A 54,970-nucleotide genomic window follows, 5' to 3' on the forward strand; every position below is an offset into this window, starting at 1 on the left:
TCCTACCACTCATCTTCGTGCTCGCGTTGGCCGGCTCGCTGGCCCGCCAGGCACCCACCCCCGCGTCCGAGGGCACCCTGCCGACCCACCGACCGCTGTTCATCGGGATGGTCGTCGGCGTCACCGTGGTCCTCGTCGCGCTGACCTTCCTTCCCGCACTCGCGCTCGGCCCGCTGGCTGAGGGGCTGTGACCATCATGAGGAACGAGGACATGTCCGTCACCCCTGTGAAATCGGGGACCGGCGAGCAACCGACGCCCGGCACCCCGGCGACCCAGGGCAACCGGGTCGGTGGGGGTCTGCTCGACCCCCAGCAGCTGATCCGGTCCCTGCCGGACGCTGTGCGCAAACTCAACCCGGGCACGCTGTGGCGCAACCCGGTGATGCTGATCGTCGAGGTCGGCGCGGCCTTCACCACCGTCCTGGCGGTGACCGACCCGTCGGTGTTCGCCTGGGCGATCACCATCTGGCTCTGGCTGACCGTGCTCTTCGCCAACCTGGCCGAGGCGGTTGCCGAGGGCCGGGGCAAGGCCCAGGCCGCCACGCTGCGGCAGGCCAAGCGGGACACCATCGCCACCCGGCTGATCAACTGGACGCCGGGCGCCCGGGCGAACGCCTACTCCGACGAGGCGGTGCCCGCGCCGGAACTGCGCCAGGGCGACATCGTGCTGGTCGATGCGGGCGGGATCATCCCCGGTGACGGCGACATCGTCGAGGGCATCGCCAGCGTCGACGAGTCGGCAATCACCGGCGAGTCGGCCCCGGTCATCCGGGAGTCCGGCGGGGACCGCAGCGCGGTCACCGGCGGCACCAGGGTGCTCTCCGACCGGATCGTCGTGAAAATCACCCAGAAGCCGGGGGAGAGCTTCATCGACCGGATGATCGCCCTGGTCGAGGGGGCCAACCGGCAGAAGACGCCGAACGAGATCGCGCTGAACATCCTGCTCGCCGCGCTCACGATCATCTTCCTGCTGGCCGTGGTCACCCTTCAGCCGTTGGCCATCTTCTCCAAGGCGTACCAGGCGGCCGCGCCGGACAGCGGCGCGATCACCGACTCCGGTGTCACCGGGGTGGTGCTGATCTCGCTGCTCGTCTGCCTGATCCCCACCACCATCGGCGCCCTGCTCTCCGCCATCGGCATCGCCGGCATGGACCGACTGGTGCAGCGCAACGTGCTGGCCATGAGCGGCCGGGCCGTCGAGGCGGCCGGCGACGTCAACACCCTGCTGCTGGACAAGACCGGCACGATCACGCTGGGCAACCGGCAGGCCGCCGAGTTCGTACCGGTCGAGGGGGTGACGGCCGCAACGCTGGCCGACGCCGCGCAACTGTCCAGCCTGGCCGACGAGACCCCCGAGGGCCGTTCGGTGGTGGTGCTGGCGAAGAACGAGTTCGGGCTGCGCGAGCGCGAGCCCGGCGTGATGCCGCACGCCACCTTCGTACCGTTCACCGCCCAGACCCGGATGAGCGGCGTCGACCTGACGCCGGACGCCAGCGTGGACGGCGGCGCGGTCGGGACGGCGCGTCGGGTCCGCAAGGGCGCCGCCGCCGCGGTGATGAAGTGGGTCCGGGAGAACGGCGGGCACCCGACCGAGCAGGTCGGCGAGATCGTGGACGCGATCAGCGGCACCGGCGGCACTCCGCTGGTCGTCGCCGAGCAGGTCGACGGCGAGCCCGCCCGCGCGCTGGGCGTCATCCACCTCAAGGACGTCGTCAAGTCCGGTATGCGGGAGCGTTTCGACGAGATGCGTCGGATGGGCATCCGGACCGTGATGATCACCGGCGACAACCCGCGCACCGCGAAGGCGATCGCCGACGAGGCCGGGGTGGACGACTTCCTGGCCGAGGCGACGCCCGAGGACAAGCTCGCGCTGATCAAGCGGGAGCAGGAGGGTGGCCGGCTGGTCGCGATGACCGGTGACGGCACCAACGACGCGCCGGCGCTCGCCCAGGCCGACGTCGGGGTGGCGATGAACACCGGCACGTCGGCCGCCAAGGAGGCCGGCAACATGGTCGACCTCGACTCCGACCCGACCAAGCTGATCGAGATCGTGGAGATCGGCAAGCAGTTGCTGATCACCCGGGGCGCGCTGACCACGTTCAGCATCGCCAACGACATCGCGAAGTACTTCGCGATCATCCCGGCCATGTTCGCCGGCCTCTACCCGAGCCTGGACGCGCTGAACATCATGCGGCTGTCCAGCCCGGAGTCGGCGATCCTGTCCGCGGTCATCTTCAACGCCCTGGTGATCATCGCGCTGATCCCGCTCGCCCTGCGTGGCGTGCGGTACCGGCCGGCCGCCGCGTCGAAGCTGCTCAGCCGCAACCTGTTGCTGTACGGACTGGGCGGCATCATCGTGCCGTTCATCGGGATCAAGCTCATCGACCTGCTCATCCAGTTCATCCCGGGGATTTCGTGATGCGCCTACCCACCTGGCTCGCCCAACACCTCGCCGCCCTGCGCGCCCTGCTCGTCTTCACGGTGCTGCTCGGGCTGGTCTACCCGCTGGCTCTGGTCGCGGTCGGCCAGTTGCCCGGCCTCAACCACAAGGCCGACGGGTCGCTCATCGACGCCGGAGGCAAGACGGTCGGCAGCTCGCTGATCGGCCAGTCCTTCACCGACGGCGACGGCAACCCCGTCCCGCGGTACTTCCAGTCCCGCCCGTCGGCCGCTGGCGACGGCTACGACCCGACCGCCACCTCGGCCAGCAACCTGGGCCCGGAGAGCGTGGTCGACACCATCGCCACCGACCCGGAGGAGTCCAGCGAGAGCCTGCTCACCCAGGTCTGCGGGCGCAGCAAGGAGGTCGGCGAGCTCAACGGCGTCGACGGCGGGCGCCCGTTCTGCACCGCCGAAGGGGTGGGCGCGGTGCTCGCCGTCTTCCGTGCCGACGGTCTGACCGGCCCGGTCATCCGGGTGGTCAGCGTCAACCAGACCGCCCCGGCCACCCCGTTCGTCCCCTCGTACCAGGGGGTGCAGGTGGAGCTGGCCCAGCCCGGCGAGGACTACGTGGCCGCCGGTGGGGTGGTCACCCCGATCCGTGGCGACGCTTCCGCCGACCCGGCGGTGCCCGCCGACGCGGTCACCGCCAGCGCCAGCGGCCTCGACCCGCAGATCAGCCCGGCGTACGCCGAGCTGCAGGTGAACCGGGTCGCGCGTGAGCGCGGCGCGGACCCGGAGGCGGTCCGCCGGCTGGTGGCTGAGCACACCACCCGGCGGGCGCTCGGCTTCATGGGCGAACCGGGCGTCAACGTGCTGGAGCTCAACATCGCGCTCGACAAGCAGTTCCCCGCTCGCTGACCGCGTTGGGAAGGGCCCCTTCTTATCGCCAGGCGTTAAGAAGGGGCCCTTCCTTCTGATCGGAGAGGATGGTTTCGTGCCACGCGGAGAACTGCGCATCTATCTCGGAGCCGCCCCCGGCGTCGGCAAGACGTACGCGATGTTGGAGGAGGCCCAGCGGCGGGCCGCGCGCGGCACCGACGTGGTGATCGGCTTCGTGGAGACCCACGGCCGCCAGCGCACCGCGGCCATGCTCGGCGACCTGGAGCAGGTGCCCCGCCGCACGATGAACTACCGGGGCGCCGAGTTCACCGAGATGGACCTGGACGCGGTGCTGGCCCGCCGGCCGGAGATCGCGGTGGTCGACGAGCTGGCGCACACCAACGTGCCCGGCTCCCGGCACGACAAGCGCTGGCAGGACGTCCAGGAGCTGCTCGACGCGGGGATCGACGTGCTCTCCACGGTCAACGTGCAGCACCTGGAGTCGGTCAACGACGTCGTCGCCCAGATCACCGGCACCGTTCAGCGGGAGACCCTGCCGGATGAGATCGTCCGCGCCGCCGAGCAGGTCGAGCTGGTCGACATGACCCCCGAGGCGCTGCGCCGGCGGATGGCGCACGGCAACATCTACCGCCCCGACAAGATCGACGCCGCGCTGGGCAACTACTTCCGGGTCGGCAACCTCACCGCGCTGCGCGAGCTGGCGCTGCTCTGGCTGGCCGACAAGGTCGACGAGCAGCTCGACCGGTACCGCAGTCAGCAGGGCATCGAAACCACCTGGGAGGCCCGGGAACGCGTGGTGGTGGCGCTGACCGGCGGCCCGGAGGGCGAGACGCTGATCCGGCGGGCCGCCCGGGTCGCCGCCCGCAGCAAGGGCGCCGACCTGCTCGCCGTGCACGTGGCCCGCAGCGACGGCCTCGCCGGCGCCGACCCGGCGCAGCTGGCCCGGCAGCGGGTGCTGGTGGAGAGCCTCGGCGGCACCTACCACCAGGTACTCGGCACCGACGTGCCGGCCGCGCTGCTGGACTTCGCCCGCGGCGTGAACGCCACCCAGCTGGTGCTCGGCGCCAGCCGCCGGGGCCGCTTCGCGCAGCTGTTCGCCAGGGGCGTCGGCGTGACCACCACCGCGCTCTCCGGCTCGATCGACGTGCACCTGGTCACCCACACCGAGGCCGGCAGGGGACGCCGGGCGGGGGCCGTGCCGGCGGCGCTGTCCCGGCGCCGCCGGTTGCTCGGCTTCGCCCTGGCCGTGCTCGGCGTGCCGCTGCTCACCCTGCTGCTGAGGTCGCTGCCCGACCTGACTCTGACCAACGACATCCTGCTCTTCCTGGTGGCCGTGGTGGCGGTCGCCCTGGTCGGCGGGCTGTGGCCGGCCCTGGTCGCCGCGCTCGGCGGCTCGCTGCTGCTCAACTGGTTCTTCACCCCGCCGTACCGCACGCTGACCATCGCCGAGGCGGACAACCTGCTCGCCCTGGCCGTCTTCGTCGGCGTGGCGCTGGCGGTGAGCTGGATCGTCGACGTGGCGGCGCGGCGGACCCGCGAGGCGGCGCGGGCGGCCGCCGACGCGCAGACCCTCGCCGCCGTCGCCGGTGGTGTGCTGCGCGGCGAACGCCCGCTGCCCGCGCTGCTGGATCAGCTTCGGGAGACCTTCGGGCTGCGCGCCGTGAGCGTGCTGGAGCTGGCCGAGGAGGCCGGTGGTCGCCCGGAACGCGCCCGCGAGGAGCGCGCCTGGTGCGTGGTGGCCAGCGTCGGCGAGCGGCCGGCCTGCACGCCGGACGGCGGTGAGACGGCGGTGCCGGTGGACGAGCGGATCACCGTTGTGTTGAGTGGCCGGCGGCTGGAGGCGGCCGACCGGCGGATCGTCGAGGCGTTCGCCGCCCAGGCCGCCGTAGCGCTGCGCCAGGAACGGCTGGCCGAGGAGGCGGCCACCGCCCGGCCGCTGGCCGCGGCGGACCGGATGCGTACCGCGCTGCTCGCCGCGGTGAGCCACGACCTGCGTACGCCGCTGGCGTCGGCGAAGGCGGCCGTGACCAGCCTGCGCAGCCCCGACATCGAGTTCGACGAGCAGGACCGCGCGGAACTGCTGGAGACCGCCGAGGAGTCGCTGGACCGGCTCGCCCGGCTGGTCGGCAACCTGCTGGACATGAGCCGGCTCCAGGCCGGTGTCCTCGGCATCACGGCGAGCGCGATCGGCCTGGAGGACGCCGTACCCCGGGCGCTGGACGAACTCGGCCCACCCGCCGCCGCCGTCGTGACCGACATCCCGGCCGACCTGCCCGCGGCCACCGCCGATCCCGGCCTGCTGGAGCGGGTGCTGGTCAACGTCATCGCGAACGCGCTGCGGTACAGCCCGTCCGGGCAGCCGCCCACCGTGACCGCGAGCGCGCACGCCGGCCAGGTGGAACTGCGGATCATCGACCGTGGGCCGGGCATCCCGGAGGACCAGTGGGAGCACGTCTTCCTGCCGTTCCAGCGCCTCGGTGACCGGGACAACCAGACCGGCGTCGGCCTCGGGCTTGCCCTGTCCCGGGGTCTGGCCGAGGCGATGGGTGGCAGCATCAGCCCCGAGACCACCCCTGGCGGTGGGCTCACCATGGTGCTGCGGCTGCCCGCCGCCGCGCAGACCAGCTCGGAGGGGCCGCAGGAATGACGCGCATCCTGGTCGTCGACGACGAACCGCAGATCCTGCGGGCCCTGCGGATCAACCTGCGCGCCCGCCGGTACGACGTGGACGTCGCCGGCACCGGGGCGGCCGCGCTGAAGTCCGCCGCCAGCCACCCGCCCGACCTGGTGGTGCTCGACCTCGGGCTGCCCGACATCGACGGGGTCGAGGTGATTCGCGGGCTGCGGGGCTGGACCGCCGTACCCATCATCGTGCTCTCCGGGCGGGCCGGCAGCGAGGACAAGGTCGCGGCGCTCGACGCCGGCGCGGACGACTACGTCACCAAGCCGTTCGGGGTGGAGGAGCTGCTGGCCCGCATCCGCGCGGTGACCCGGCGGCTCGGCGCGTCAAGTGAGGCGGTACCCGCGCTGCGGATCGGCCAACACACCGTCGACCTCGCCGACCACTCCGTCCGGCGGGACGACGGCACCGAGGTGAAGCTGACCCCCATCCAGTGGAGTGTGCTGGAGAAGCTGCTGCGCCACCCCGGCAAGCTGGTCAGCCAGCGCCAGCTGCTCCAGGACGTGTGGGGGCCGGAGTACCAGAACGAGACCAACTACCTGCGGCAGTACCTGGCCCAGCTGCGGCGCAAGCTGGAGGACGACCCGGCCCGGCCCCGGCATCTCATCACCGAGCCCGGGATGGGCTACCGCTACCGCCCCTGACCGGCGCCCGATCCGGTGCCGACCGGGACCGGGTCGATCATGTCGCGTGGGCCGACAAGGGTGGCTGGTCCCCGGGCCGGCACGGTCGGAGCTGCCCGATCGCCGATGCTCGGGTCCAGCGGCGGCGCCACCAGCAGCGGGTCGACCTGGATCCGGTCGATGCCGAGCGGACGCAGCATGCCGCGCAGCGCCGACTCGCAGAGCTCCTGCCACGGCTGATCGGCGCCCATCGCGGTGACCAGCAACTCGGACCGGGTGAAGGCGATGCCCACCCGCTGACCCTGCGGTGACCGGCCGGTTCGCACCGTCCGCACCATCCGTCCCGGCAGATCCCGCACCGGAACGGCATAGATTATCGGGGCCTCGTCCATGGTCGGGGCGATCCTTTCCGTTCGTGCCGTCGCTCTGGCGACGGTCATCGGCTGAAACGTTCGAGGTCGCGGGCGAAGCGGCGGATCGTCGCGGCCCGCGCCCAGGCCGGCGCGGGGACCGCGATGACCGGCACGGCGGCCCGTTCCACGCAGTACCGGGTGACGTGCCCGCGCGACCGGCCCAACCGTCCCCGTTCTGGGCTGCCGAGGACGAGCAGGTCGGACTCCCGGTGCGCGTGGTCGACCAGCACCTGCCCGGCGTACCCCTGTGCCGCCACCAGTCGCACGGCCACGTCCCGGGGCATGCCGCCCAGTGCGGTGTCGAAGACGGTCCGCAGGTATGCCAGGGCCGCCCGGTCGCACTCGTCCTGCCAGCGCCAGGTCAGCGTGCCGGGCCGCCACGTCGGGGCGAAGACCCACGCCCGCACCGCGTCCAGCTGAGTGCCGTCGCGGCGGGCCAGCTGCACCGCGCGGCGCAGCGCCTGCATCCCGGCGAACGACCTGTCGACGCCCACCACGATCCGCGGGGCGATGGCTGTGCGGCTCATGCTGCGGGCACCGCCCAGGCCGGAGCGTCGCGTACGACGCGCGGGTCCGCCGGCGTGGCCAGGTCGAGCGCGCGGAGGATGAAATGCGCCACCACGACCTCCACCCCGGCGCGACGTCGCAGGTCGGCCACGGCCCGGTGCAGCACGGTGATGCTGTCGGCGGAGAGCCGCACCACGGCGTCCACGTCGGCCGCGATCCACCACGCGGCGACCACGCACGGCTCGTGCCGCAGGTACTCCACCAGGTGACTGCCGGGCGCGGACGAGCCGAGTCGGACGCTGACCAGCGCCTCGTGCCGACGTTCGGGCTCGTCCGACCCGGTCGTGCGAGGTTCCGCCAGCGGGCCGGGGCGGTCGTCACGTGGTGTGCCGTCCCGGGCCGACGGTGTCTCGGTGCCGGCCGGCAGGTGTCCCCGTTCCCAGCGCCTCATCCGCCAAGGGCTCATGGACCCATCGTCACCAGTCGGCGACGGCGGACCGCCCGTCGATACGCCGTTCTGACGGGCCACCGCCAATCCTTGACGCCCTGTTCACGCCGACTGCCGGTGGGGCGACCTGACCTGACGGGTAGCGTTCCTGACGGACCGACGGTGGGCGTACGAGGAGGACCCGGTGCAGACGACGACGGTGGACATCCCGACCGGCGAAGGGGTGGCGGACGCCTGCCTCACCCGGCCGGACGGGGGCGGCCCGTTCCCGGCGGTGCTGCTCTTCCAGGACGCGTTCGGCCCGCGCCCGCGCCTGGTGGAGATGGCGGAGCGGATCGCCGCCCGGGGCTACCTGGTGCTGACGCCCCACCTGTTCCACCGTGCCGGCCGCGCGCCGCTGTTCGACCTGTCCCGCCTCGGCGAGGCGGACCAGCGCGGCGCGATCTTGGAGAAGATCATGCCGCTGGTCAGGGGGTTGACCGCCGACGTGATCAGCCGGGACACGGCGGCCTACCTCGACTTCCTGGCGGCCCGGGACGACGTGCGGCCCGGCCCCGTGGCGGTCACCGGCTACTGCATGGGCGGCACGAACGCGCTGCGGGCCATCGAGGCGCACCCGGACCGGATCGCCGCGGCGGCGAGCTTCCACGGCGGACGGATCGTCACCGACGCGCCGGACAGCCCCCACCTGGGCGTCGGTTCGATCACCGGCGAGGTGTACTTCGGGCACGCCGACGAGGATCAGTCGATGACGCCCGAGCAGATCGCGACGCTGGAGAAGGCGCTCGACGCGGCCGGCGTCCGGTACCGCTCCGAGGTGTACGCGGGCGCGCACCACGGCTACACCATGGCGGACAGCGCCGCGTACGACGAGCCGGCCACCGAGCGGCACTGGGTGGCCCTGTTCGACCTGCTGGACCGGGCGCTGCCGATCGGCTGACCCGGTCAGCGGAGCAGGAGCACCGGCCCGGCGTCGATCCGGGTGCGGAACAGCGCGTACGGCCGGCGCCGCAGGTCCTGCCCCCGCTGGTACTGCGGTTGCCGATGCAGCTGGTTGGCGGTCACGTAGAGGTACCCGTCGCCGGCCACCGACATGGTGTCCGGCCAGAGCAGTCGAGGGTCGTGGACCACGGTCTCGTACTCGCCGTCCGGCCGCCGGCGCAGCACCGCGTTGTGCTCGTACGAGGTCAGGTAGAGCCGCCCGGCGTCGTCGGTCTCCAGCCCGTCCGACGCGGTGCCCTTGTCACCCTCGTCGACCACGGTCGCCGCGACCGCCTCCTGGGTGACCCCGGGGTCGGCCAGGGCCTCGGTGGACACGCTGTACCAGCGCCGGGACGCCAGTGGGCAGTAGTGCAGCCGGGTGCCGTCGGCCGAGATGGCGATGCCGTCGGCGCCCATGCCCACCGCGTTCGGCGGCCCGTCCGCCGGCCGCTCGAGGAAGGGCCGGCCCTCGACCACCGGGCGGAACGTCGTCAGCGGCTCCGCTTTGGTGGACGGGTGGTCGTGCAGCCGTCGCCAGGAGGCCCCACTGGCCAGGTCCACCACGATGATCCCGTTCGGCCCGGTGCTCGCCGAGTCGGTGATGTACGCGACCCCCGACTCGCCCCGCCGCAGATCGAATCGAACGTCGTTGAGGTACGTCGTGGGCAGCGCCACGTCCGGCGGGAACGTGATCACCTGGGCCACCCGGTCGGTGTCCAGGTCGATCCGGACCATTTTCGGCCCGCCCGGCTTCGTCGGCTGGAACATCGGGCTGCCGGTGTCCAGCACCCAGAGTCGGTCGGCCGGGTCCACCACGATGCTCTGCACCGAGACGAACGCGCCCGCGTCGTCATCCCCCGACGGGTCGTTCCACGGCTGGTCGGGGTAGGGCGCCTCCCGGCCGTCGCGCAGCTCGACGACGGTGGCCGGCACCTCGTCGCCCCACTTGGGGAAGTTGACGAAGATCCGGCCCCGGTGCGAGACGCTCACGCCGGTCGGCATCGGGCCGGTGAAGGTGTGCACCAGCTCCAGCTCGCCGAGCGGCTCGTCGCCGACCGGCCCGTTCATGACGCCCGCCGCGCGGATCTCATCGCCTCGCCCCCTGCCGGTCGGTCGGGCCCACGCCGACCGAGGGTGGTCATTCCCGCCCCGGCGTCCGATATGCCTCCGGTCAGCCGTCGCCCGGCGTGGCGGCGAGCGCGGTGGGCAGGCCGGGGACCGGGACGTCGACCGCGAGCAGCGCGCCGTCCAGTGGTCCGGCCGGCGCGAGCCCGTACCGGGCGGTGCCGATGAAGAGCCGGCGCAGGTCGGGGCCGCCCAGGCAGATGCCGGCCGGCTGGCTCGCCGGGAGTCGGATCTCCCGGTCCAGCGTGCCGTCCGGTCGGTAGCGGCGCACCGCCGAGCCGCCCCACAGCGCGACCCAGAGGTGACCCGCCGCGTCGACCGTCATCCCGTCCGGGCCGCCTTCGGAGGTGGTCAGCCGCAGGAACGGCTCCCGCCCGTGCAGGGCACCGGTGTCCGGGTCGACGCTGAACCGGTCGACTTCGCCGCGCGGCGAGTCGGCCAGGTACATGGTGGTGCCGGCGGCGTCGAAGGCCGGACCGTTCGGCACCGTCAACCCGGTGACGGCCGGCACCGGCGCCGCGCCGGGAGCCAGCCGGTACAGCGTGCCCCCACCGGGCACCCCGGCGTACGTCATGCTGCCCGCCCAGAACCGGCCGTGCGGGTCGGCGACCGCGTCGTTCATCCGGGCCGGCTCGGGCCCGCCGGCGACCAGGTCGGCGACCGGCCGGGGGTCACCGGTGGCGGGCAGCAGCGCGACGCCGGTGCCGGCGGCGGCGAGCCAGGCGCCGGGGCTGCCGGCCACCGGGGCGACCGCGCCCAGTGGGACGTCCAGCCGGCGCAGCTCCCGCAGCGGGCCCGGCCGGTCGCCGTCGGTCTCCAGCAGCCGCCCGGCCAGCAGGTCGACCAGGACCAGGCGGCCGGCCACCCAGCGCAGCCCCTCGCCCAGCTCCAACCGGTCCGTGCTCCACGCGGTCGGTTCGGTCAGCTCCATCTCGCTCCTCCAACGAATCTTCTCCGGCGGTCGGCCGTACCGGCGCTCAACGCACGGTGCCGCCGGGCCCGTGGTCGAGCAGCGCCAGCTCGGCCCGGTCGGGCAGGCCCTCCCAGTCACCCCGGGTGGCCACCGCGAACGCGCCGGTGGTGACCGCCCGGTCCAGCCGGGCCGGTGCGTCGGCCCCGTCCAGCCAGGCGGAGAGCAGCCCGGCCACGAAGGCGTCGCCGGCGCCGACGGTGTCCACCACCGGCACCACGCGGGCGGGGCGGTGCACGGTGCCGAGCGCACTGTGGCTGGTGGCCCCGTCGGCGCCGTGCTTCACCACGACCTCGGTCACGCCGGCCGCCCGGAGCGCCGCGACCGGGTCGGCGGCGTCGGTCAGCACGGCCAGTTCGTCGTCGGAGGCGACCACCAGGTCGATCGAGGGCAGCAGCGGCCGTAGCGCGGCGGCGGCCTCGGCGATGGACCAGAGCCGGTGCCGGTGGTTGACGTCCAGGCAGACGGTGCTGCCCGCCGCGCGGGCGAGCCGCACGGCCGCCACGACGGCCTGGTACGGCTCGGCGCCCAGCGCGCAGGTGATGCCGGTGACGTGCAGCAGCCGGGGCGGTGGCCGGGGCGGGTCGAAGGCGGGGGTGACGTCGGCGGGGCGCAGCCGGGAACCGGCCGACCCGGTGCGGTGGTAGGTGACCCGGTTGATGTCGGCGACCCGGGACTCGAAGAGGATCAGCCCGGTGGGGGCCGTCGGGTCCACCCGGGACCAGGTCAGGTCGACGCCCTCGGCGCGCAGTGTGCGGCGGACCAGCTCGCCGGGCTCGTCGGCGCCGGTGACCCCGACCCAGGCGGCCCGGTGGCCGAGCCGGGCCAGGCCGATGGCCACGGTCGACTCGGACCCGGCGACCGAGATCCCGGCGGTGCCACCCAGCCGCAGGGGGCCGGTGGCGCGGAAGGCCGCCATCGTCTCGCCGAGGGTGAGCAGGTCGGTCACGCTCGGACCGCAGCCAGGAAGACGGCGGCGCGCTCGCGCAGCGCCGCCGGGTCGCCGCCGCGGACGGCGTCGCCGAGCAGCAGGGAGCCGACGCCGACCGCGACGGCCCCCCGGTCGAGGTAGCGCCGCGCGCCGTCGGCGTCAACCCCGCCGACCGGCACGAACGCGATGCCGGGGAACGGGTCGCGCAGCGCGCCGAGGTAGTCGGGCCCGCCCAGCGAGGCCGCCGGGAAGAGCTTGATCGCGGTGGCTCCGCCGCTGCTGGCCTGCACCACCTCGCTGGGGGTGAGCGCGCCGGCCAGCACCGGCAGTCCGAGCCGGCCGCCCTCGGCGAGGCTCGGCGCCAACGCCGGGGTGACCAGGAAGCCGGCGCCGGCGTCGGCCGCCGCGCGGGCGTCCTCGGCGCTAAGCACGGTGCCCGCGCCCAGGGCGAAGTCCGGCCCGAGGGCGGCTCGGGCCCGCCGGATGGTGCCGAGCGCGTCGGCCCCGGTCAGCGAGACCTCGACCAGCGCGACGCCGCTCTCGGCCAGGGTGAGCACCCCCGACAGCGCGGCGGCCGGGTCGGGGCCGCGGACGATGGCCAGCAGTCGGTGGGTACGCAGTTCGTCGAGCAGGTTCATCGCGGGCGTCCTTACCGGAAGCGGTGGGCGGAGAGGGTGAGCCGCCAGGCGACCTCACCGGCGGGCGGAACGACCGCCGCGTCGGACGGACCGGCATCGGCCAGGTCGAAGGCGGCGCCGAGCATCGGTTCGACACCGATGCTGCGGTAGGGCGTGGTGGCGGGCCAGCCGCCCAGGTTGCGCCAGAGCGCGGTGCTGCGGGGTTGGTCGGCGCACTCCAGCTCCAGGGTCAGCCGGTCGGCGCCGTCGGTCACCTGAACCCGGGGGCAGTCGAGTAGCACCGCACCGAGCGCGGTGCCGTCGTCCGGGCCGAGGGTGTCCAGCGCCAGCCCGGCCGGCGCGGGCCAGGGCCCGGTCAGCCAGGGGCTGCCGGCGGGCCAGGTGCCCGGGGACAGCAGAGCGGCGGCCTCCGGGTGCAGCCGGGTCGGAGTGCCGGCCGGCGCGTCGAGACGGGCCTCGGGGGAGAGGTCGAGCAGGGCGTGCGCCGCCCACACGAACCGGTGGCCGGGCTCAGCGGCCAGCCGGTAGTCGGCCACCACCACGCCGTCCCGGTCGGTGATCCGGCGGGTCAACGTGAACGTGGGGCGTTCGATGACCACCGTTCCGGGACCGGCTGTCCGCCACGGCCGGGACCACACCTCGCCGTGGTCGGGCCGGCCGCGCACGGTGGGCAGGCACTCCTCCAGCCCGCCGGCGTCGATGAACGCGGCGTCGGGGCGTACCTCGTGCCGGCCGGTTTCCGGCCCCCGCCAGAGCCACTCCCGGCCGCCGCCGCGCAGGCTGGTCCACCGGCCGCCTCGTGCCGCGTCGTACGCCACCCGCAGCGGCACCGGCGCGGGCCCGGCACCCCCGGTCACCATTCGGCGAACGACCCGTCGCGGTGCTGCCAGACCGGGTTCCGCCAGGCGTGTGGGGTACGCGCGGCCTGCCGCACCGCCGCCTCGTCCACCGTGATGCCCAGACCGGGCCGGTCCAACCGGCCGATGTGCCCGTCCACGAACCGGAACGGCTCCGGGTCGACCAGGTAGTCCAGCAGCTCGGAGCCGGAGTGGTAGTGGATGCCGATGCTCTGCTCCTGGATCAGGAAATTCGGCGTCGCGAAGGCCACCTGGAGGCTGGCCGCCAGGGAGATCGGGCCGAGCGGGCAGTGCGGGGCCAGCAACGCGCCGTACGTCTCGGCCAGCGCGGCGATCCGGCGCACCTCGGAGATCCCGCCGGCGTGTGACAGGTCCGGCTGGACCACGGCGACCCCGGCCTGCAACGGGCCGAGGAACTCGGAGCGGCCGTAGAGCCGTTCCCCGGTGGCCACCGGGATCGGCGTACCGGCGACGATGTCGCGCAGGTGGTGGGCCTGGTCGGGCAGGACCGGTTCCTCCACGAAGAACGGACGCAGGGGGGCCAGCTCGGGCAGGATCCGGCGAATCGCGGCCAGCCCGGCCCGGCCGTGGAAGTCCAGTGCGATGTCCCGGTCGGGGCCGAGCACCTCCCGGGCTGCGGCGACCCGGCCGATCACCGCGTCCACCTCGGCGGAGGTGGGGATGGCAGACAGTCTCCCGCAGGCGTTCATCTTGACCCCGGTGAGACCGGCGGCGGCCTGCGCGGCGGCGGCGTCGGCCACCTCGTCGGGCTCGTCCCCGCCGATCCAGGAGTAGATGCGCACCCGGTCCCGGACGGCCCCACCGAGCAGGGCGTGCACCGGTGCGCCGTACGCCTGCCCGGCGATGTCCCAGAGCGCCTGGTCGAGGCCGGCGACCGCGCTGGAGAGGATCGGGCCGCCGCGGTAGAAGCCGCCCTTGGTGAGCACCTGCCAGTGCTGCTCGATCCGGAGTGGATCCTCGCCGATCAGGTATTCGGAGAGCACCTCGACCGCGCTGCGCACCACCTCGGCGCGCCCCTCGACCACGGGCTCACCCCACCCGACCAGCCCGTCGTCGGTCTCCACCCGGCAGAACAACCACCGTGGCGCGACCAGGAAGGTCTCGATCCGCTCGATCTTCACTGACTGCCCCTCTGTCCCCGTGCCTTCTCGACGTCGCGGACAGCCTTGTCCAGCAACTCACGCATGGCGGTCTCGGTCGCCGTCTCGTCGCGTGCCCGCAGCGCGTCGACCACGGCGCGGTGGCTGGGCACCGGGTCGTCGTGCGGCGCGCCGCCGTGCACCAGCCGGTCCCGCTCGGCGAGCCCGGTCTCCATCACCACCTCCATGCGCTCCAGCAGCTCGTTGTGGGTGGCGGCGAGCAGCGCGCGGTGGAAGGAGAGGTCCGCGGCGACGGCGGCGGCGGGGTCGCCGTTGGCCTCGGCCATCTCGACCAGCGCCCGGTCGAGCGCGGCGATGTCGTCCTCGGTGGCCCGGGTGGCGGCCAGCCGCGCGGCGGCCGGCTCGATGATGGCGCGGACCTCGTGCAGCTGGTCGAGCAGGCGCTCGTGGGGGCCTTCGGCGAACTGCCAGCGGATCACGTCACCGTCGAGCAGGTTCCAGTCCGCCCGCGGCCGGACGAACGTGCCGCGCTTCTGCCGGGCGTCGACGATGCCCTTGGCCGAGAGAACCTTCAGCGCCTCGCGCAGCGCCGTCAGGCTGACGTCGAACTCCTCCTGCAGCGCGACGATGTTCAGGGTCGCCCCGGCGGGGATCTCACCGGTGAGGATGCGGCGGGCGATGGCTTCGACGGTCTGCCCGTGGACGCCGCGGCGTGCGTACTGTGCCAATGCTCTCCTGGCCTTCTCGCTGGTCGGTATCGATCTCTCAGGCCGAGGCTTTCACCGCGGTCCAGCCACCGTCCACCACCAGGCTCGCGCCGGTGACGTAGGCGGCGTCCGGTGAGGCGAGGAAGGCCACCGTCGCGGCCACCTCGTCCGGCGTGCCGAACCGCTTCGCCACGGTCTCCGCGACGCTGCGTCGACGGTCCTCTTCGGACACTTCGGCCCAGGCGTCGGTGAGGATCGGCCCGGGGAGCACGGTGTTGACCCGCACCTGTGGGCCGTACTCCACGGCGAGCTGGCGGCCGAGCGCGACGAGGCCGCCCTTGGCCGCGGCGTACGCGGGTCGCCCGGGCAGCCCGACCAGCGCGTGCACCGAGGAGATCAGCACCACCGAGCCCGCGCGTGCCCGCAGATCGTCCAGACAGGCGCGTACGCCGAGGAACGAGCCGGTGAGGCTGACCCCGAGCTGGTGGTCCCAGGACTGTCGGCTGGTCTCGTGTGCCGGGGCGACCTGCACGGCGTACGCGGTGCTGACCAGGATGTCCACCGGGCCGAGGCTGCCGTGCACCGCCGCCACGGCGGCCGACCAGTCGGCCTCATCGCTGACATCGCCCATTACGGACAGTGCTCGGTCGCCCCGGGCGGTTAGCTCGCCGGCCAGCGGGGTCGAGTCGGCCACGTCGAGCAGCGCGACTGCCGCTCCCTCGGCGGCGAGTCGTCGGGCGATGGCTGCGCCGATCCCGCCCATCGCGCCGGTGACCAGCGCGTTCTTACCCTCAAGCCGGCGCATAAGCTGATCCACCTGACCCTCGCCTTGGTCTCATCTAATCATTAATTACGAAGATATCTTGACAGCCGCCGAGGGTCGATGCAACCTTCTGGTCACACCATTCACATGGCCGACACATTGCGCCGTGACGCTACGTGTCGTAGAGGAAGGACACCCCCGTGAGCGACTTCGACCCCGGTCGCCGGCGATTCCTTGGCCACCTCGGGCTCGCCGGCCTGGGCGCCCTCGGCGCCAGCTCGTTCCTCAGCGCGTGCGCCAGCTCCGCGAGCGGGCCGACGGCGGGCAACGGCTCCGGCGCGGTCACCATCCAGTCCAACCTCTCCTCGCCGCAGGCCAAGGCGGCGATGGAGAAGCTGATCGCGAACTTCAACGCGCAGGGCAAGGGCACGGCGAGCCTCAACACGATCGCCTCGGAGACCTTCCGGACCCAGCTGCCGACGTACCTGACCTCGGCCAACCCGCCGGACCTCTACACCTGGTACGCGGGCTCGGTCGCCAACGACTACGCCAGCCGCAACCTCCTGCTGGACGTCTCCGACGTCTGGAAGTCGCTGGGCGACTACCCCCAGTCGCTACGCACCCTCTCCACCGACGCCAGCGGCAAGCAGGTCTTCGTGCCGATGAACAACTACTGGTGGGGCTTCTTCTACCGCAAGTCCAACTTCGCCAAGTGGGGCGTGCGGGAGCCGAAGACCTGGACCGAGTTCCTGGCGCTGTGCGAGACGCTGAAGAGCAAGGGCATCCCGCCCATCGGCATCGGTCTCGGCGACACCCCGTGGGTGGCGTCCGCCTGGTTCGACTACCTCAACATCCGGATCAACGGCGCCCCGTTCCACCGCGAACTGCTCGCCGGCAAGCAGCGCTTCGACGACCCCAGGGTCAAGGCTGTCTTCACCCGCTGGCGCGAGGCCCTGCCCTACTTCGACCCCAAGGGCAAGGCCTACCCGTTCCAGGAGGCGACCACTGCCCTGCTGGCCGGCAAGACCGGCATGTTCCTGATCGGCACCTTCTTCGCCGACGCGGCGCCCAAGGATGCTCTCGGCGACCTGGACTTCTTCCAGTTCCCGATCATCGACCCGGCGGTGCCGGTGGCCGAGGAGGCCCCGACCGACGGCTTCTTCGCCAGCGCCAAGACCGCCAACTCCACCGGCACCAAGGCTCTGCTCACCTACCTGGCCGGCGTCGAGGCGCAGGAGGCGTACGTCAAGGCCAGCTCCGGAATCGTGCTGCCGGCCAACCCGAAGGCCAAGGCGTCCGACTCGCCGCTCGTGGTCAAGGGCAAGGCGATGCTCGACGGCGCCAAGGAGCTGACCCAGTTCTTCAACCGCGACTCCAGCGACGCGCTCCAGCCGACCGCGGACACCGCGCTGACCAAGTTCATGGACAAGCCGGACCAGATCGACGCGATCCTGCGGGAGTGGCAGAGCGGCGCCGAGAAGGTCTTCAAGGGCTGACGTGACAGCAACGATCTCCACGACTTCGGTCACCCCCACCCGGCGGCGGCGACGGTCGGCTCGACTGTCGCCGCTGCTGGTGGCGTTCGTCCTCGTACCGTTCCTGGTCGAGAGCGTCTGGGTCTTCTGGCCGGCGATCCAGGGCTTCTGGTTCTCCCTCACCCGCTGGGACGGCATGTCGCCGCCCACCTTCGTCGGCGTCGACAACTACGTGGAGATGGCCGGCGACGCCACCTTCCGGGGCGCGCTGCTCAACACGGTGATCTGGCTGGTCCTCTTCGGCGGCCTCTCCGTGCTGGGCGGCTTCGGCATGGCGCTGGTCCTGCAACGGGAACGGCGCGGGGTCGGCTTCTACCGGGCCGCGCTGTTCACCCCGGTGGTCTTCTCGCTAGTGGTGACCGCGCTGGTCTGGCGGGTCTTCTACCAACCCGACGGGCTGCTCGACTCGTTCCTGCGATCGGTCGGCCTGGAGCAGCTGATCCGACCCTGGCTCGCCGACCCGCAGACCGCGCTGTACGCGGTGATCCTGCCCGCGCTGTGGCGGCAGATCGGGTACGTGATGGTGCTGTTCCTGGCCGGGCTGAAGGCGATCGACCCGGCGCTGCACGAGGCGGCCCGGATGGACGGCGCCAACGCCTGGCAGCGGCTGCGGCACGTGACCATCCCCCAGCTCAAGGGGGTCAACGCCGTCGTGCTCTCGGTCATCGTGATCGACTCGCTGCGGTCGTTCGACATCGTCTGGTCGCTGACCAAGGGCGGGCCGTACCACTCGTCGGAGCTGCTCAGCACCTACATGTACTCGACCGCGTTCCAGAGCCTGCGCCTGGGCTACGCCTCCGCGATCGCCGTCGTGATCTTCGTGCTGGCGCTGGCGGTCATCCTTGGCTACCTGATCCGCGCGTTCCGGGAGGAAGCGTGATGAACAAGCTCCGCACCGGGGCCTTCCACACCGGCATGATTCTGCTCTCGCTGCTCTGGCTGGGCCCGGTGCTCTGGGTCGTGGTGATGTCCACCCGGTCGTTCGACGACATCGCCGCGCACGGGGTCGGCAGCCTGCCCCGCTCGTTCACCCTGGACACCTACCGGCAGGCGTGGACCGACGGCGGCGAGCTGCGCGCGCTCATCAACAGCATGCTGGTCACCATCCCGTCGGTGGCGCTGAGCCTGGGGCTGGCCGCGATGGCCGCGTTCGCGCTGAGCCGCTTCCGGATCCCCGGCCGCCGGACCATCCTGCTGCTGATGCTCGCCGGCAACCTCCTGCCACCGCAGATCCTGCTCATCCCGGTGGCCAAGTTCAGCGAGCTGACCGGCCTGTACGACACGCTGTGGGCGCTGATCGCGGTGCAGGTCGGCTTCGGGCTCGGCTTCTACACCTTCGTCCTGCACGGCTTCATGCGGGACCTGCCGGGTGAGATCCAGGAGGCGGCCACGATCGACGGTGCCGGCACGGCGCAGATCTTCACCCGGGTGATGCTGCCGCTGACCAGGCCCGCGCTGGCCGCGCTCGGGGCGCTCTCCTTCACCTGGATCTTCAACGACCTGCTCTGGGCGATCACCGTGCTGCGCACCGACGACAACATGCCGGTCACCCCGGCACTGCTCGGCCTCCAGGGTCAGTTCGTCTCGTCCTGGAACGTCATCGCCGCCGGCACGGTCATCGCGGCCGTACCCACCGTCGCGGTCTTCCTGCGCTTCCAGCGGCACTTCGTCTCCGGCCTGGCGCTCGGGGCGGTCAAGTGACCGCCCCCGCGCCGGGCGGGCAGCGCTGGACGCTGCGCGGCGCGCACACCGAGTACACCGTGACCGTGCCGGCGCACGGCCGCTGGCTGGAGCTTGTCGCGTGGGGTCCGCACGGCGTCTCCGACGGCCCGTCCCCGGTCGCCTACGACGGCCCGGTGCCGTTCCTCACCGCCGGGGACGCCGCCCCGATCGAGTACGCGACCGACGCCGACCGGCCGTTCACCGGCGCCGACCTGGTGGTGGAGACGGCCAGCGGGGAGCGCCGGGTGGGCTTCGGCCACACCGACGTGCGGGTCGACGCCGACCAGCGGGAGCTGGCGGTCGGTTTCGCCGACCCGGTGACCGGGCTACGGGTCACCGTGCACTACCGGGTGCCCGCCGGCACCGACGTGGTGCAGCGGTGGGTCGAGCTGACCAACGAGGGCAGCGGTCCGCTGCGGGTCGTGCGGGCCGGGTCGGCCGGGTTCTGTGTGCCGACGCCGCACGGCGCGCTGCTCAGCCACCAGTGGGGGCAGTGGGCGCAGGAGTTCCAGCTCTCCCACGTCGAGCTGGGCCACGGCACGTTCACCATCGGCAGCTCGCAGGGCGTACCCGGGCACCTGCACGTTCCCTGGCTGGCCGTGCGGGACACCGCCGAGCCGGCCGGCCCCACCTGGGGGACGGCGCTGGCCTGGACCGGCTCGTGGGAGATCAGCGCCGAGCGGGACACCGGTGGCCTGACCCGGGTCCGCGCCGGCCGCCAGTTGGTCGACGGCCCGCTGGAGCTGGCCCCCGGCGACCGGCTGACCCTGCCGATGGTTACCGGGGCGTACAGCCCGGACGGCCTGGACGGCCTGGCCCGGGTCTGGCACACCCACCAGCGGCTGCTCGCCGGGGAGCGGCTGACGCCGCGCCCGGTGCTCTACAACTCGTGGGAGGCCACCTACTTCGCGGTCGAGGCGAAGAGCCAGTTGGCGCTCGCCGAGATCGCCGCCGAGCTGGGCGTGGAGACGTTCGTGGTGGACGACGGCTGGTTCGTCGGCCGCGACGACGACACCACCGGGCTGGGCGACTGGACGCCGGATCCGGCGAAGTTCCCGGCCGGGTTCGACGCGTTCATCGCCGACGTCCGCGCGCTCGGGCTGAACTTCGGGCTCTGGGTCGAGCCGGAGTGCGTCAACCCACGGTCCCGGCTCTACGCCGAGCACCCGGAGTGGGTCTACTCCGTCCACGGCCGTCCGCTCACCCCCGTACGCAACCAGTACCTGCTCGACCTGGGCCGGCCGGAGGTCGCCGAGTTCGTCCACTCCACCGTGGACGGTCTGCTCCGCCGGTACGAGATCGACTACCTGAAGTGGGACTTCAACCGGCCGCGTACCGAGCCGGGGCGCCCGGGCGGGGTCGGCCCGCTCGACCTGGACGGCGCGCACGTGACCAACCTGCACCGGATCTACGAGCGGTTGCGCCGGAACCACCCCGGCGTGCTGATCGAGGCGTGTGCCGGCGGGGGCGCGCGGACCGACCTGGCGATGGCCGCCCGCGCCGACGTGTTCTGGCCCAGCGACAACACCGGCCCGCTGGACCGGCTGGCCATCCAGTACGGCTTCCTGCACGCCAACGCCCCGCACCTGCTCAGCTCCTGGGTCACCGACGCGCCCGGCCTCTTCGATCCGCGTCCGCGCTCGCTGGCGTTCCGGTTCGTGCTCGCGATGGCCGGCGTGCTCGGCATCGGCGCGGACATCCGGGCCTGGAGCGCCGCCGAGCGGGCCGAGGCGGCCGGCTGGATCGCCCGGTACAAGGAGATCCGGGACGTCGTCACGTACGGCGAGGCGCACCTGATCGGCGGCCCCGACCAGGCTCGCTGTGCGGTGCAGTACACCGCGCCGGACGAGCGCCGGGTGGTCGTGCTGGCCTGGCACACCGGCCGGCTCGACGGCGCTGGCCTGCTCCCGTCCCGCCCGGTCCGGCTGCCATTGCGGGGCCTCGGCCCGGCCGCCCACTACCGGCACGGCGACAAGCACTACTCCGGCAGCCACCTCAGCTCGGTCGGCCTGCCGGTGCACTGGAGCGCGACCCACGACGCCGACCTCATCGTGCTGCGCCGCGACTGAGGCCGGGGCACCACCGCACCCCACCCCCGAGGGACAGGAGTACCCCCCATGCGCCTGATCCGACCGCTGACCGTCGCCCTGGCCGTGCTCGGCCTGGGCCTGGTCGGCCCACTGCCGGCCACGGCCGGCCCACCGCACAGCGATCCGTCCCCGGCCCACGGCCACGGCCGGCCCGGCCACGCCCCCGCCGCCACCGGCGCCGAGGACCAGGGCGCCCCGACCTTCTTCAACAGCGGGCTGGCCCCGACGCCCTACCAGGGCTGGAACACCTACTTCGGCCTCGGTGGCGATCCCACCGAGGCCGAGGTCCGATCGGTCACCGACTTCATGGTCAGCAGCGGCCTGCGGGACGCCGGCTACACCTACGTCTGGATCGACGGCAACTGGGCCGCGCCCACCCCCCGTGACGAGGCCGGCCGGCTGGTCGCCGACCCGGCCCGGTTTCCCGGCGGGATGGGCGCGCTGGCCGCGTACATCCACAGCAAGGGCATGAAGGCCGGCATCTACACCGACGCCGGGCCGTACCTGCCCGGGCAGTGCGGGCTGGGCAGCAACGGCCACTACCGGGCCGACGTGGCCCAGTTCGCCGGCTGGGGGTTCGACGCGCTCAAGGCCGACTGGCTCTGCGGCCGCGCCGCGGGCCTCGACCCGGAGGCGACCTTCCGCGAGCTCGCCGACGCGGTACGCCAGTCGCCCCGGCCGATGCTGCTGAACATCTGCAACCCGGTCAGCTCCGACTGGGGCGGCGGCCCGTACACCCCGGAGCAGCTCTCCACCTGGACCTACACGTACGCGCCCACCGTCGCCGACTCCTGGCGAACCTACACGGACGTGGGGCTCACCGACCCGACGCCGCAGTGGGCGTTCCCGTGGGTGCTGCGCAACATGGACGTCAACGCGTACCACCCGGCGGCCACCGGGCCGGGGCACTACAACGACCCGGACTACCTGCTGCCGATGCGTCCGCTGCCCGGCGGCGGATACGAGCTGAGCTTGGAGGAGTCCAAGACGCAGCTCGGCATGTGGTCCATCATGGCCGCCCCGCTGGTCATCGGCTCCGACCCGCGCGGCCTGCCCAGCGAGATGATCTCTGCCCTGACCAACCCGGAGATCATCGCGGTGAACCAGGACCGGCTGGTCCGGCAGGGCGTCAAGGTCGCCGACACCGGGGTCGACGCGCAGGTCTGGAGCAAGGTGCTCACCGGCTCCGGCCGGCGGGCGGTCGCGCTGCTGAACCGGCACGACACCGCTCAGGAGATCACCGTCAACTTCGCTGACGTCGCGCTCGGCGGGCCGGTCGCGGTCCGCGACCTGTGGGCCCGCAACACCGTCGACGCCGAGCCCGGCACGGCCGGGGTCCAGCCGTTCACCGGCTCGTACACCGTCCAGGTCCCGGCGCACGGGGTGGCCATGCTCGGCCTGACCGGCGCCGACCAGGTCGCCGGTGCCAGCCTCGGCGGCACCGCCAGCGCCAGCCCCGCGCTGGTCCGGGTGGACGACACGCACGCCACCGCCTTCGTCCGGACGGCGCAGGGCGCGTTGGCGGTGAACACCCGCTCGGGTGCGACCTGGGGGACCCGGTGGACGTCCCTCGGCGGCCCGGTCGGCGGCCGGATCCTCGGCCAGCCGGCCGCGTACGGCTCCGCCGGCGGCCGGATCGACGTCTTCGTACGGGGCACCGACAACGCGGCCTGGCAGCGCAGTTACGTCGCCGGCAAGTGGGGGCCGTGGCGGAGCCTCGGCGGCACGGTGACCGACGGGCCCACGGTGGCCTGGACCAGCCCGACCCAGTGGACGCTGATCGTCCGCGGTGCCGACGGCATGCTCTTCTCGCGTACCCCGAGCAGCGGCTGGACGGGCATCGGCGCGCCCGACGACCGGCCGATCTACGGCCGGCCGAGTGCCGTCGTCGACGACGCCGGCCTGCTGCACGTCGCGGTCCGCAGCCGCACCGACGAGGTGTGGTGGCGCAGCCGGACCGGCACCACCTGGTCGGCCTGGACCAGCCTGGGCGGCACCACCAGCGGCAGCCCGACCCTGCTCGCCACCGAGGGGCGGGTCTACCTCTTCGCGCTGGCCGCCGACAACCGGCTCTGGCAGCGCAACCTGGTCGACGGGGCGTGGGGCGGCTGGTTCCGTCGTGGCGAGTTCGCCACCGACGCGTTCCGGGGCGCACCGGGGGCCGCCGCAGGCGCCGACGGCAGCGCCTGGCTGGCGGTACGCGGCGTCGACGACCGGGTGCATCAGATCGTTCTCTGATCCATTGTGGTGTGCCGTCGGCGGCTCCTCCGTCGGCGGCACACCACGCGTCAGTTCGGAACGAGCTCCCGGCACCGGCGCAGGACGGCCAGGGCGAGTGGCGCGCCGCGGCCCTCGATGCCGGCCTCCAGCTCGGCCATCGCCCCCGCGGCCCGCGCCGGTTCACCCGCCGCCGTCCGTCCGGTCCGATGTGCGTTCGGTTGTGGCACGTCGTTGCCTCCACGTTCGGTGCCGGCCGCCACGACTGATGACGGTGGCCGAAACGTAGGAGCGGTATCGATCGTCGAGAAGCGCTCGTAACCGGCCGGAAACCTTGGAAACAAGCGTAACGTCACGGGTACTTTGCGCGTCATTTTGGGCTCCGCCTCGCCGCCTGGCAGCAACCCGGCTGAACCACCGCCGCCGCGCCGGCCCGCCGCTAGCGTCGGACCGGGCGGTGAGACGGCAGGGCCGACAGGAGGGGCAGCGGTGAAGGCACTGGTGTGGCAGGGCGCCGACGAGCTGGCGGTGACCCAGGTGCCGGAGCCGCAGCTGCGCAACGAGCAGGACGCGATCATCAAGGTACGCAAGACGGTGACCTGCGGCTCCGACCTGCACCTGCTGGGCGGCTACCTCCCCTTCATGGAGCGCGGCGACGTCCTCGGCCACGAGTTCCTGGGTGAGGTGGTCGAGGTCGGCCCGCAGGTGCGTAGGCACCGGGTGGGGGACCGGGTGGTGGTCTGCTCGTTCATCTCGTGCGGTCGCTGTTGGTACTGCCAGCAGCAGCAGTTCTCGCTGTGCGACAACGGCAACACCAACCCGGCGGTCATCGAGAGCCCCCGGGGCCCAATGCCCGGCGGCTGCTACGGCTACTCGCACGCCCTCGGCGGCTTCGCGGGCAGTCACGCGGAGTACATCCGGGTCCCGTACGCGGACCAGGGGGCGTTCCCGGTTCCGGACGGGGTGAGCGACGAGCGTGCGCTGTTCGCCTCCGACGCCGCTCCCACCGGGTGGATGGGCGCCGACCTGGGCGGTGTCCGGCCCGGTGACGTGGTGGCGGTGTGGGGCGCCGGCGGGGTGGGCCAGATGGCGGCGCGGGCAGCGGTGCTGCTGGGCGCCGAACGGGTGATCGTGATCGACCGCTTCGACGACCGGCTACGGATGGCGGAGACGCACCTGGGGGTGGAGACCCTCAACTACCAGAGCCACGATGTGGGCGGCGAGCTGCTGGAACGCAGCGGCGGGCGGGGGCCGGACGTGTGCATCGAGGCGGTCGGGATGGAGTCGCACAGCACCGGCCCGCAGTCCTGGTACGACCAGATCAAGCAGCAGTTGCGGCTGGAGCCGGACGCGCCGGTAGCCGCCCGGGACGCCATCCACAACTGCCGCAAGGGTGGCAGCGTGTTCCTGCTCGGTGTCTACGCCGGTCTGGTGGACAGGTTCCCGCTCGGCGCGGTGATGAACAAGGGCCTCACGCTGCGCGGCGCCCAGCAGCACGGCCACCGCTACATTCCGATGCTGCTCGAACGGATGGCGCGCGACGAACTGGTCACCGAGCACCTGGCGACCCACACCATGCCGCTCGACCAGGCTCCGCAGGGCTACAGCATGTTCAAGAACAGGATCGACGGCTGCGTACGGGCCGTCTTCGAACCGGCCGGATGACGCCTGCGGTCACCCGCGCCGGATCAGGCCCGGCCCGGCGAGGATGTCGGTCTCGTCATCTTTGACGTCGTGGCCAGCTTCGCAGCGGAGCACCGCGCGGATCGGCTTGCCGCAACCGTGGTGGGTGACGAGGAGGCCGGGGCCGGTTTCGTCGGCGGCCCAGGTGTCACCCCAGTTGCGCAGGGCGGTGACCACCGGCAGCAGTTCACGGCCCTTGGGGGTGAGCTGGTATTCGTGGCGGGTGCGCTGCCCCGGCTCCCGGTAGGGGATCCGTTCGAGCAGGCCGGCGCCGACCAGTTCCTTGAGCCGGGCGGCCATGGCCGGCTCGCCGACCCCGACCCGACGGACGAAGTCGTCGAAACGGCGCGTACCGAGTAATGCCTCCCGCATGATCAACATGGTCGATCTGCTGCCGACGATGTCCATCGCGCGGGCGACCGAGCAGTTCGCCATCGACCAGGAGTCGCGGTCGTCACGTAGATCCGCCATGCCACCAGCGTACGGCCTGACTTGCGCAACCGCTAGTCAGGTGCTTGACTGGGCTCTGGCTTCGCTATGCGCAAGTCAGCCCACGTCAGTCGGCGCTGCCTGACCGGCGCCGTCCGCCTCCCCGCCGTCGCCGTCGACCCCGGCACCCGCGTGGACCGAACCTTAGGACCCCCTGTGACCGACCAGCGCACCACGGCCCCGATCGGATCAGCACGCCCGCCGCACGCGAGCGCACCCGCGCCGACCGCCACCGCGCGTCCATCCGTTCGCGGCTCCCGCGCGATGACCCTGATCGCCATGTGCCTGGGCGCGATGATCACGTTTCTCCAGATCACCGCGACGGTCTCCGCCCTGACTACCATCCAGCGCGACCTGGGCGTCGACCCGACCACCCTGATCTGGATCCCCAGCGCCTACACCCTGGTGGTGGCGAGCCTGGTCCTGTCCGCCGCCACATTGGGCAACCGGTACGGGCGCAGGCGGATGTTCGCCGCTGGCGTCATCGCCATGATCGTTGGTGGCGCCGTCGTCGCCGCGGCCCCCACCGCGGCCTGGGTGATCGCCGGGCAGTTGGTGGCGGGCCTCGGCGGGGCCTTGATCCTGCCGAACAGCCTGGCGATCCTCGGCGCGACCTTCACCGACCCGCACCGACGCACCGAGGTCATCACCGCCTGGTCGGCCGCCTCCGGCATCGGCCTGGCGGTCGGGCCGCTGATCGCCGGCACCCTGCTGCGGCACTTTCACTGGCACAGCGTCTTCCTGTCGACGATCGTGCTGGGTGTGGTCACCCTCGTCGTGGCCGCGATCGGGGTGGCCGAGTCCCGGCAGGGCGCGGGCCGCCTGGACGTGCCGGGTCTGCTGCTCGGCACCATCGCCATCGCCGCCGCCGTCTACGCCATGATCAGGGGCGGGCGGGACGGCTACACCAGCCCGGTCGTGGCGACGACCTGGATCGTCTCCGCCGCCGCGCTGGTCGGGTTCGTGCTGGTCGAGCTGCGTACCAGCGCGCCGATGCTCGACGTACGGCTGTTCCGGTCCGCGTCGTTCAGCGCCGTCATGGTCGTCGCGGCGGTGTCGCTGTTCGGCTTCACCGGTGTGGCGATCCTGCTCGTCCTGTTCCACGAGCGTGCTCAGGCGCTCAGCCCGCTGGACACCGGCTGGCGGATGCTGGTGCTCTTCGGTGTCTACGCGGTCGCCGCCTTCGCCGCCGGGCGTGCGATCCGCCGCACCGGGTTCAAGGCCCCCCTCACCGCCGGTCTCGTCCTCGGTGCCCTGGCCAGCTTCGGTCTGGCCGCCCAGGGCCCGACCACCCCGTTCGACCACCGCTGGCCGCTGCTGGCCCTGTTCGGCGCCGCCAGCGCCCTGGTGGTGGCCCCGGCGACCGCGGCGGCGCTGGCCAGCGTCGCGCCCGCCCAGGCCGGGATGGCCTCCGGTGCGGTCAACGCCGCCCGCCAGGTCGGCTCGGTGCTCGGCTCGTCCCTGCTGGGTACGTTGCTCACCACCACGATGCTGGCCGACCTGCCCGACCGGCTCGCCGCTCACCAGGTGGGCGAGCCGACCCGGACGGCGGTGCGGACGGCGGTGGCCGGCGGCGCCACCGGTGACCCGGCGCTGCCCGAACCGGTCCGGTCCGCGCTCGCCGAGGCACTGACCGCCGGTGTGCAGGCCGGCCTGCGGGTCAACGGCGTCGTCTTCCTCGCGACCGCCGTGCTCGCTCTCGCCCTCGTCCGAAACCGGCCGCACCAGCACTAAGTGGTCTGAGGTGTAAATCCTTCGGGGGTCATGCGGCGGGGTCCAGTACGGCAGGGCCCGCATCCCTGGCCACGGTCTCACACGGGTGATCCAGGGTGTCTGGGGTGAGTAGACGCGGCCTGCGCGCATGATCAATCATGGGGCAATGTCGCTCCGCACGCACGAGGCCGATCTGTTCGAGAGCTCCAGGGGCCGCTTGGAGGCGATCGCCTATCGGCTGCTGGGATCGGCCGGTGATGCGGAGGACGCGGTGCAGGATACGTACCTGCGCTGGCATGCGGCGGACCGGGAACGGATCGAGACGCCCGAAGCGTGGCTGACGAAGGTGGTCACCAATCTCTGCCTCAACCAGCTCACCTCGGCGCGGGCCAGGCGGGAGACGTACGTGGGGCAGTGGCTCCCTGAGCCGGTGCTGGACGGAGATCGGATACTCGGCCCCGCCGACACCCTCGAGCAGCGCGAGTCGGTCTCCATGGCGATGCTCACCCTGATGGAGCGGCTGTCCCCCAATGAGCGCGTGGTGTATGTGCTGCGCGAGGCGTTCGGGTACGCGCACCGCGAGATCGCGGAGATTCTGGACATCACCGAGTCGAACTGCCAGCAGATCTACCGGCGTGCCAGGCAGCATCTGGCTGTCGAACGATCCCGCACGGAGATCGATGCGGTCGCCGCCCGGACGATCGTCGAGGAGTTTCTCGCCGCGGCCCTCAGTGGCGACACCAAGCCGCTGATCCGGCTGCTCGTCGACGACGCGGTCAGCATGGCCGACGGCGGCGGCAAGGTTCATGCCCGCAGGACCCCGGTCATCGGAGCGATGGACATCGCGAAGTACCTGCGTGCTCTGTTCCAGCCGAGCGATGCCAAGCGAGCCCTCGTCGGTGGCACTCCCGCCTTCTACGCCGTCGTCGTCAACGGCGGTCCTGCCGTGCTGGCGGAGGTCGACGAGCAGGTCATCGGCGTGTTCTGCCTCGATGCGACCCCCGACGGCCTGGCGTCGATCCACATCCAGGTCAACCCGGACAAACTTCAGCGCGTCGCGCGCCAGTGGGCGGCCGCTGGACCTCATCGCCCACTGGTGGTGAATTGGTGACCCAGTTCACACTCGTTCCCTGTCAGGGATCGCGCGCCTGTCCGGTTCAGGAGGTGAAAGCAACCAGATAGGAGCGAGCCATGAAGCGCCGCATCGTCGTCCTGGGAGCCGGATACGCCGGAGCCAACACCGCCGGGCGCCTCGCCAAGCGGCTGCACCGCGACGACATCGAGATCACCCTGGTCAACGGCGACCCGGAGTTCGTCGAACGGGTACGCATGCACCAGCTCGCGAGCGGGCAAGATCTGCAGCCTCGCCCACTGCGCGACGTCTACGCGGGCACCGGCGTACAGGTCCGGACCGCGCGGGTCGCCGCTGTCGATGTGGAAGGCAAGACCGTCGATCTCGGCGGTGAGACCCTCGTCTATGACACTCTCGTGTACGCCCTGGGCAGCGCCATCACCGATCACGGCGTCCCCGGTGTCGCAGAGCACGCCTACGACGTGGCCGGCAAGCAGGCCGCTCTCCGGCTGCGGGCGCGCCTGAGCGAGGTGAAGCGCGGTGGGACCGTGCTGATCGTGGGCGGCGGCCTGACCAGCATCGAGGCAGCCACCGAGATCGCCGAAGCCCACCCGGACCTTGAGGTCGCGATCGCCGCCCGTGGCCGCGTCGGCGGCTGGCTCAGCGACAAGGCCCAGCGCCACTTGCGCGGCGCCCTGGACCGGCTTGGCATCACGGTCCACGACCATGCCGACATCGCGCGCGTCGAAGCGAACGGCGTGGTCACCGGTGCAGGCAGAAAGATCGAGGCTCAGGTGACCGTGTGGACCGCGGGTTTCACCGTGCACCCGATCGCGGCCGCCACCACCCTTGAGGTGTCCGACAGTGGCCGGATCGTCGTCGACGCCAGTATGCGATCGGTCTCGCACCCCGATGTGTACGCCGTCGGCGACGCCGCGCTCGCCGAAGGAGCGGGCGGCAAGCCACTGCGGATGTCCTGCGCCTCGGCAAACCCGATGGCGTGGCTGGCAGCCGACGTCATCGCCGCGCGCTTGACCGGTCGCAAGGTTCCCGAGACCACGATCGGCTACTCCTTGCAGTGCATCAGCCTCGGACGCCGCGATGCAATCATCCAGCGCGTGACCCCCGAGGATCAGGTCACGTCCACCGTCATCACGGGTCGGACCGCCGCCCGCATCAAGGAGATGATCTGCGCTAGCGCGGCCTGGAGCATCTCCCACCCGACCATGATGATGCCGAGCCGCCGCCGGCACCTCGCGGTCACCGACGCAGTGGAGACCCGACTCCTCGCCCGGTCATGACGAAAGAGCGTTGCCGGCGTGAAGAACTTACGACTGCGGCCACCAAGCGTGTTTCAGAGAGGTGCCGACTGGGTCGGGATGTGCTCGTAGCGCCTGCGCATGATCTCGCTGGCGGCCGGGCCGGCGGCGAAGACGAAGTCGCCGTCGTCGAGCGGACGACCGGTGATCCGGTCGACGATGACCGGATCGGCTTCCACGCCGGTGTTCCGGTCGACCAGGATCATGCTGCGTTCGCTCGGGTCCAGGCGGGAGTTGCCCCACGCGGCCAGGGCGACCACGACGGGCCGCAGGCTGCGGCCGAGGTCGGTGAGGACGTACTCGTAGCGGTCCGGCCTGGTCTGGTAGCGACGTCGTTCGAGCAGCCCCTGGCCCGTGAGGGTCTTGAGCCGGCTGGTCAGGATGCTGGACGAGACGCCCAGGTTGGCCTGGAACTGGTCGAACCGGGTGTACCCGTCGAAGGCGTCGTGCAGGATCAATAGTGTCCACCACTCGCCCACGTAGCCCAGCGCGCTGGACAGCGGGCACTCGCGGTCCTCCAAGCGGATCTTTCCTGCCACGGATGTGCCCTCTTTCGAGTCGGTGCTACTGTCGAAGTCAGTAGGTTCTGTTTCAGAAGCAACTATACGGCGTCCCGACGACGCCCGCTTCATGCTGCGCAGACAGGGGTGTCCGATGTCCGAAACGGTGTCCCCACGGGACTCGCTCCAGGGCCGCCGCGCCCTGGTGACCGGCGGCACGAAGGGTGCCGGCGCGGCGATCGCCGCCCGGCTGCGCGAGGTCGGCGCGGACGTGTGGGTCAGTGCCCGCAGTGAGCCCGAGGAGTTCGAGTTCACCGACCGGTTCATCGCCGCCGACACGTCGAGCGTCGACGGCGCGCAGGCGGTGGCCGAACGCCTGCTCGGCGAGGGTGGCGCCGACATCGTCGTGCACGTCGTCGGCGGGTCGCACGCCCCGGCGGGTGGCTTCGCCGCGCTGACCGAGCAGGCCTGGGCCGACGAGTTGAATCTCAACCTCCTCGGCGCGGTACGCCTCGACCGGTGCCTCGTTCCATCCATGATCGAGAAGCGCGCGGGTGCCATCGTGCACCTCTCCTCGATCCAGCGCCGCAAGCCGATGTACGAGGCCACCCTCGGGTACGCGGCCGCCAAGGCGGCGCTGACCGCGTACAGCAAGGGCCTGGCCAACGAGGTGGCGCCGTACGGCGTCCGGGTCAACAGCGTGGCACCCGGTTTCATTCAGACCACCGCCGCCGACGCCCTGGTCGACCGCCTCGCCGCCGGGAACGGCGTCGACCGCGACACCGCCCTCGGGCAGTTGATGGACTCCCTGGGCGGTATCCCGCTGGGCCGCCCGGCACGCCCGGACGAGGTGGCCGACCTGGTGGCCTTCCTGGTCTCCGACCGCGCCTCGTCGATCGTCGGCGCGGAGCACGTGATCGACGGCGGCACCATTCCGACGGTCTGACCCGACCCGACCCGCACCGTCCAGAAGGGACACCGAACAATGACCGCCAACCCGGCGACGCCGGACATCATTCGCCGCTACTTCGAACTCGCCGGCCAGCCGGATTCCGAGGACTACTTCGCCCTCTTCGCGCAGGACGCCGTCGTCGAGGACGAGTCGACCGAGTACCGCGGCATCGAGGCGATCCGCGAGTGGCGCCGCGAGGTGCCGCTGGTGTCGTACGAGATCACCGACGTCGACAGCACTCCCGCCGGCACCATCGTGACCACGACGATCACCGGGGACTTTCCCGGCAGTCCGTTCGCCGGGCTCAGGTACCGCTTCAGCGATCACGACGACAGTGCGATCCGGGTCCTCCGCATCGCACCCTGACGGCCAGCGCCGGATTGTGCGTTTCCACAGAGCGAGGGCGTACGGTGGGCATGTCGCCCGGGATCCCGGTGGCCGGCAGTCGCTGTCGCCACCAGCCCACGAGGGGCGTTAACGATTGTCATCTTCATCGCCGCGAGTGCTGGTCGTGTTGGTTGATCACCGACCACGTCCGGCTGTCGGATCAACCGGTCACCGCACATTCGGGTTCGGCGCGATGGCCGGTGGTGGAGTCCGACCCGTTCACACCGCCGTCCGGCGAGCATGACGTTGGGGACGGCTCAACCAGGGAGCACCAGATGAAGATCGCCAGGGACCGGATCGTCAACGCACTTCGTGATCGGGGCCAGCAGGCCAGAGCCGACTGGGTCGAGCGCGAGCTCCCGGAGCAGGTTGACCCGGCCAAGCACTCCGGCCTGCTCGCCACCCTGCACCTCGACCCGGCCGACCTGGCCGACGCGCCCTCCCCGTGAGCGGGATTTTGCATTGGAAGTGCACTTGTCTCCGTTTCCGGGACTGTCTAGCTTCAGACCATGCCTGCCTCATGGACATTCGCCGTGGCCCGTGATGACCTCGGCCGGACCACCATCGTCGATGGCGCGACCTCCGCTCTGTCCGACGGTGAGGCGCTGCTCCGGGTGGACCGTGTCGGCCTGACCGCCAACAACGTGACCTACGCGGTGCTCGGTGACTCGATGCGCTACTGGCAGTTCTTCCCACCGGACGCCCGTGGGCTCGGGTCGCAGTGGGGGCTCCCGCCGCTGTGGGGCTTCGCCGAGGTGATCGCGTCGACGGTTCCGGAGGTCGCGGAGGGGCAGCGGGTCTACGGCTACCTCCCGCCCGCGGGTCACCTCGTGGTGCGGCCGCACCGGGTGGACGCGTCCGGGTTCCGCGACGCGAGCACGCACCGGGCCGGGCTGCCCTCGCCGTACAACGCCTACCGGTCGACCACCGGCGACCCGGCGTACCGGCCCGAGCAGGAGGATCTGCTCGTCCTGTTCCGGCCACTGTTCTTCACCTCCTTCATGCTGGCCGACCAGGTCGCCGACAACGGCTTCCACGGCGCAACCTCGCTGGTGCTGTCGTCGGCGTCCAGCAAGACCGCCTACGCCACGGCGTTCGAACTGCACGGCCGTGGCCCGCGCCTGGTCGGGCTCACCGCACCGGGCAACGTCGCCTTCACACGGTCGCTCGGCTGCTACGACGAGGTCCACTCCTACGACGACATCGGCGTCCTCGACGTGGTTCCGACCGTCTATCTCGATCTGTCCGGAGCGCCATCGACCCGTACCGCTCTGCGACGACACCTCGGTGACCAACTCGTCCGGGACATCGCGGTCGGGCTCACCAACCAGACCCCGAACGCCGACGCGGCCGAGGAGGTGTTCTTCGCGCCGGTCCAGATGCGCAAGCGCAGTCTGGACTGGGGCCGCGAAGGGCTGGACCAACGGTTCAGCGAGGCCTGGCAACGGTTCACCACGGTGGTGAGCGGTTGGCTCGACGTCCGGGTCGGCGCGGGGCCGGAAGCCCTGCGGCACGCGTGGATCGAGGTCCTCGGTGGCCGTACGCCACCACGGGTGGGTCACATCGTCCAGTTCTGAGTGGTGATGCTCAGTCGGAACGCCTACGGGATGATCGCGTCGACGTAGCCGCCGTCGACCCGGACCGCGGCGCCGGTCGTCGCGGAGGCGAGGGGAGAGGCGAGGTAGGTGACCATGTTGGCGATCTCCTCGGGCTCGATCAGCCGCTGAAGCAGGGACTGCGGCCGGTGCTGCCGCATGAACTCCCGCTGCGCCTCGTCCCACGGCAGGCTGTCGCCCATGAGGTCGGAGATGAAGCCCTCGACGCCGCCGGTGTGGGTGGGCCCGGCGAGCACGGAGTTGACGGTCACGCCCGTGCCGGCGGCAGCCTTCGCGAACCCGCGTGAGACGCCGAGCAGTGCCGTCTTGGAGACACCGTAGTGGATCATTTCGGCCGGGATCGCGACCGCCGAGTCGCTGGCGATGTACTGCACGCGTCCCCAGCCGCGCTCCATCATCCCGGGCAGGTAGGCCCGGGTCAGTCGGACGCCGGCCAGCACGTTCACCTCGAAGTAGCGACGCCACTCGTCATCCGAGATCTCCAGCGCGGGAGTGGGGCCGAAGATGCCCAGATTGTTGATGAGAATGTCGACGGTGGGCAGCAGGTCGAGGGTCCGGGCGGTGCCCTCGTTGCTGGCCACGTCGGCATCGACCTCGATCACGTCGGCACCGGGGACCTCGCTCCGCAACGCCACCGCCGCCTTCTGGACACTGGCGGCGGTACGGCCGTTGACCGCCACCCGGGCCCCCGCGCGAGCGAGGCCGGCCGCGATGGCCGCGCCGATCCCCTGGGTCGAACCGGTGACCAGCGCGGTCCTGCCCGCGAGATCGATGTGAACCGTCATGGCTGTCCTGTTCGTCGGCGTTTCCCCGGCCACCCCGGGGTCGGGGGACCGCTTCCGGCAACCTCGACCGTAACGGCGCCGGCCGGACCCGGCAGCGTGAGTGGTGCTGTCAGGAGGGTCTCGTCGCCTACCGCCCGCCGGATCGGCGCCGGATCCTGCCGCCGAAGCTGGCCCCGGCCGGCCCAGAAAATCTATGCCGGAACAGGTCCGGGCGCGGTCGTCGGAGAGGTGGCCGCGCAGCCCGGCCAACGATTGGGTGATCAGCCGGGAGGCGTGCAGTCGCGAGATGCCGACCTGGGCCTGGGCCAGGCTGCCGTGGAAGCGCGGCTCAGGATCCTGCGCCCGGTTTCCGGCAGCGTGGCGAGGGCAGGATGCTCGTGAGTGGGGAGCCCGTGGTGGGGCAGATGGAGTGGAGCCTCAAATCAGTCGCGCTGCTCCGGGTTGTCGCCCGCCGTCGCAGTAGGCCGGGCCGGCTTCACCGCGAACGGATGGCGTAGGCGCCGCATGGCCTCCTCGCTGCCGTCGACGGTCACGCTCGAGCTGTCCAGCCCGTCGGCGGCCGCGTTGGCGAGAAACAACACGGGTCGATCAGTTCCGTTCGATGTCATGCACGGGTCCTTTGTTCAACAAGGAGTGAGTCTGGGCCGTCGGCAACTCCTGCCGCACAACCTCGTGACAAACGCGGCGCTCGCACTGGCGCCAGAGCGCGGTGTCTGGATCCCGGGGAAGGCCCGGCGACACCAATACACCGCACCATACCCGGCATCGCCGTTCGTCATGCGCCAGCGCATGCCCTCAGTGCGCGAGCACCCTCCGCTGCCGGCCGAGTCGGCGGTCAGGCCGGGGTCGGGTGGTCCGACTCGAACCGCGCGCGCGTGAGGAAAGCGAGCTGGGCGCGCTTGTCCGGCATCTCGATCTCGGCCCCGAAGGTGAAGCCCTCGACCTCCAGTCGGCGTAGCGCGAGGTGGTTGCGCACGTCCGGCTCGACGACGATCCGCTGGGCGGCCGGGTCGCGGAACAGGAAGCGCGCGAGGGCGGGACCGGCGGCGGCGGTGAGGCCCTGGGCGAGGCGCCGGTCGGGGCTGAGCAGCAGGTGCATCCCGACGTCGCCGGGCTGGACGGGGTAGCGCTCGCCGACCGGGTCCGCCTCGGGCTGGTAGGTCTGGAAGAGGCCGACCGGCTCCTCGTCGATCATGATCAGGTACGCGTGGTGCGTCGGCAGGCTGTCGACGAAGGCGTAGATCTCGCGTACCTGCTCCAGCGTGTGGGACCCCATGCCCCAGAAGGAGTTGCGGGGGCGGGTGACCCAGACGTGCAGGAGTTCGGCGTGCCGGTCGGGGTCGACGGTCACCAGCGACAACTCGCCGAGGCCGGGAATCTTCTCCTGGTATGTCATGTCGCGCTGTCCTTTGCTGAGGGGCGGTGAGGTGGGCCGTGACCGGGCGAGTGCGTCGATGCCCGTCCGCCCACAACTGGCGCTCGTCGCGGTCGGCGTGGCTCATTCAGGCACTGCGCCGAAGCGAGGGGGACACGTGTTCCGTCCGGTGTTAGGTTAGGTTACCCTCCCCTAACGAAGGCTGACCTTACCTGGAGGGGTGCGTGAAACGGAACTGGGAGGCCCTGGTCCTCAAAGCCATGGGAGGCCGGGACCTTCGGTTGACCGTGCTGGGCGCCGAGTCGATCGACGGGCACTACCAGCGGCTGCTCCTGGACGGCGGCGGCCTGCTGGAGGCGTGCGGGGTCCACCCCACGATGTGGGTCCGGCTGTGGTTCGACAATGACGGCCGCGCACACCAGCGCGCGTACACGCTGGTGGACCCCGACCCGGCGACGGGCCGGTTCAGCCTCGAATTCGCCATCCACGACGGTTGCGCCGCACGCTGGGCCACCACGGCACGGGTCGGCGACACCATCGGCGCCACCGTCCAGGGCAGCGCGTTCCAGCTGCCAGACCCCGCACCCGGGCACCTCTACCTCGTTGGCGACGCGGCCTCCCTGCCGGCGGTGAACAGCCTGCTCGACGCCGGCGCCGACATCCCGGCAACGGTCTGGCTGGAGTACGCCCACGAGGGCGAGAAGGCGCTCACGCCACGAGCCAGGGCGCACCACGACGTCACCTGGGTGCCTCGGCGCGACGCCGGGCAGCACCTGGTCGACACGGTCTGCGCCGCCCTGCCCGCCAGCGACGCGGCCCACTACTGGGTGGCCTGCGAGGCGGCCAGCACCCGCACCATCGTCCGGCACGTCCGGCGCACCCTGAGCGTCGACAAGGGTCAGCTGACGTCTCTCGCGTACTGGAAAGCCGCATGACGGGTCGCCTCGGCACCCTGACCGCGCTGTACGTCACGCAGTATCTCGGCATCGGCTTCATCACCGTCGGGCTGACCGCCATCCTGCGCGACGGCGGCACCTCGCTGGACACCCTGGCCCTGCTGCAGATCGTCGGTCTGATCTGGCCCGTCAAGTTCCTCTGGGCGCCGATCCTCGACCAGTACGGCTCCCGTCGCCGTGGCCACTACCGATCCTGGCTGCTCGTGCTCCAGAGCGCCCTGGTCATCGCCCTGCTGGCGCTGCTGCCGTTCTCCCGCCCGGCAGACGCGCTCGGCCCGGTCATCGCCATCTGCGCGCTGTACGTCCTCTTCTCCGCCACGCAGGACATCGCCGTGGACGCGGTCGCCGTGCGGATGCTCACCGAGTCGGCCCGTGGGACCGGCAACGGCATCCAGGTGGCGGCGAGCTACCTCGGCAACCTGCTCGGCGGCGGCGCCTGCGTGGTGGTCTACGACCGGTTCGGCTGGGTGCCGGCGATCAGCTTGCTGGCCGCGCTGACAGCCATCGGCCTGCTGGTGGTGTGGCGGTTCCGTGAGCCGGCCCGTACCGACCGGGTGGCCCGGGTCGGCACGGCCTACCGGGCGCTGCTGTCGGTGTTCGGCCAGCCGGGGTGCCGGTGGTGGACGTTCGGCGTGGTGCCCCTGGTCTACGTCGGCGCCGGCATGGCGTACGCCCTCGTGACGCCGGCCCTGGTCGACGCGGGATGGTCGTTGGGCCGGATCGGCGTGGTGACGGGTGTGGTGATCAGCGCGCCGGCCATCGTGGCCGGTCTGCTCGCGGGGCTCGGGATCGGGCGGTTCGGGCGCGGCGGTGTGCTGGTGGTCGGGGGACTGGCCCTCGTGTTGTCGACGATGATGCTGCTGCCGTTGATGAACGGCAGCGCGCCCCTGGCCGGCACGGTCGTCGCGCTCTGCTGTTTCATGGTCGCCTACACGATCGCCAACGTCGTGTTCTACACGGTCAACATGGACTACTCCCGACCCGGCACCGGCGGCACCGACTTCACCGTGCTGTCGTCGTTCGGGCTGGTCTGCTCGTTCGTGGCCGCCTCCGTCGGCCTCGCGGCGGCCGATCGGGTCGGCTATCCGGCCGTCGCGGTCGCCGCCATCCTGCTGGTGGTCGCCGGGGTCGCCCTGGGCCTCGCGCACCAGCGACGGTTCCCCCGTGCGCCCCTCCCCGGGTCGGCCACGGAGCCCACACCGGACGCTCTGAAGGCAGTGGCGTGACATCAGGTGGCGGACACGGGGCGGCTGTGGACGCGCCGACCGCCGGTCAGACGGCGGTTCGGTCAGCCACCCTGACCACCGCGTCGGCCCGGCTGCCCCACCGGTGGCTCATCCTGGCCGTGCTCTGTGCCGCCCAGCTCGTCGTGGTGCTGGACAACACGGTGCTGACCGTGGCGGTGCCGGTGCTCACCACCGAGCTGGGCGCCAGCACCGCCGACGTGCAATGGATGATCAACGCGTACGCGCTGGTTCTGTCGGGTCTGCTGCTCACCGCCGGCAGCGCCGCCGATCGGTACGGGCGCCGTCGGATGCTGCTCGCCGGGCTGGTCCTGTTCGGGCTCGGCTCGCTGGCCGCCGGCCTCGCCAGCACCAGCGGGCAGCTGATCGCCGCGCGGGCCGGGATGGGCATCGGTGGTGCGTTGCTGGTCACCGCCACCCTCGCGGTCGCGATGCAGGTGTTCGACGGTGCCGAACGGTCCCGGGCCATCGGCATCTGGGCTGCCACCAGCGCGTTGGGCTTCGCTGTCGGACCACCGATCGGTGGCACCATCCTCGCCCACCTGCCGTGGGGCGCCATCTTCCTGATGAACGTCCCCGTCGTGCTGGTCTGCCTGGTGGTCGGCCGTGCGCTGATACCCGAGTCCCGGAATGCGGCCGGTGGCCGCCTCGACGTGGTCGGCGCGGTGCTCTCCACCGCCGGGCTGACCGCCGTCGTCTGGTCGATCATCTCCGGGCCGGAGCGGGGTTGGGTGTCGGCCGGGGTGCTCGGCACGGCGGCCGTCGGCGTACTCCTGCTCGGGCTCTTCGTCCACTGGGAGCGGCGGACCACCGACCCCATGCTGGACATGCACTTCTTCCGGGACCGGCGTTTCGTCGGCGCGATCTCCGGCGTCGTCCTGATCACGTTCGGGGCCACCGGCGCGCTGTTCCTGCTCACCCAGCACCTGCAGTTCGTCCGCGGCTATCCGGCCTGGGAGGCCGGCCTGCGGATGGCGCCCTTCGCCCTGTCCATTGTGCTGCTGAACGTCAGCGGCGTCGCCGCGGCCCTGATCCGTCGGCTCGGGTTGGCGGCTGCCATCGCCGTGGGCATGACGCTGCTCGCGGGTGGTCTCGCGGTGGTCACCCTGCTCCCCTCCGACGGCTACGGAGTGCTGCTGGGTGGGCTGCTCGTCATGGGTGTCGGCTGCGCTCTGGCCAATCCGGCGATCGTCGAGGCGGTGATGAGCGCGATCCCGGCGGAGAAGGCCGGCGCCGGCGCGGGGGTCGACGGCACCATGACCGAGGTCGGCGGCAGCCTCGGCATCGCCGTGCTGGGCGCCGTGCTGAACGCCCGGTTCGCCGCCCTGCTGCCGGCCACCCTGGCCGGTGCCGGATCGTTTCCGGCGGCTCTCGCCGCGGCCCGTGAAGGGCCGGAACGGGAGGCGGTCACCGTCGCCTTCGCCTCGGCGCTGGAGACCGGGCAGACGGTGGGCGCCGTCGCAGTCCTGGTCGGTGGCCTGGTGGCCGCCGGGCTGCTGCACCGGGCGCAACGGTCGGAGTCTGAGCCCGTCGGGGGGTAGGCAGCAGAGCCACCCAGACCGCGCATACCTCCACAATAAGGATAAGCTAGCCTAATAACGGCGATGGTCCTAGGCGACGGAGGCGGTATGCGGCTCTACATCACCGCGCTCAACCCCACCGACGCCGTCCTGGAGGGCTTCCTCCCGGCGGCGGCATCGCTCGGTCTGCCGGTCACCGTGCTGACCGATCGACCCGGGGAGTGGCCGGCCGGCTCGCCGGTGGCGCGGTGTGCGATCCGGGACGCGGCAGCGGTGGTCGCGGCGACAGCACCCGACCGACCGGTGGCGCTGTTGTCCAACAGCGACCACCTTCAGGAGGTGACCGCCATCGCCGCCCGCAAGCTCGGTCTTCCCGGCAAGGATCCCGACGCGGCACGTCTCTGCAAGGACAAGGCCGCGGCCCGCAGGGCGATCGAGGCGGCCGGGCTCGACCTGGTCCGCTCCGTCGCCGTCGGCCCCGGTGTCCCGCCCGCCGTGTCGGAGGAGATGTTCCCGGCGGTGGTCAAACCCCGCGAGGGGGTGGCCAGCGAGGATGCCTACCTCGTGGCCGACCACCGGGAGCTGGGCGCCCGGGTCGCCGAGATCCGCGGCCGGCGGCCGGACGTCGCCCTGGTGGTCGAGGAGTACCTCGCGGGAGAGCTGCGGACCTACGACACCCTCGGCGACGGTACGGCGCTGGCCGACCTCGGCGGGTGGCGCACCCACCTCGGTCCGCCGCCAACCTTCACCGAGGAGAGCCTCGACTGGTCACCCCCGGCGCAGCCGACCAGCACCCAGCTGCGAGCGCGACTCGACGCGCTCGGGGTCGGCCTCGGCGCCTGCCACACCGAGTACGTGGTCCAGGACGACCGGGTCCGCCTCATCGAGGTCAACTACCGCCTCATCGGTGATCGGATGGACCTGATCCTCGCCGAGTTGCTCGGCGTGCCGCTGTTCGAGTACGTCATCCGGCTGCACCTCGGCGAACCGCTGGCCGCCCTCGACCTGCCCGCCACCGTCGACCGGTACGCCCGGGTCGAGTACGTCTGCGCGGACCGGACGGGCCGGCTCGCCGCGGCACCCGGCCGACTGGACACGACCCGGGGCGACGTCCGGCTGAGCTGCCGACCCCTACGCGAGGTGGGCCGCACCGCCGCCCGCACCGGCACCAACCGCGACTACCTCGCCGTGCTGCACGCGATCGGCCCCGATCAGGACATCGTCCGAGCGTCCCTGGCCACCTTCCGCCGCGACCTCCAGTGGACGATTGTCGAGTGAGTGACGACTGCGAGCGGGAGGTGTTCCTCCGGGTGCTCGACGCGCTGCTGCGCGAGGACCACCTCGGCCTGCTCAGCGGAGGCAGACTGGCGGCTCCCGACTGGTGGGAGGTCCCGCACGACGCCGGGATGCTCCGGATTCCGGTTCGCGCGGACGGCTTCCAGCAGGTCCTGCGCAGCGCCGCGCCGGTGGTGCACGTCGTCATCGACGGGGACACCCTGCGGGCAGACACACTGGACGGTCTGCTGACGTTGCTCGCTCCGCACGGGGACGTCGAGGCCGAGGCGGGCTGGCGGGACTTCGTTGCCGAGTGTCGAGGCGACCTGCGGGCCCGGCGGCTCGCTGCCCGTGCCCGGCCACGCGTGCTCGCCGACGTGGCGGCCCAGCGTGCGATCACCCCCACCGGCATGGCGGCGGCGCTCCTGGACGACGTGCTCGCCGCGCACCACGGTCATCCGGTCTACCCCACCGACCGGTGCCGGCACGGACTCGACGACGACGACCTTCTCCGGTACGCGCCTGAGCACGCGCCGCGCTTCCCCCTGCGCTGGTACGCCGTGCCCGTCGAGGGCGTGACCAGCACCGGCGACCTTCCGGCGTGGTGGCCGTCGGCTCCCCGCCCGGATCAGGTGCTGATGCCGGCGCATCCGCTCACCGCGGCACGCGACGCGATACCGACGGCGGACCTACCGATGATCTCCGCGCGGCCCACCCTCTCCATGCGGACCGTCGCGCTCGACCACGACCCGTACCTGCACCTGAAGGTGCCGCTGCCGACCGCAAGCCTCGGGGCCCGCAACCGTCGGACACTGCACCCCGGCTCGCTGGTTGACGGTGCGACGGTCGCCGGGCTGCTCGACCGGATCGCCACCGCGGAACCGGCCTTCGCCGGCCGCATCCGTCATGCCGACGAGAGCACCTACGCGTACGTCGACGGCGACGAACGTCGCGGTTTCCTGCTGCGCCGGTATCCGCGCGATCTGGACGGGGTGCAGGTGGTGCCGGTCGCCGCCCTCGCCGCACCCGATCCGGTCGCGGGCACCGTCCTCGAACGGGTCAGCCGCGGACGGCCCGAGACGCTGCTCGACTCCTACCTGGATCTGCTGCTCGACTGGCACGTTTGCCTCTGGCTACGGCACGGGGTGGCACTCGAGGCGCACCCGCAGAACATCCACCTGCTGGTGCACCCGGACGGGTCGGTCGGCCTGCTCTACAAGGACAACGACGGCGCCCGACTGGACCTCCGGCACGGCGGCCCGGCGGGGCTCCCGCTGCGGGACGAGCGGATGTGGGCACGCGACCCGCAGGAGCTGGCCGACGTGTTCATCACCATCACCCTGCACCTGGCCGCGGCGGCGCCCCTGATCGCCCTGGTCGACAGAGGGCTGCCGGTGCCCGCACCGGCCGCCGCTCTCGCGCCCCGGCTGGCGGCGGCGCGGGACCGTTGGGGCGACGGGCCGGCGGTGCGATCCTTCACCGAGCGGGTCCTGCGGGCCGCCCACCTGCCCATCAAGGCGATGCTCACCGCCGGCACCCTGCTGCCCAAGCAGCGGCTCGGCTGCTCCGACGTCAACAAGTACTACCGGCGCACCGGCCCGAACTACCTCCGGGAGACACGATGACGAGCGCACAGCTGCGCTCCCGGCCCGGCGTCGGCGCCAGCCACCTCGCCGACCTGGCCGCGGCCCACACCGTCTTCGGTTGCCTGCTGCGCGAGATCGCCCTGCCCGACGGCGACGCCACCGTGGTCGGCGGGGCCGCCCGCCTGCTGCTGCGGCACCTCGGCGTGACACTGCGCTGCGCCGTCGCGCGAACCTCGCCGCTCGGCGCGCACCGGTACGCCGGGCCGGTGCAGCGGAACACCGACGACGGCCGGTGGGAGGACCTGGACGCTGCCGGCCTGGCCGCCCTGGTCGCGGCGGAACTCGCCGCTCGTACCGGCCAGGTGAACGACGAGTTCCTCGGGCAGGTCCAGGCCAGCCGGGACACGGTGGCCCGGCTGCTCGCCGAGCGTCCGGCGCAGGATCCCACCCCCACCGGCGAGCCGGCCATCGACGCGTACGTCGATTCCGAACAGTCGCTAATCTTCGGCCACCCCCACCACCCCACGCCGAAGTGGCGCAGCGGTGATCCGGACAGCTGGCGGGCCTACGCGCCGGAGCTGCGCACCGCGTTCCGGCTGCACTGGCTCGCCGTACCGGACGACCTCGTCGCCGGCGCCGGGCCCTTCGACCCGCTGATCACCGCCCTCGACCCGCCGCGGCCCCCGGCCGGGCACCGGGTGCTGCCGGTGCACCCCTGGCAGCTGTCGCTGATCCCGCCAGCGGACCCGCGGCTTCGCCACCTCGGCGCGGCCGGTGTTCCGGTACGGCCGACAGCGAGCGTCCGCACTCTCTACGCCCCCGACGCCGATCTGTTCGTCAAGACCAGCCTGCACGTACGGATCACCAACTGTCTGCGCAAGAACGCACGGTACGAACTCACCGGCGCGGTCGCCCTGACCGAGCTGCTGGCCCGGGTGCCGATGCCGGCCGGGGTCGGGGTGCTCGCCGAGCCCGCCTACCGCACGGTCGGCGTCCCGGGCGCGGACGAGGCGTACGGGACCATCCTGCGCACCGGCCTGCGTCCGCACCTGCGACCCGGGGACACCCCGGTGCTGGCGGCGGCGCTGGCCGCCACGCCGCTGGCGGTACCGGATCCGGTGCCCTGGTGGCGCGCGTACATCGGGCTGCTGGTGCCGACGGTGCTGCGCTGCTGGCTCAGCCACGGCGTCGTGCACGAGGCGCATCTGCAGAACGTGGTCGTGGTCCTCGACCGGGAGCGTCACCCGGTGCGGATGCTGCTGCGGGACCTGGAGGGGGTGAAGCTGGACACCGACCGGTGGGCCAGCTGGCCGGACGGCGTCCCGCCGCAGGTCGGCTACGGTCCGCGGGACGCCCGCCGCCGGGTCGTCTACTGCCTGTTCGTCAACCACCTGGGCGGGGTCTGCGGCGCTCTCGCCGACGGGCGACCGGGGATCGAGCCGCGGCTGTGGCAGGAGCTCCGTACGGTCGTCGAGGCGGGGTCGGCCGACCTCGGCGATCCGCCCGAGCTGCGTGCGCTGTTGAGTGGGGAGCCGCTGGTGGCCAAGGCGAACCTGCTGGTCCGGTGGCGACGCGACGCCGACCGTGCCGCCCCGTTCGTGCCGGTGCCGAATCCGATGGGCGGGCCACGGTGACCCGACCGGTCTACGTCCATGACCTCGACGGGCTGGCCGCACATGCCCGGTCCGGCCGCGCGGCGCTGCCGCAGGGGGTCGAGCTGCTGTACGCGGTCAAGGCGAACCCGGACCCGGGGGTGCTGCGGACCCTCGCCCCGGTCGTCGACGGGTTCGAGGCCGCCAGTCGTGGCGAGCTGCGCAGGCTGGCCGAGGTGCTGCCGGGCCGGGCGCCGGGCGCGTACGCCGGGCCCGGCAAGACCGACGAGGATCTCGCCGCGGCCCTCGCCGCCGGGGTGTACCGCATCCACGTCGAGTCGCCGGCCGAGCTGCGGCGTCTCGGCGCGCTGGCCGCTGCCTCGGGCCGGTCGGCCGAGGTGCTGCTGCGGGTGAACCTGCCGGTGGCCGTGCCCGGCGCGAGCCTGGTCATGGGCGGTGGGCCCAGCCCGTTCGGAATGGATCCGGCCGACGCGGTGGAGTGTGCCCGCCGGCCGCCCGCCGGCGTCGAGGTGCGCGGAATCCACGCCCATCTGGCCAGCGGGCTGGACGCCCCGCTCGCCGGCGCGGTCGCCGCCGCCGTGGTCCGCTGGTCCGTCGCCGAGGTCAGTGCCGCCGAGGTCGATGTCGGGGGAGGAATGGCCGTCGACTACGCCGACCCGGCGGCGCGATTCGACTGGGTGAGCTACGGCCGCGCCCTGGCGGACGTCCTCGACGCGTACCCCGGCGTGCGGCTGCGCATCGAGCCGGGCCGGTCGGTCACCGCCTACTGCGGGGCGTACCTCACCGAGGTGGTCGACGTGAAGCGCTCGTACGGCGAGTGGTTCGTGGTGGTGGCGGGCGGCACCCATCACCTGCGTACACCCGCGGCGAAGGGCCACCCGCAACCGTTCAGCGTGCACCGGCGGCGCGGTGCCGACGGCCCGCGCACCGACGGCGGGCCGGTCACCGTGGTCGGGCAGCTCTGCACCCCGAAGGACGTGCTGTCCCGCTCGGCCACCGCGGGGCCGATCGGCGTGGGGGACGTGCTGGCCTTCGCCATGGCCGGCGCGTACGCCTGGAACATCAGCCACCGCGACTTTCTGCTGCACGAGCCGCCGCTGTTCCGGACCGGTGACCCGGATGAGCACGCCGCCGACTGGGCGGCCCGGCCGTTGCGGTCGTGACCGCCGATGCCGGTGGGCCGTCGGGGCGGATCGCGCCCCGACGGCCCGTTGTCGCCACCGTCGTCAGCCGTTGTCGATCAGACTGGCGATCTCGTTGTAGATGAGGTGCGCCTTCGCGCCCTGATTCGACGGGCAACCGCCGAGGTGGTGCAGGGCGATCACCCGGTGGCTGGCGTTCAGCACCGGCGAGCCCGAGTTGCCGCCGGAGGTGTCACAGCTGTAGCTGATGTTCCAGGTGTTGTAGTTCGCGTTCTTCACGGTGCAGTTCGCGCCGTTCTGGGTGTCCTCGAAGATCGACAGCCGCTTCGGGTTGCCGTCGCCGTGCCCTGGAACGTAATTCCGCGTGCCGGTGGTGGTGGCGGTCGTCGCCAGGTACAGGGTGCCGAACGACTGGATGTTGGCGAAGTTGTTCACCGAGTAAAGGGTGTAGTCCAGTTGGTTGGAGCCGCCGCTGCTCACCTTGTAGAGGGTGGCGCCGCTGACCTTGGTGCCGGCGCCGGGGTTGGAGCCGCCGCAGGTGGCGCATTGGTAGTTGAACTGCATCTCGCTGCCGCTGACGGCGGACTGCGTCGAGAAGCAGTGCTTGTTCGTCAGCATGCGGTTGGTGTTGCCGACCCGCCAGGTGGTGCACATCCCACCGCCGCTGATCAGCAGCCGCGCCACCGCCCTGCCCCGGGCGTACTCGTTGGGGTGGCTGGTCTGGTAGCAGACCACGTCGCGGCGGGCGTCGGTGCTGCAGACGGATTGCGTGGTGAAGTTGTGCTGCGTGATCTCCGTGCGGTCGTAGCCGCGCCAGAACCGGTCGATGGTCGCGGCGCTGCTGCGGGAGGCACGGCTGCTGTGCAGTGTCACCACCGCGGTGTCGCCCTCCACCGACATCGCCCAGAAGCCCGGTTGCCCGTCGGTGGTGTAGTCGGCGCCGGTCGCCCGGTTCAGGTAGCGGTCGTACCGGTAGCTCTCCCGGCCGTCGGGGCTCGACACGGTCACGTAGTCGCCGTGGGCCAGGCGCAGGGAGCTGAAGTGCACCTTGACGTACGACGCACCGGGGTGCCGAATGATCTGCGTCCCGCCGTCCTGCGCGTAGGACAGCGAGCCGGTGGTGGTCCGTAGTTCACCGACCGTGGTGACGCCCTCGGCGGAGAACTGCTCGGATTCGGGTGCACGCTCGGAGTGCGGTGCGAGTGGTTGAACCGAGTGCGCCTCGGCGGCGGGTACGGACAGCAGGCTCAGCCCGAGTGTGCCGGCGCTGAGCGCGATCGCCACCGTTCGTAGGCGGCGCAGGGCATGCTTCATCGTCGCTCCTCCCAGGGACAGCACCCAGACGTGCTTGCAGACTTCATATCCGAAGCAAACGAGACATGCAAATTTATCTATCTAATGTTGATCTACGCACCGCCGCGCCAACCCTTCCCCGGGCATCGGGCTGCCGCTGGCGCACGTGTGGTCGCCGCCTGGGCCCGCCGGCCGGGACAACGCAGGTCAAAGCGGGTGGCTCCCTGCCAACGCAGGCCGCCGCGCAGGTCGCTAAACTGAGCGCTCGCGCCCTCGTAGCTCAGGGGATAGAGCATCGGTTTCCTAAACCGTGTGTCGCAGGTTCGAATCCTGCCGGGGGCACCTCGATGATCAGCCAAAATGCTGCCTGAGCAGGAAAGACGCACCGCGCTCTATTAGTACATGTGTGCAGCCGTAGGTCACTGGAAGCCGCCGGTTGTCGTAGGTCGCGGAATATGCGCGGAATGAACATGGCGGTATCTGGCCAAGTCAGCCGGGGTACGCGGAGCAAGGTCCGGAGCGGCGACCCTCATCGAGGCCAGGCCACGCCGGTCAGAGCCTCATCGATCCGGCCGTTGACGGTGGCCTCTTGTCCGTCGATGCACTTGGCATAGACCTTGAGCAGCACATCTACGGAGTGCCCGGCCCGATCGGCGACCTCGGTTGCCGGGACGCCAGCATTGAGCCACAGCGACACGGCAGCGTGCCGCAGATCGTACGGCCGACCGGCGAGCGGAGAGTCAACCTGGCGCGGAGTCAGCGCCAACCGACGCGCCTCATCCCAGACGCGCGAGTACGTCGAGGCGGCAACGACGTTACCCCGCTCGCTGTGGAACAGGCGGCCGTCCTTGGCGACGCCGAACCGCTCAATGTGCTCGCGCAGGATCTTCACCAGCGCGGGCGGGATCGGCACACCGCGCGGCTCGTCCTCGGCACGGTGCTTTAGCCCACGATCGTCGTGGACCTGGCCGCTGTCGGTCCACCGCTTGCCCGCCTGTGGGCGACTTTTTGCCAGCGTCAGCCGACCCCATCCCGTCTCGGGAAGGTCGCAGTCCTGCTCACGCAGCCCCAGCGCCTCTCCGGGACGGAGCGCAGCGAAGTACAGGCAGGCAAAGAAAGCGACCAAGCGCTCACCCCGTTTCGCCTTCCGTCCCCGCTGGCCGACGTAGGTGACCGCGATCAGCAGTTCCAGCGCCTGGCGCTGGTTGACGACCACTCGACGATCGACGACCTCAGCGATCCTTTTCCGCTGCGACCGCACGCGAAGCTTGTCGATCGGATTGAACTCCAACTCTTCCAGCTCGACCGCGTACTGAAGGACGTTGTAGAACACCGACCGCTTCCGACGCACCGTGGTTGCGGCGGCTGGCTTGCCGTCGAGCTTCACCGCCAAGACGTCGAGCGCACCCCGCACAGTCGCCGCGTCCCGAAGGTCAGGCAGAGGCCGGGATGCGTGACGCAGCCAGCGCACCGCGTCAGCAGTGTCCGGCGGCATGTCCAGGCCACGAGTCGGCGGCGGCAGCACGTGGTTTCGCAGCGCTCGGCGAAGCAGCTCGACCGGCGGCGGGCCGGGGGCGTCCTTGACGAGCGCCGCCGTGACGGTGGCGAGTGCTTCCGTCATGCTGTCTCGCGACTTGGCCGCAGCGCCCGGCCACTTCATGCCGACGTACTTTTGGGCAAAGTCCAGCCAGGTGACGGCCACCGGGGCCTCCGTCATCGAATCCGGTAGCCCGGTTGCGATGTCGAACCCCTCGCCCTGGTTGGCGGCTTGCATCAGGTCGGACCGGAAGCTATCCGCCAGTGCCCGCGTGACGAACGTGCGGGACTTCTCGCGCCCGGCCACTACCCAACGGACTGTGTACGACCGCTTGGCCTTCTTCGACCGGCCACCGTCCGGGGTGTTGGTTTTGATCGCCCAGATGCGGACGCGACGAGACTTCACGCCGCAACCTCGCGTCGCTGCTCCAGCCAAATCCGGAGATCCTTCTTCGATACCCGAAGCTCTCCGTTCGGAAGCCGGATGCAGGCCGGGGCGATGCCGAGTTCGCGCCAGCGGTAGAACGTCCGGCGTGAGACGTTGTTGAGCGCAGTAAGCACCTCCGGAACGGTCATGAGTTCGTCGTCCACGGTCAGAGTCCTTTCCTCCTGGTTCGGATCAAGCGGCAACCGGCGTCGTGCTGGCGTGGGTGGTGCTGAGTTCATGGGCGAGCTCTTCGCGGCCGGTGGCTTGTCGGGCACGCGCCATGGCGGCGGCGGTGTTGGCAAGCAGGGCGTCTCCGGTGGTGTGCCAGCCGACGCCGGCGAAGGTGAGGGTGCCGACGATGAGGGTGGTGTCGCCGGGGTGGTCGGCGGCCTTGATGGCCTCGCTGGCGTCCTGGTCCTGGTCGTCGTTGCGTCGGTAGGTGACGCGGGTGTCGCGCAGGAGTTGGAAGGTGACCGAGTAGCGGCGGGCTTTGGTGAGGAAGTGGCCGCCGAAGCCGAGCATGTGCGCCCACCGGCGCAGCCGGGCGTAAGGGTTGGCCGTCGCCGGTTTCGTGGGTTCGGCGTCAAGGGCGGCTTGACGGTGGGCGACGCAGACGGGGCAGGCGGCGTAGCGGGTGTGGGTGCCGCAGTCGGGGCATTCCCAGCGCTTCGCGAAGCCGGGTGTCGGCCGGTGGTCCCGGGGCCGCTGCGAGAGCGGGACGGGTGTGCCGACCGGTCGGCCGATGCGCCAGCAGGCGTCGATGAGGCGGGCGGTGTGGTCGCCGTCGGGGTCGGCGTAGTCGCCGATGGTGTCGGCGGTAAGCCTGACGGAGCGGTGCCCGGTTACCTCGGTGCTTTTGGTGGCGTACTTGGCAAGGTAGCCGGCGACCATGCCGTCGGTGACCTCACCGCTTCCGGTCAGGCTGATGGGGCGGATGTCGAGCTGGGTGCCCCAGGCGACCGGCCAGCCGGCGGGCTGGTCGGGGTGGGTGGGGGTGGTGTAGTCGACCTGGTTGGCGGCGTGGCGGATGGCGTCGTCGAGGTCGGCGGCGGTGAACACCACCGGTGGTGGGATCACGGCGGTGGGGTCGGTGGGGTCGACGCCGTCGAGGCGCACCAGGGCGTGGAAGTGGACTGCGCCGCGTGCTTGGAACTCGGCGGCTTTTCCGTGGGACAGCCGGACCGGGGCGACCGTGCGGACCTTGCCGGAGGCGGTGACGATCTGGGCCGGGGGGATGCCGCGTCGGCGGGCGAGTTGGGCGAGGTGGCGTTCCGCGGCTTGCTTGGTGCGCCGCCACAGTTCGCCTGCGAACACGTTCCAGACGACCTGGTGGTCGTGGTCGTAGCAGTCCAGGCACAGCGGCTGGCCGAGGACAGCGTCTGCCGGTTCGTGGCGTGCCCAGCACACCGCCGGGCGACCGTGGGAACACAGGCCGGCGGTCGGGTCGGTGCTGCGGCGGGCGTGGCAGGGGTCGGGGCGGCAGTCGCAGCGTTTGCGGTTGGCGCAGGTGTGGCGCTTGACCGCGCGGACGTGCACGGGGCCGAAGGACGGGGCGGTGAAGGTGGCGAACACCGCCGGGTGCCGGGAGACGGTTTCGGGGACGCCTTTGCCGCCGACGAGGCCGGCGCGCAGCAGTTGGTAGGCGTCGCGTTGGTAGACGGTGGCGCACGTCGGGCAGACGGTGGCGCGGCGGTTGCCACACGCCTTGTAGATCGCGGCGTCGGGCATGGCGTCGGTGTGCCGGGCGTCCAGGAGCCGGCCGGTGGCGGATTCAACGGTGAGGAGCTGGCCGGCCAACCGGATGGGACGGGTGCAGCCGGCGGCGGCGCGGACGTGTTCCAGCCAGCCGAAGTAGTCCGGCTGCCGTGCGCGGGTGAACGCGGAGCCGGCGGCGGTGTAGCCGACGTAGGGACTGGTGGTGTCGGCGTTCGAGCCCACACCCCGGGCCGAGGCACGGGGTGTGAGGTCCAGCGTCGAATCCATCAGCCGACGACCTCGTGGTGTCGGGTGGTGATGGTGTGTTGGGTGACGATGATGCGGCAGGCGCCGCACTGGCGCTCGGCCGGTTCGTGCCGGTGACATGCGATGGTGGCGGTCGTCGCGCCGCAGCGGATGGTGACCGGAGTCCGGCAGGGACCGCCGGGGATGACGTGGATGACGGTGCGTCGGGTGTCGTAGGGGTGCGCCTCGGAGAAGGCCGGGCAGGTGTGGGTGACCTGCTCGATGTCGACGACGTGAATCATCGGGCACCACCAACGGGGGTGCCGTTGACGGCCGGGGTGTGGCCGGTGATGGTGTGCAGCAGTTCCCGGGCGATGTCCGGGGTGACCGAGAGCAGGCCGGCGAGTTCATCCGGTGTGATGGGTCGGCCGGTGCTCTGCTCGTGCCGTCCGATGACGAACCGGGCGGTGGGCATCAGGTGCGCCGGCACCTCAGGCCGGGCAACCGGGATCGGGGTGAAGGCGGGTGCCTGGATGGCGGCCGGTATGGGTGCCGGCGGGTTGTCGACGACCGGCGCAGCGGCCGGAGTGGTGTCGACGGCCGGCGGGGTGGCCGGGGTGTCGGTCGGCTCAGTGGCCGGTGCCGTGGTGGTGAGGTCGTTGACGGCGGCGAGGAGGGCGGCGGCTTCGGCTTGGATGGCGGCGAAGTCGGGTCGGATGCGTCCGGCGACGAGTTCGACGCCGATGACGAGGACGACGACCAGCGCGAAGACCAGTCGCAGGCCGAGGCTGCCCGGGGAAGCAAAGTTGATGGTGGCCGACAGCAGTGCGGCGGCGGCGAAGACGACCAGGGCTCCGCGTTTGGCGTCTTTGGCGATGCCGGAGGTGCGGACGACGGTCAGCATGGACACCATGGCCGCGTCGAAGATCAGCGGCACCAGGTAGGCGAAGTAGCCGGCGTTCTGCGCCCACAGGTAGTGGGCTTGGTGCAGGTAGCTGGTCAGCAGCGCACCCAGCAAGACGAACCGGTTGTAGCGCTTGATGGAGCCGATCGCCTTGAGCATGGTTGGCACGGCGTTGCGGGCGTATTCGGCGGCGAACTGTTCGGTGACGGCGCTGGGGTCAGTGCTCGACATGGGGAGTCACCTCCGGAGCGGGGATGATGTCGAGGGGGATGAGGTCGACCACGCCGGAGCAGTGGGCGCACATGACGGGGGCCAGGCCGAGGGTGGCCATCTGCTCGCGGAAGCAGGGCAGGCAGGCGAAGTCGGCCGGGAACAGGCCGTCGCCCTCGCAGAGGGCGTAGGGGCCGAGGCAGACGGGGCAGGGCTTGTAGACCGGGCCGAGGATGTCGTGGATGCCGGCGGGCGAGCTGCCCTCGATGCACCACAGGCAGGGGTCAGACAGGTGGAAGCTCACGACGGGTTCCCTTCGTGGCAGTCGAGGCATTCGCCGTAGCGGCGGGGGATGTAGTAGGGCTTGACCTGGGCGCAGACGCGGCAGGTCCGGCGGGCGCGAAGCGCTTTGGCGATGGCCTCCCGCTGGGCGGGCGTGGCGGTGCGCTTGGGTGCGGCCATGTCGAGGCGGTAGAGGTAGGCGACTCGACGGTTTCTGCGGTGCCGCCAGAGGATCTGGGCGACCGGGGTTTGCCCTGCGGGGCGCAGGCCGGCGGCGCGGAGCTGCCGCACGGTGGCCAGGCCGTCCGGGGCGCAGTGGTAGGGGAAGGTGGGGAACCCGTAGCGGGTGCCGAGCGGGTCGTAGAACTCGACCCGGATGCCGGTGCGGTCGGTCAGGGCGTCGAGGTCGACGCTGCGAAGGTCGGTCATGGCTTGTCTCCCCAGCGCTGCTGGGCGGCCTGCTTGGAGATGCCGAGCCGGGTACCGATCTCTGACCAGGAGTAGCCGAACGCCCGCAGGCCAATCACGGCCTCACCGATGGCGTCGTCAATGACCGAGGACAGCGCGACCAGGTCGCGGAGTGCTTCGACGTCGCCGGTGGCGACGCGGCGGCCGTGGGCGCGGATGATGCGCCGGGCGAACGCGGCGAAGGCGTCGTTCTCGACGACCTCACGGCGCTTCCGTCGGGGGGTGTGCGTCAAGGACGCCTTGACGGTGAACATCAGAGCTCGCCTCCCTGGTTGTGGAGGCGGTCCCACTCATCAGCAGCCGCGCCGAGGGCGGTGACGACCTGCTCGGCGGTGCGGGCCGGGTCGTCGTTCCAGGAGTAGGGCGAGGTGTGCTCGTCGGTCAGGTAGCCGTCGATGTCGACGAGGAAGACCGGGGCGGTGGTGTCGAGGTAGTCGACGAACGCGCCGAGGGTGGCGAGGTAGTCGGCCAGGGCGTCGGGGTCGAGCTGCGAGAAGTGCTCGACGCGGTGTCCGGCGCAGGCGATGCCGATAGCTCCGGCGGCGCAGGCCGGCGGGGTGAGGTAGTCGGCGGGCTCGTAGATGTCGTAGTAGGTGCCCTGGGTCCAGCCGTGCCGGCGTAGGTAGAGGGCAGCCATCCGCAGCAGGTCAGCAGGAGTGTTGACCGGCGCGGGGGTGGGTGGGTTGTGGGTAGCCTTCATGGCAGCCACGTCCTTTCGGGGCTGTTGGTTGGTGGTCGGCAGGACCGGCAGTTGCTGCCAGGCGAAGTCCCGGTCCTGTCGGCCGATCAGTGGGTGCGCAGCCGCAGGTAACGGCGGTGGCGGTTGTCGTCGCCGCCCACGAGGGTCGGCGCGGAGACGTAGACGAGTCGGCCGCTAGCGGACGCGACGCGGACCATGGCGGCGATGTCCTCGGGACGGCCGACGATCCACAGTTCGGTAAAGGTCGCGGCGTGCTGGTTGTTGGCCTTGGCGTAGGCGCGTTCGCGGGTGGTCATGCCGCCATCTCCCACTCGGTCGGGTTGACCGCCGGGCTGCTGCTGCCCGAGGTGGGGCGGCGGGTCCAGGCGGCGTAGTCGGCGATGTTGTAGATGTCGGTGTCGGTGAGGTAGGCGGCCTTGATGCGGCGGGGAACGCCGCCTTCGGCCAGGAGGTAGGCCGCGCCCTGGTTAGTTGGGGAGATGTCGGAGGCGGTGTAGCCCTGCTCGGCCCAGCCCTGACCGAGGATGATGTTCGAGCTGTTCAGCGACGTGCAGCGGAACGCGGCCCGGTAGCCGAACAGGTCCCGCAGGCTGGCGGGGATGATGTCCCACGACGGCCGTTGAGTCGCGGCGACAACAGGCATGCCGCAGGCCCGACCGAGGGACACGAGCCCTCGCAGGAGGGTGGAGAACTCCTCCTGTTGCTGCTTGGTGCCGAGGACGGTGGAGAACATGGCGAGTTCGTCGATGATGGTGACGATGACGGACATGCCGTCGCCGTCGGCGAGCTTGCGGCGCCGGTTGGCCAGGAGCCAGGCGTGGCGGTTGGTGGCCACGACCAGGAGGCGGCGTAGGACGTCGATGCCGTGGTCGATGTCGGGGCCGATGAAGGCGTCGGCGAGGTCGCGCCAGGGGCCGAGTTCGACGAGTTTGGCGTCGAAGAGCACGAGGCGGGTGTTGTCGCACAGAGCGGCGTGGCCGCAGATGTTGTTGATCAGGCCGGACTTACCGCCGCCGGGTTCACCTGCGGTGAGCAGGTTGCGGTAGATGACGTCGAGGTAGACGGGTTGGCCGAACTCGTCGATCCCGATGAAGATCGGGTCGAACATCGACAGGCCAGGACCCACCGGCACCGCCTCAGCGGTGGTGGGAGTCGTGGTGGTCATGGGTGCCCTCCTGGGCGTTGTGGGCGCGAGGAGCCACACGAACGAGCCGAAGTCGACTCCTCGCGTCCCGGGTGGGTGTGGGTCAGATCCAGTCGGAGGTGTCGTCGTCCGGCACGGACGACGACGAAGCCGCGGGCTTGCTGCCGTTGGCGGTGGTGGCCGGCTTCTTCGCCGGCTTGCCCTGGGTCGGAATCCTGATCGTCGGAGCGTCGATGTCCGGCAGGTCCAGGGCGGTGGGGACCGTCAGCGGCGATGCCGAGACGGGTGCGGTCGGGTCGATCACGTCGACCAGCGGGGAGGCGACGTGGGCGGTCAGCACCTCGCGGCGTTTGATGTCGAACCGCAGGTAGGCGGCGTTGTTCTCCGAAGCGCGCTCGATGAGCACGGTGGAGGCGTGGCAGGTGACCGCGATCTTGTCGAGGCGGCCTTCCAGGTCCTTGGCGGACAGGCCGGGGCGCAGGTAGACCCAGACGCGTTCGCCGACGGGGGTGGGGCGTGCCCACAGGATCAGCGGCAGGCTGCCGGACTGGTTGGCGATGATGAACTGCGCGAAGCACACGCGCAGGCGGTGCCGGACGATCAGGCACCAGGTCCAGGCTTTGATCTGGCGGCGTATCGGGCGGATGGCGGCGGGGACGCCGACGACCAGGGCGACCACGAGCAGGGTCACCAGGGTTGGAGTGTGGTTGGCCAGCTGCACCCACGCGGTGAGCAGCAGAACCGCCATGGCGGTTTCGAGGCTCCACCACCACAGCAGCCGGATCACCGGCCAGACGCGGACGAGCACCCAGACGAGGCCGCCGGTCGGTACGCCGATGAGCGCGCCGACGAAGACGGCGAGGATCGGGTGGATGTAGGAAGCGGCCACCACGGCCGACAGAAGGCCGACGATGACCGCCGTGAGAATGAACGCCATCTTGGCGTTGCGTGCGGAGGAACGGTGGACCTTGGCCTCGATGACCGTCACCGTTCCGGTTGACCTGCCGGCGAAGCGGCGGGGGCTAGACTTGGACACGACGAGTCCTCCCAAGTGCAAGTTGGGTTGGGATGAGTTGGAAGGCACGGGGTCGGGTGATGTAGGAGTCAGACCGACCCCGCGCCAGCTCTTGCGGGGATGCCACCACCACCGGTGATGACCAGGTTCGGGAATGTAGGAGTCAGAAGCACTCCCGGACCCTTGGTGTGGATGGGTTCAGCGGACCATCAG

56 protein-coding genes and 1 tRNA gene (1 of these 57 only partly in view) are annotated in these 54,970 nt (G+C 71.6%); 27 read left to right on the forward strand and 30 right to left on the reverse strand.

Annotation, left to right across the window (positions count from 1 at the left end):
• From kdpA to ACFYPS_RS05770, 5 genes are all read left to right on the forward strand, one after another.
• Positions 1 to 191, forward strand: the end of a protein-coding gene (gene kdpA / locus ACFYPS_RS05750; protein ID WP_387322970.1) for a potassium-transporting ATPase subunit KdpA. It extends 1,465 nt beyond the left edge of the window; the window shows 191 of its 1,656 coding nt (coding positions 1,466–1,656); its start codon lies beyond the left edge, outside the window; the stop codon is at positions 189 to 191.
• 20 nt (positions 192 to 211) lie between these two features.
• A complete protein-coding gene (gene kdpB / locus ACFYPS_RS05755) occupies positions 212 to 2,419 on the forward strand; it encodes a potassium-transporting ATPase subunit KdpB (RefSeq protein WP_387322972.1) in 2,208 nt (735 codons plus the stop codon).
• Positions 2,419 to 3,300 (forward strand): potassium-transporting ATPase subunit C, encoded by an 882-nt coding sequence (locus tag ACFYPS_RS05760; RefSeq protein ID WP_387322974.1) that lies wholly within the window; start codon positions 2,419 to 2,421, stop codon positions 3,298 to 3,300. The genes kdpB and ACFYPS_RS05760 overlap by 1 nt, the downstream gene beginning before the upstream one ends.
• Positions 3,301 to 3,376: 76 nt before the next feature.
• Positions 3,377 to 5,929: a DUF4118 domain-containing protein gene (locus ACFYPS_RS05765; RefSeq protein WP_387322976.1), complete on the forward strand. Its 2,553-nt coding sequence runs from the start codon at positions 3,377 to 3,379 to the stop codon at positions 5,927 to 5,929.
• A complete protein-coding gene (locus tag ACFYPS_RS05770) occupies positions 5,926 to 6,606 on the forward strand; it encodes a response regulator (RefSeq protein ID WP_387322978.1) in 681 nt (226 codons plus the stop codon). The genes ACFYPS_RS05765 and ACFYPS_RS05770 overlap by 4 nt, the downstream gene beginning before the upstream one ends.
• On the opposite strand, the gene ACFYPS_RS05775 is transcribed toward ACFYPS_RS05770, so the two are convergent.
• Genes ACFYPS_RS05775 through ACFYPS_RS05785 form a run of 3 tightly spaced genes read right to left on the reverse strand, consistent with a single transcriptional unit; the run spans position 6,594 to position 7,971 of the window.
• A complete protein-coding gene (locus ACFYPS_RS05775) occupies positions 6,594 to 6,977 on the reverse strand; it encodes an SAV_915 family protein (protein WP_387322980.1) in 384 nt (127 codons plus the stop codon). The genes ACFYPS_RS05770 and ACFYPS_RS05775 overlap by 13 nt on opposite strands.
• Positions 6,978 to 7,021: 44 nt before the next feature.
• Complete coding sequence (locus ACFYPS_RS05780) at positions 7,022 to 7,525, reverse strand: universal stress protein (protein ID WP_387322982.1); 504 nt, start codon at positions 7,523 to 7,525, stop codon at positions 7,022 to 7,024.
• Positions 7,522 to 7,971, reverse strand: coding sequence for a hypothetical protein (locus ACFYPS_RS05785; protein WP_387322984.1), 450 nt, complete (start codon positions 7,969 to 7,971; stop codon positions 7,522 to 7,524). The genes ACFYPS_RS05780 and ACFYPS_RS05785 overlap by 4 nt, the downstream gene beginning before the upstream one ends.
• 166 nt (positions 7,972 to 8,137) lie before the next feature.
• Between ACFYPS_RS05785 and ACFYPS_RS05790 the strand changes: the two genes are divergently transcribed.
• Positions 8,138 to 8,893 carry a dienelactone hydrolase family protein gene (locus ACFYPS_RS05790; protein ID WP_387322986.1) on the forward strand — a complete coding sequence of 252 codons (756 nt, stop codon included), beginning with the start codon at positions 8,138 to 8,140 and terminating at the stop codon, positions 8,891 to 8,893.
• Positions 8,894 to 8,898: 5 nt separating this feature from the next.
• On the opposite strand, the gene ACFYPS_RS05795 is transcribed toward ACFYPS_RS05790, so the two are convergent.
• The 8 genes from ACFYPS_RS05795 to ACFYPS_RS05830 form a co-directional block, all read right to left on the reverse strand.
• On the reverse strand, positions 8,899 to 10,002 hold the full coding sequence (locus tag ACFYPS_RS05795; protein WP_387322988.1) for an L-dopachrome tautomerase-related protein: 1,104 nt from the start codon (positions 10,000 to 10,002) through the stop codon (positions 8,899 to 8,901).
• A 103-nt stretch (positions 10,003 to 10,105) separates the two neighbouring features.
• Positions 10,106 to 10,990 (reverse strand): SMP-30/gluconolactonase/LRE family protein, encoded by an 885-nt coding sequence (locus ACFYPS_RS05800; RefSeq protein ID WP_387322990.1) that lies wholly within the window; start codon positions 10,988 to 10,990, stop codon positions 10,106 to 10,108.
• A 46-nt stretch (positions 10,991 to 11,036) separates the two neighbouring features.
• Complete coding sequence (locus tag ACFYPS_RS05805) at positions 11,037 to 11,978, reverse strand: sugar kinase (protein ID WP_387322992.1); 942 nt, start codon at positions 11,976 to 11,978, stop codon at positions 11,037 to 11,039.
• Positions 11,975 to 12,598 carry a bifunctional 4-hydroxy-2-oxoglutarate aldolase/2-dehydro-3-deoxy-phosphogluconate aldolase gene (locus ACFYPS_RS05810; protein ID WP_387322994.1) on the reverse strand — a complete coding sequence of 208 codons (624 nt, stop codon included), beginning with the start codon at positions 12,596 to 12,598 and terminating at the stop codon, positions 11,975 to 11,977. Before ACFYPS_RS05810 ends, ACFYPS_RS05805 begins: the two co-directional genes overlap by 4 nt.
• An 11-nt stretch (positions 12,599 to 12,609) precedes the next feature.
• Positions 12,610 to 13,458 carry a hypothetical protein gene (locus tag ACFYPS_RS05815; RefSeq protein ID WP_387322996.1) on the reverse strand — a complete coding sequence of 283 codons (849 nt, stop codon included), beginning with the start codon at positions 13,456 to 13,458 and terminating at the stop codon, positions 12,610 to 12,612.
• The gene (gene dgoD / locus ACFYPS_RS05820; RefSeq protein ID WP_387322998.1) at positions 13,452 to 14,597 is read right to left on the reverse strand and encodes a galactonate dehydratase; all 1,146 of its coding nucleotides are present in this window, start codon (positions 14,595 to 14,597) and stop codon (positions 13,452 to 13,454) included. The genes ACFYPS_RS05815 and dgoD overlap by 7 nt, the downstream gene beginning before the upstream one ends.
• Entirely contained in the window at positions 14,594 to 15,304 is a 711-nt protein-coding gene (locus ACFYPS_RS05825; protein WP_387323000.1) for a FadR/GntR family transcriptional regulator, read from the reverse strand. Before ACFYPS_RS05825 ends, dgoD begins: the two co-directional genes overlap by 4 nt.
• Before the next feature lie 37 nt (positions 15,305 to 15,341).
• On the reverse strand, positions 15,342 to 16,088 hold the full coding sequence (locus ACFYPS_RS05830; RefSeq protein ID WP_387323002.1) for an SDR family NAD(P)-dependent oxidoreductase: 747 nt from the start codon (positions 16,086 to 16,088) through the stop codon (positions 15,342 to 15,344).
• Positions 16,089 to 16,246: 158 nt separating this feature from the next.
• Here ACFYPS_RS05830 and ACFYPS_RS05835 point away from each other — a divergent pair, with 158 nt between their 5' ends.
• The 5 genes from ACFYPS_RS05835 to ACFYPS_RS05855 are packed head-to-tail and all read left to right on the forward strand — an operon-like array spanning position 16,247 to position 23,631.
• Positions 16,247 to 17,542 (forward strand): ABC transporter substrate-binding protein, encoded by a 1,296-nt coding sequence (locus ACFYPS_RS05835; protein ID WP_387323004.1) that lies wholly within the window; start codon positions 16,247 to 16,249, stop codon positions 17,540 to 17,542.
• A gap of 1 nt (position 17,543) precedes the next feature.
• Positions 17,544 to 18,461, forward strand: coding sequence for a sugar ABC transporter permease (locus ACFYPS_RS05840; RefSeq protein ID WP_354964494.1), 918 nt, complete (start codon positions 17,544 to 17,546; stop codon positions 18,459 to 18,461).
• Complete coding sequence (locus ACFYPS_RS05845) at positions 18,461 to 19,282, forward strand: carbohydrate ABC transporter permease (protein WP_354964495.1); 822 nt, start codon at positions 18,461 to 18,463, stop codon at positions 19,280 to 19,282. Before ACFYPS_RS05840 ends, ACFYPS_RS05845 begins: the two co-directional genes overlap by 1 nt.
• A complete protein-coding gene (locus ACFYPS_RS05850; protein WP_387323007.1) occupies positions 19,279 to 21,372 on the forward strand; it encodes an alpha-galactosidase in 2,094 nt (697 codons plus the stop codon). The genes ACFYPS_RS05845 and ACFYPS_RS05850 overlap by 4 nt, the downstream gene beginning before the upstream one ends.
• A 48-nt stretch (positions 21,373 to 21,420) precedes the next feature.
• Positions 21,421 to 23,631: a glycoside hydrolase family 27 protein gene (locus ACFYPS_RS05855; protein WP_387323009.1), complete on the forward strand. Its 2,211-nt coding sequence runs from the start codon at positions 21,421 to 21,423 to the stop codon at positions 23,629 to 23,631.
• A 50-nt stretch (positions 23,632 to 23,681) separates the two neighbouring features.
• Here ACFYPS_RS05855 and ACFYPS_RS05860 read toward each other — a convergent pair whose 3' ends face one another.
• The gene (locus ACFYPS_RS05860; RefSeq protein WP_387323011.1) at positions 23,682 to 23,840 is read right to left on the reverse strand and encodes a hypothetical protein; all 159 of its coding nucleotides are present in this window, start codon (positions 23,838 to 23,840) and stop codon (positions 23,682 to 23,684) included.
• A 259-nt stretch (positions 23,841 to 24,099) separates the two neighbouring features.
• Here ACFYPS_RS05860 and ACFYPS_RS05865 point away from each other — a divergent pair, with 259 nt between their 5' ends.
• On the forward strand, positions 24,100 to 25,275 hold the full coding sequence (locus tag ACFYPS_RS05865; RefSeq protein WP_387323013.1) for a zinc-dependent alcohol dehydrogenase: 1,176 nt from the start codon (positions 24,100 to 24,102) through the stop codon (positions 25,273 to 25,275).
• A gap of 9 nt (positions 25,276 to 25,284) precedes the next feature.
• Here ACFYPS_RS05865 and ACFYPS_RS05870 read toward each other — a convergent pair whose 3' ends face one another.
• Positions 25,285 to 25,764 carry a helix-turn-helix domain-containing protein gene (locus ACFYPS_RS05870; protein WP_354964500.1) on the reverse strand — a complete coding sequence of 160 codons (480 nt, stop codon included), beginning with the start codon at positions 25,762 to 25,764 and terminating at the stop codon, positions 25,285 to 25,287.
• A 282-nt stretch (positions 25,765 to 26,046) separates the two neighbouring features.
• Here ACFYPS_RS05870 and ACFYPS_RS05875 point away from each other — a divergent pair, with 282 nt between their 5' ends.
• The 3 genes from ACFYPS_RS05875 (at position 26,047) to ACFYPS_RS05885 (ending at position 29,868) form a co-directional block, all read left to right on the forward strand.
• Entirely contained in the window at positions 26,047 to 27,516 is a 1,470-nt protein-coding gene (locus tag ACFYPS_RS05875; protein ID WP_387323015.1) for an MFS transporter, read from the forward strand.
• Between the two features lie 145 nt (positions 27,517 to 27,661).
• Positions 27,662 to 28,606: an RNA polymerase sigma-70 factor gene (locus tag ACFYPS_RS05880; protein ID WP_387323017.1), complete on the forward strand. Its 945-nt coding sequence runs from the start codon at positions 27,662 to 27,664 to the stop codon at positions 28,604 to 28,606.
• 80 nt (positions 28,607 to 28,686) lie between these two features.
• On the forward strand, positions 28,687 to 29,868 hold the full coding sequence (locus tag ACFYPS_RS05885) for an NAD(P)/FAD-dependent oxidoreductase (RefSeq protein ID WP_387323019.1): 1,182 nt from the start codon (positions 28,687 to 28,689) through the stop codon (positions 29,866 to 29,868).
• 53 nt (positions 29,869 to 29,921) lie between these two features.
• Here ACFYPS_RS05885 and ACFYPS_RS05890 read toward each other — a convergent pair whose 3' ends face one another.
• On the reverse strand, positions 29,922 to 30,425 hold the full coding sequence (locus tag ACFYPS_RS05890; RefSeq protein WP_387323021.1) for a winged helix-turn-helix transcriptional regulator: 504 nt from the start codon (positions 30,423 to 30,425) through the stop codon (positions 29,922 to 29,924).
• Positions 30,426 to 30,540: 115 nt separating this feature from the next.
• On the opposite strand from ACFYPS_RS05890, the gene ACFYPS_RS05895 reads away from it, so the two are divergent.
• The 4 genes from ACFYPS_RS05895 (at position 30,541) to ACFYPS_RS05910 (ending at position 33,302) form a co-directional block, all read left to right on the forward strand.
• The gene (locus tag ACFYPS_RS05895; protein ID WP_387323023.1) at positions 30,541 to 31,332 is read left to right on the forward strand and encodes an SDR family oxidoreductase; all 792 of its coding nucleotides are present in this window, start codon (positions 30,541 to 30,543) and stop codon (positions 31,330 to 31,332) included.
• A 39-nt stretch (positions 31,333 to 31,371) separates the two neighbouring features.
• Positions 31,372 to 31,704 carry a nuclear transport factor 2 family protein gene (locus ACFYPS_RS05900; RefSeq protein ID WP_387323025.1) on the forward strand — a complete coding sequence of 111 codons (333 nt, stop codon included), beginning with the start codon at positions 31,372 to 31,374 and terminating at the stop codon, positions 31,702 to 31,704.
• Positions 31,705 to 32,000: 296 nt separating this feature from the next.
• Positions 32,001 to 32,174, forward strand: coding sequence for a hypothetical protein (locus ACFYPS_RS05905; RefSeq protein ID WP_354964507.1), 174 nt, complete (start codon positions 32,001 to 32,003; stop codon positions 32,172 to 32,174).
• Positions 32,175 to 32,234: 60 nt separating this feature from the next.
• On the forward strand, positions 32,235 to 33,302 hold the full coding sequence (locus ACFYPS_RS05910) for a DUF2855 family protein (RefSeq protein WP_387323027.1): 1,068 nt from the start codon (positions 32,235 to 32,237) through the stop codon (positions 33,300 to 33,302).
• 23 nt (positions 33,303 to 33,325) lie between these two features.
• Here the strand turns inward: ACFYPS_RS05910 and ACFYPS_RS05915 are convergent, their stop codons facing one another.
• The 3 genes from ACFYPS_RS05915 to ACFYPS_RS05925 form a co-directional block, all read right to left on the reverse strand.
• The gene (locus ACFYPS_RS05915; protein WP_387323029.1) at positions 33,326 to 34,126 is read right to left on the reverse strand and encodes an SDR family NAD(P)-dependent oxidoreductase; all 801 of its coding nucleotides are present in this window, start codon (positions 34,124 to 34,126) and stop codon (positions 33,326 to 33,328) included.
• A gap of 422 nt (positions 34,127 to 34,548) precedes the next feature.
• Positions 34,549 to 34,734 (reverse strand): hypothetical protein, encoded by a 186-nt coding sequence (locus ACFYPS_RS05920; protein ID WP_354964510.1) that lies wholly within the window; start codon positions 34,732 to 34,734, stop codon positions 34,549 to 34,551.
• Positions 34,735 to 34,961: 227 nt separating this feature from the next.
• Positions 34,962 to 35,522, reverse strand: a complete 561-nt coding sequence (locus tag ACFYPS_RS05925; RefSeq protein WP_387323032.1) for a GNAT family N-acetyltransferase — start codon at positions 35,520 to 35,522, stop codon at positions 34,962 to 34,964.
• Between the two features lie 203 nt (positions 35,523 to 35,725).
• Between ACFYPS_RS05925 and ACFYPS_RS05930 the strand changes: the two genes are divergently transcribed.
• The 7 genes from ACFYPS_RS05930 to ACFYPS_RS05960 all read left to right on the forward strand — a co-directional run bounded on the left by ACFYPS_RS05930 (position 35,726) and on the right by ACFYPS_RS05960 (position 44,858).
• On the forward strand, positions 35,726 to 36,436 hold the full coding sequence (locus ACFYPS_RS05930; RefSeq protein WP_387323034.1) for a siderophore-interacting protein: 711 nt from the start codon (positions 35,726 to 35,728) through the stop codon (positions 36,434 to 36,436).
• Complete coding sequence (locus ACFYPS_RS05935; protein WP_387323036.1) at positions 36,433 to 37,683, forward strand: MFS transporter; 1,251 nt, start codon at positions 36,433 to 36,435, stop codon at positions 37,681 to 37,683. The genes ACFYPS_RS05930 and ACFYPS_RS05935 overlap by 4 nt, the downstream gene beginning before the upstream one ends.
• Before the next feature lie 71 nt (positions 37,684 to 37,754).
• Positions 37,755 to 39,242: an MFS transporter gene (locus tag ACFYPS_RS05940; RefSeq protein ID WP_387323581.1), complete on the forward strand. Its 1,488-nt coding sequence runs from the start codon at positions 37,755 to 37,757 to the stop codon at positions 39,240 to 39,242.
• A gap of 87 nt (positions 39,243 to 39,329) precedes the next feature.
• Positions 39,330 to 40,499, forward strand: a complete 1,170-nt coding sequence (locus tag ACFYPS_RS05945) for an acetyl-CoA carboxylase biotin carboxylase subunit family protein (protein WP_387323038.1) — start codon at positions 39,330 to 39,332, stop codon at positions 40,497 to 40,499.
• A complete protein-coding gene (locus ACFYPS_RS05950) occupies positions 40,496 to 42,121 on the forward strand; it encodes an IucA/IucC family protein (RefSeq protein WP_387323040.1) in 1,626 nt (541 codons plus the stop codon). Before ACFYPS_RS05945 ends, ACFYPS_RS05950 begins: the two co-directional genes overlap by 4 nt.
• Positions 42,118 to 43,716: an IucA/IucC family protein gene (locus ACFYPS_RS05955; RefSeq protein ID WP_387323042.1), complete on the forward strand. Its 1,599-nt coding sequence runs from the start codon at positions 42,118 to 42,120 to the stop codon at positions 43,714 to 43,716. The genes ACFYPS_RS05950 and ACFYPS_RS05955 overlap by 4 nt, the downstream gene beginning before the upstream one ends.
• The gene (locus ACFYPS_RS05960; protein ID WP_387323044.1) at positions 43,713 to 44,858 is read left to right on the forward strand and encodes an alanine racemase; all 1,146 of its coding nucleotides are present in this window, start codon (positions 43,713 to 43,715) and stop codon (positions 44,856 to 44,858) included. Before ACFYPS_RS05955 ends, ACFYPS_RS05960 begins: the two co-directional genes overlap by 4 nt.
• A 63-nt stretch (positions 44,859 to 44,921) precedes the next feature.
• Here ACFYPS_RS05960 and ACFYPS_RS05965 read toward each other — a convergent pair whose 3' ends face one another.
• Positions 44,922 to 46,151 carry a trypsin-like serine peptidase gene (locus ACFYPS_RS05965; RefSeq protein WP_387323046.1) on the reverse strand — a complete coding sequence of 410 codons (1,230 nt, stop codon included), beginning with the start codon at positions 46,149 to 46,151 and terminating at the stop codon, positions 44,922 to 44,924.
• A 248-nt stretch (positions 46,152 to 46,399) separates the two neighbouring features.
• On the opposite strand from ACFYPS_RS05965, the gene ACFYPS_RS05970 reads away from it, so the two are divergent.
• A tRNA-Arg gene (locus ACFYPS_RS05970) sits at positions 46,400 to 46,472 on the forward strand.
• A gap of 187 nt (positions 46,473 to 46,659) precedes the next feature.
• Here ACFYPS_RS05970 and ACFYPS_RS05975 read toward each other — a convergent pair.
• From ACFYPS_RS05975 to ACFYPS_RS06030, 12 genes are all read right to left on the reverse strand, one after another.
• A complete protein-coding gene (locus tag ACFYPS_RS05975) occupies positions 46,660 to 48,072 on the reverse strand; it encodes a tyrosine-type recombinase/integrase (RefSeq protein WP_387323048.1) in 1,413 nt (470 codons plus the stop codon).
• Entirely contained in the window at positions 48,069 to 48,257 is a 189-nt protein-coding gene (locus ACFYPS_RS05980; protein ID WP_387323050.1) for a helix-turn-helix transcriptional regulator, read from the reverse strand. Before ACFYPS_RS05980 ends, ACFYPS_RS05975 begins: the two co-directional genes overlap by 4 nt.
• A 28-nt stretch (positions 48,258 to 48,285) precedes the next feature.
• Positions 48,286 to 50,076, reverse strand: coding sequence for a replication initiator (locus tag ACFYPS_RS05985; protein ID WP_387323051.1), 1,791 nt, complete (start codon positions 50,074 to 50,076; stop codon positions 48,286 to 48,288).
• Positions 50,076 to 50,336, reverse strand: coding sequence for a hypothetical protein (locus ACFYPS_RS05990; RefSeq protein ID WP_387323053.1), 261 nt, complete (start codon positions 50,334 to 50,336; stop codon positions 50,076 to 50,078). Before ACFYPS_RS05990 ends, ACFYPS_RS05985 begins: the two co-directional genes overlap by 1 nt.
• Complete coding sequence (locus ACFYPS_RS05995; protein ID WP_387323055.1) at positions 50,333 to 51,169, reverse strand: DUF2637 domain-containing protein; 837 nt, start codon at positions 51,167 to 51,169, stop codon at positions 50,333 to 50,335. Before ACFYPS_RS05995 ends, ACFYPS_RS05990 begins: the two co-directional genes overlap by 4 nt.
• The gene (locus tag ACFYPS_RS06000) at positions 51,156 to 51,452 is read right to left on the reverse strand and encodes a hypothetical protein (RefSeq protein ID WP_387323057.1); all 297 of its coding nucleotides are present in this window, start codon (positions 51,450 to 51,452) and stop codon (positions 51,156 to 51,158) included. Before ACFYPS_RS06000 ends, ACFYPS_RS05995 begins: the two co-directional genes overlap by 14 nt.
• Positions 51,449 to 51,859, reverse strand: coding sequence for an RRQRL motif-containing zinc-binding protein (locus ACFYPS_RS06005; RefSeq protein ID WP_387323059.1), 411 nt, complete (start codon positions 51,857 to 51,859; stop codon positions 51,449 to 51,451). The genes ACFYPS_RS06000 and ACFYPS_RS06005 overlap by 4 nt, the downstream gene beginning before the upstream one ends.
• Entirely contained in the window at positions 51,856 to 52,152 is a 297-nt protein-coding gene (locus ACFYPS_RS06010; RefSeq protein ID WP_387323061.1) for a hypothetical protein, read from the reverse strand. The genes ACFYPS_RS06005 and ACFYPS_RS06010 overlap by 4 nt, the downstream gene beginning before the upstream one ends.
• A complete protein-coding gene (locus ACFYPS_RS06015) occupies positions 52,152 to 52,598 on the reverse strand; it encodes a hypothetical protein (RefSeq protein WP_387323063.1) in 447 nt (148 codons plus the stop codon). The genes ACFYPS_RS06010 and ACFYPS_RS06015 overlap by 1 nt, the downstream gene beginning before the upstream one ends.
• A gap of 86 nt (positions 52,599 to 52,684) precedes the next feature.
• Positions 52,685 to 52,894 (reverse strand): hypothetical protein, encoded by a 210-nt coding sequence (locus ACFYPS_RS06020; RefSeq protein WP_355601483.1) that lies wholly within the window; start codon positions 52,892 to 52,894, stop codon positions 52,685 to 52,687.
• The gene (locus ACFYPS_RS06025) at positions 52,891 to 53,763 is read right to left on the reverse strand and encodes an FtsK/SpoIIIE domain-containing protein (RefSeq protein ID WP_387323065.1); all 873 of its coding nucleotides are present in this window, start codon (positions 53,761 to 53,763) and stop codon (positions 52,891 to 52,893) included. Before ACFYPS_RS06025 ends, ACFYPS_RS06020 begins: the two co-directional genes overlap by 4 nt.
• Before the next feature lie 82 nt (positions 53,764 to 53,845).
• Entirely contained in the window at positions 53,846 to 54,730 is an 885-nt protein-coding gene (locus ACFYPS_RS06030; protein ID WP_387323583.1) for a hypothetical protein, read from the reverse strand.
• Positions 54,731 to 54,970 lie beyond the last annotated feature (240 nt).

This window comes from Micromonospora sp. NPDC005087, from assembly GCF_042872965.1.
Taxonomy (GTDB): Bacteria; Actinomycetota; Actinomycetes; order Mycobacteriales; family Micromonosporaceae; genus Micromonospora.

Coding starts and splice junctions, on each gene's coding strand:
- kdpB (WP_387322972.1), top strand. CDS start 212: ATGTCCGTCACCCCTGTGAAATCGGGGACCGGCGAGCAACCGACGCCC.
- ACFYPS_RS05760 (WP_387322974.1), top strand. CDS start 2,419: ATGCGCCTACCCACCTGGCTCGCCCAACACCTCGCCGCCCTGCGCGCC.
- ACFYPS_RS05770 (WP_387322978.1), top strand. CDS start 5,926: ATGACGCGCATCCTGGTCGTCGACGACGAACCGCAGATCCTGCGGGCC.
- ACFYPS_RS05775 (WP_387322980.1), bottom strand. CDS start 6,977: ATGGACGAGGCCCCGATAATCTATGCCGTTCCGGTGCGGGATCTGCCG.
- ACFYPS_RS05780 (WP_387322982.1), bottom strand. CDS start 7,525: ATGAGCCGCACAGCCATCGCCCCGCGGATCGTGGTGGGCGTCGACAGG.
- ACFYPS_RS05785 (WP_387322984.1), bottom strand. CDS start 7,971: ATGAGCCCTTGGCGGATGAGGCGCTGGGAACGGGGACACCTGCCGGCC.
- ACFYPS_RS05795 (WP_387322988.1), bottom strand. CDS start 10,002: ATGAACGGGCCGGTCGGCGACGAGCCGCTCGGCGAGCTGGAGCTGGTG.
- ACFYPS_RS05800 (WP_387322990.1), bottom strand. CDS start 10,990: ATGGAGCTGACCGAACCGACCGCGTGGAGCACGGACCGGTTGGAGCTG.
- ACFYPS_RS05810 (WP_387322994.1), bottom strand. CDS start 12,598: ATGAACCTGCTCGACGAACTGCGTACCCACCGACTGCTGGCCATCGTC.
- ACFYPS_RS05815 (WP_387322996.1), bottom strand. CDS start 13,458: ATGGTGACCGGGGGTGCCGGGCCCGCGCCGGTGCCGCTGCGGGTGGCG.
- ACFYPS_RS05830 (WP_387323002.1), bottom strand. CDS start 16,088: ATGCGCCGGCTTGAGGGTAAGAACGCGCTGGTCACCGGCGCGATGGGC.
- ACFYPS_RS05845 (WP_354964495.1), top strand. CDS start 18,461: ATGAACAAGCTCCGCACCGGGGCCTTCCACACCGGCATGATTCTGCTC.
- ACFYPS_RS05855 (WP_387323009.1), top strand. CDS start 21,421: ATGCGCCTGATCCGACCGCTGACCGTCGCCCTGGCCGTGCTCGGCCTG.
- ACFYPS_RS05870 (WP_354964500.1), bottom strand. CDS start 25,764: ATGGCGGATCTACGTGACGACCGCGACTCCTGGTCGATGGCGAACTGC.
- ACFYPS_RS05875 (WP_387323015.1), top strand. CDS start 26,047: ATGACCCTGATCGCCATGTGCCTGGGCGCGATGATCACGTTTCTCCAG.
- ACFYPS_RS05880 (WP_387323017.1), top strand. CDS start 27,662: ATGTCGCTCCGCACGCACGAGGCCGATCTGTTCGAGAGCTCCAGGGGC.
- ACFYPS_RS05885 (WP_387323019.1), top strand. CDS start 28,687: ATGAAGCGCCGCATCGTCGTCCTGGGAGCCGGATACGCCGGAGCCAAC.
- ACFYPS_RS05895 (WP_387323023.1), top strand. CDS start 30,541: ATGTCCGAAACGGTGTCCCCACGGGACTCGCTCCAGGGCCGCCGCGCC.
- ACFYPS_RS05900 (WP_387323025.1), top strand. CDS start 31,372: ATGACCGCCAACCCGGCGACGCCGGACATCATTCGCCGCTACTTCGAA.
- ACFYPS_RS05905 (WP_354964507.1), top strand. CDS start 32,001: ATGAAGATCGCCAGGGACCGGATCGTCAACGCACTTCGTGATCGGGGC.
- ACFYPS_RS05910 (WP_387323027.1), top strand. CDS start 32,235: ATGCCTGCCTCATGGACATTCGCCGTGGCCCGTGATGACCTCGGCCGG.
- ACFYPS_RS05915 (WP_387323029.1), bottom strand. CDS start 34,126: ATGACGGTTCACATCGATCTCGCGGGCAGGACCGCGCTGGTCACCGGT.
- ACFYPS_RS05920 (WP_354964510.1), bottom strand. CDS start 34,734: ATGACATCGAACGGAACTGATCGACCCGTGTTGTTTCTCGCCAACGCG.
- ACFYPS_RS05925 (WP_387323032.1), bottom strand. CDS start 35,522: ATGACATACCAGGAGAAGATTCCCGGCCTCGGCGAGTTGTCGCTGGTG.
- ACFYPS_RS05935 (WP_387323036.1), top strand. CDS start 36,433: ATGACGGGTCGCCTCGGCACCCTGACCGCGCTGTACGTCACGCAGTAT.
- ACFYPS_RS05945 (WP_387323038.1), top strand. CDS start 39,330: ATGCGGCTCTACATCACCGCGCTCAACCCCACCGACGCCGTCCTGGAG.
- ACFYPS_RS05955 (WP_387323042.1), top strand. CDS start 42,118: ATGACGAGCGCACAGCTGCGCTCCCGGCCCGGCGTCGGCGCCAGCCAC.
- ACFYPS_RS05965 (WP_387323046.1), bottom strand. CDS start 46,151: ATGAAGCATGCCCTGCGCCGCCTACGAACGGTGGCGATCGCGCTCAGC.
- ACFYPS_RS05985 (WP_387323051.1), bottom strand. CDS start 50,076: ATGGATTCGACGCTGGACCTCACACCCCGTGCCTCGGCCCGGGGTGTG.
- ACFYPS_RS05990 (WP_387323053.1), bottom strand. CDS start 50,336: ATGATTCACGTCGTCGACATCGAGCAGGTCACCCACACCTGCCCGGCC.
- ACFYPS_RS05995 (WP_387323055.1), bottom strand. CDS start 51,169: ATGTCGAGCACTGACCCCAGCGCCGTCACCGAACAGTTCGCCGCCGAA.
- ACFYPS_RS06005 (WP_387323059.1), bottom strand. CDS start 51,859: ATGACCGACCTTCGCAGCGTCGACCTCGACGCCCTGACCGACCGCACC.
- ACFYPS_RS06010 (WP_387323061.1), bottom strand. CDS start 52,152: ATGTTCACCGTCAAGGCGTCCTTGACGCACACCCCCCGACGGAAGCGC.
- ACFYPS_RS06015 (WP_387323063.1), bottom strand. CDS start 52,598: ATGAAGGCTACCCACAACCCACCCACCCCCGCGCCGGTCAACACTCCT.
- ACFYPS_RS06020 (WP_355601483.1), bottom strand. CDS start 52,894: ATGACCACCCGCGAACGCGCCTACGCCAAGGCCAACAACCAGCACGCC.
- ACFYPS_RS06025 (WP_387323065.1), bottom strand. CDS start 53,763: ATGACCACCACGACTCCCACCACCGCTGAGGCGGTGCCGGTGGGTCCT.